At 34.6% G+C, this 57,671-nt stretch carries 44 protein-coding genes and 1 other RNA gene (2 of these 45 running past the window's edge); 27 read left to right on the top strand and 18 right to left on the bottom strand.

Annotated elements, in window-relative coordinates:
- From infC to JF259_RS04480, 4 genes are all read left to right on the top strand, one after another.
- Nucleotides 1–146, top strand: partial view of a translation initiation factor IF-3 gene (gene infC / locus JF259_RS04495; RefSeq protein WP_199113835.1) — the final stretch only. It extends 403 nt beyond the left edge of the window; 146 of the gene's 549 nt are visible here — the last part of the coding sequence; its start codon lies off the left edge, out of view; it ends in the stop codon at nt 144–146.
- Nucleotides 147–234: 88 nt separating this feature from the next.
- Nucleotides 235–432, top strand: coding sequence for a 50S ribosomal protein L35 (gene rpmI, locus JF259_RS04490; RefSeq protein WP_053975390.1), 198 nt, complete (start codon nt 235–237; stop codon nt 430–432).
- Between the two features lie 120 nt (nt 433–552).
- Nucleotides 553–897: a 50S ribosomal protein L20 gene (rplT, locus tag JF259_RS04485; RefSeq protein ID WP_199113810.1), complete on the top strand. Its 345-nt coding sequence runs from the start codon at nt 553–555 to the stop codon at nt 895–897.
- A 156-nt stretch (nt 898–1,053) separates the two neighbouring features.
- Nucleotides 1,054–4,305, top strand: a complete 3,252-nt coding sequence (locus JF259_RS04480; protein ID WP_199113809.1) for an amidohydrolase family protein — start codon at nt 1,054–1,056, stop codon at nt 4,303–4,305.
- Between the two features lie 60 nt (nt 4,306–4,365).
- Here the strand turns inward: JF259_RS04480 and JF259_RS04475 are convergent, their stop codons facing one another.
- Nucleotides 4,366–4,788: a secondary thiamine-phosphate synthase enzyme YjbQ gene (locus JF259_RS04475; RefSeq protein ID WP_199113807.1), complete on the bottom strand. Its 423-nt coding sequence runs from the start codon at nt 4,786–4,788 to the stop codon at nt 4,366–4,368.
- Between the two features lie 144 nt (nt 4,789–4,932).
- On the opposite strand from JF259_RS04475, the gene JF259_RS04470 reads away from it, so the two are divergent.
- Nucleotides 4,933–5,751, top strand: a complete 819-nt coding sequence (locus JF259_RS04470; RefSeq protein WP_199113805.1) for an HAD family hydrolase — start codon at nt 4,933–4,935, stop codon at nt 5,749–5,751.
- Nucleotides 5,752–5,831: 80 nt separating this feature from the next.
- The gene (locus JF259_RS04465; protein WP_199113804.1) at nt 5,832–6,272 is read left to right on the top strand and encodes a hypothetical protein; all 441 of its coding nucleotides are present in this window, start codon (nt 5,832–5,834) and stop codon (nt 6,270–6,272) included.
- 5 nt (nt 6,273–6,277) lie between these two features.
- Here the strand turns inward: JF259_RS04465 and JF259_RS04460 are convergent, their stop codons facing one another.
- From JF259_RS04460 to tgt, 6 genes are all read right to left on the bottom strand, one after another.
- Nucleotides 6,278–7,462 carry an asparagine synthetase B gene (locus JF259_RS04460; RefSeq protein ID WP_394370578.1) on the bottom strand — a complete coding sequence of 395 codons (1,185 nt, stop codon included), beginning with the start codon at nt 7,460–7,462 and terminating at the stop codon, nt 6,278–6,280.
- Nucleotides 7,463–7,602: 140 nt separating this feature from the next.
- Nucleotides 7,603–9,147: a replicative DNA helicase gene (dnaB, locus tag JF259_RS04455; protein ID WP_199113800.1), complete on the bottom strand. Its 1,545-nt coding sequence runs from the start codon at nt 9,145–9,147 to the stop codon at nt 7,603–7,605.
- Nucleotides 9,148–9,315: 168 nt separating this feature from the next.
- Nucleotides 9,316–10,269: an acetyl-CoA carboxylase carboxyltransferase subunit alpha gene (locus JF259_RS04450; RefSeq protein ID WP_199113798.1), complete on the bottom strand. Its 954-nt coding sequence runs from the start codon at nt 10,267–10,269 to the stop codon at nt 9,316–9,318.
- A gap of 69 nt (nt 10,270–10,338) precedes the next feature.
- Nucleotides 10,339–11,250 carry a DMT family transporter gene (locus JF259_RS04445; protein ID WP_199113796.1) on the bottom strand — a complete coding sequence of 304 codons (912 nt, stop codon included), beginning with the start codon at nt 11,248–11,250 and terminating at the stop codon, nt 10,339–10,341.
- A 114-nt stretch (nt 11,251–11,364) separates the two neighbouring features.
- Nucleotides 11,365–12,441 (bottom strand): LptF/LptG family permease, encoded by a 1,077-nt coding sequence (locus JF259_RS04440; RefSeq protein WP_199113795.1) that lies wholly within the window; start codon nt 12,439–12,441, stop codon nt 11,365–11,367.
- Nucleotides 12,442–12,533: 92 nt separating this feature from the next.
- Nucleotides 12,534–13,664 (bottom strand): tRNA guanosine(34) transglycosylase Tgt, encoded by a 1,131-nt coding sequence (gene tgt, locus JF259_RS04435; RefSeq protein WP_199113793.1) that lies wholly within the window; start codon nt 13,662–13,664, stop codon nt 12,534–12,536.
- Nucleotides 13,665–13,880: 216 nt separating this feature from the next.
- Between tgt and JF259_RS04430 the strand changes: the two genes are divergently transcribed.
- Nucleotides 13,881–14,447 (top strand): outer membrane beta-barrel protein, encoded by a 567-nt coding sequence (locus tag JF259_RS04430; protein ID WP_199113791.1) that lies wholly within the window; start codon nt 13,881–13,883, stop codon nt 14,445–14,447.
- A gap of 54 nt (nt 14,448–14,501) precedes the next feature.
- Here the strand turns inward: JF259_RS04430 and JF259_RS04425 are convergent, their stop codons facing one another.
- Nucleotides 14,502–14,849: a VOC family protein gene (locus tag JF259_RS04425; protein ID WP_199113789.1), complete on the bottom strand. Its 348-nt coding sequence runs from the start codon at nt 14,847–14,849 to the stop codon at nt 14,502–14,504.
- Between the two features lie 235 nt (nt 14,850–15,084).
- Between JF259_RS04425 and JF259_RS04420 the strand changes: the two genes are divergently transcribed.
- On the top strand, nt 15,085–16,122 hold the full coding sequence (locus JF259_RS04420; RefSeq protein ID WP_199113787.1) for a methyltransferase: 1,038 nt from the start codon (nt 15,085–15,087) through the stop codon (nt 16,120–16,122).
- Nucleotides 16,123–16,707: 585 nt separating this feature from the next.
- Here JF259_RS04420 and JF259_RS04415 read toward each other — a convergent pair.
- Nucleotides 16,708–18,333, bottom strand: coding sequence for an ABC-F family ATP-binding cassette domain-containing protein (locus tag JF259_RS04415; RefSeq protein ID WP_199113785.1), 1,626 nt, complete (start codon nt 18,331–18,333; stop codon nt 16,708–16,710).
- 260 nt (nt 18,334–18,593) lie between these two features.
- On the opposite strand from JF259_RS04415, the gene JF259_RS04410 reads away from it, so the two are divergent.
- Nucleotides 18,594–20,018, top strand: a complete 1,425-nt coding sequence (locus JF259_RS04410; RefSeq protein WP_199113783.1) for a TlpA family protein disulfide reductase — start codon at nt 18,594–18,596, stop codon at nt 20,016–20,018.
- Nucleotides 20,019–20,257: 239 nt separating this feature from the next.
- On the opposite strand, the gene fsa is transcribed toward JF259_RS04410, so the two are convergent.
- The 3 genes from fsa to ffs all read right to left on the bottom strand — a co-directional run bounded on the left by fsa (nt 20,258) and on the right by ffs (nt 22,010).
- The gene (gene fsa, locus JF259_RS04405) at nt 20,258–20,914 is read right to left on the bottom strand and encodes a fructose-6-phosphate aldolase (protein WP_199113781.1); all 657 of its coding nucleotides are present in this window, start codon (nt 20,912–20,914) and stop codon (nt 20,258–20,260) included.
- A gap of 131 nt (nt 20,915–21,045) precedes the next feature.
- A complete protein-coding gene (locus JF259_RS04400) occupies nt 21,046–21,849 on the bottom strand; it encodes an SDR family oxidoreductase (RefSeq protein WP_199113779.1) in 804 nt (267 codons plus the stop codon).
- Between the two features lie 62 nt (nt 21,850–21,911).
- Nucleotides 21,912–22,010, bottom strand: an RNA gene (ffs, locus tag JF259_RS04395) — signal recognition particle sRNA small type.
- Nucleotides 22,011–22,097: 87 nt separating this feature from the next.
- Between ffs and JF259_RS04390 the strand changes: the two genes are divergently transcribed.
- The 4 genes from JF259_RS04390 (at nt 22,098) to JF259_RS04375 (ending at nt 31,032) form a co-directional block, all read left to right on the top strand.
- Nucleotides 22,098–23,132, top strand: coding sequence for a glutaminyl-peptide cyclotransferase (locus tag JF259_RS04390; protein WP_199113777.1), 1,035 nt, complete (start codon nt 22,098–22,100; stop codon nt 23,130–23,132).
- A 953-nt stretch (nt 23,133–24,085) separates the two neighbouring features.
- Entirely contained in the window at nt 24,086–26,710 is a 2,625-nt protein-coding gene (locus JF259_RS04385) for an alkaline phosphatase D family protein (protein ID WP_199113775.1), read from the top strand.
- A gap of 281 nt (nt 26,711–26,991) precedes the next feature.
- On the top strand, nt 26,992–28,911 hold the full coding sequence (locus tag JF259_RS04380; RefSeq protein WP_199113773.1) for a sulfatase family protein: 1,920 nt from the start codon (nt 26,992–26,994) through the stop codon (nt 28,909–28,911).
- A 27-nt stretch (nt 28,912–28,938) separates the two neighbouring features.
- Nucleotides 28,939–31,032, top strand: coding sequence for a sulfatase-like hydrolase/transferase (locus tag JF259_RS04375; RefSeq protein WP_199113771.1), 2,094 nt, complete (start codon nt 28,939–28,941; stop codon nt 31,030–31,032).
- 74 nt (nt 31,033–31,106) lie between these two features.
- Here the strand turns inward: JF259_RS04375 and JF259_RS04370 are convergent, their stop codons facing one another.
- Nucleotides 31,107–35,213 (bottom strand): ATP-binding protein, encoded by a 4,107-nt coding sequence (locus JF259_RS04370; protein WP_199113769.1) that lies wholly within the window; start codon nt 35,211–35,213, stop codon nt 31,107–31,109.
- 355 nt (nt 35,214–35,568) lie between these two features.
- Between JF259_RS04370 and JF259_RS04365 the strand changes: the two genes are divergently transcribed.
- The 5 genes from JF259_RS04365 (at nt 35,569) to JF259_RS04345 (ending at nt 44,212) form a co-directional block, all read left to right on the top strand.
- Complete coding sequence (locus JF259_RS04365; protein ID WP_199113767.1) at nt 35,569–36,096, top strand: hypothetical protein; 528 nt, start codon at nt 35,569–35,571, stop codon at nt 36,094–36,096.
- A gap of 80 nt (nt 36,097–36,176) precedes the next feature.
- Nucleotides 36,177–39,332, top strand: coding sequence for a SusC/RagA family TonB-linked outer membrane protein (locus JF259_RS04360; protein ID WP_199113765.1), 3,156 nt, complete (start codon nt 36,177–36,179; stop codon nt 39,330–39,332).
- 13 nt (nt 39,333–39,345) lie between these two features.
- Nucleotides 39,346–41,145, top strand: coding sequence for a RagB/SusD family nutrient uptake outer membrane protein (locus JF259_RS04355; protein ID WP_199113763.1), 1,800 nt, complete (start codon nt 39,346–39,348; stop codon nt 41,143–41,145).
- Between the two features lie 115 nt (nt 41,146–41,260).
- The gene (locus JF259_RS04350) at nt 41,261–42,529 is read left to right on the top strand and encodes a purple acid phosphatase family protein (protein WP_199113761.1); all 1,269 of its coding nucleotides are present in this window, start codon (nt 41,261–41,263) and stop codon (nt 42,527–42,529) included.
- A gap of 288 nt (nt 42,530–42,817) precedes the next feature.
- On the top strand, nt 42,818–44,212 hold the full coding sequence (locus JF259_RS04345) for a sulfatase-like hydrolase/transferase (RefSeq protein ID WP_199113759.1): 1,395 nt from the start codon (nt 42,818–42,820) through the stop codon (nt 44,210–44,212).
- Nucleotides 44,213–44,423: 211 nt separating this feature from the next.
- On the opposite strand, the gene dnaK is transcribed toward JF259_RS04345, so the two are convergent.
- Entirely contained in the window at nt 44,424–46,337 is a 1,914-nt protein-coding gene (dnaK, locus tag JF259_RS04340; protein WP_199113757.1) for a molecular chaperone DnaK, read from the bottom strand.
- Between the two features lie 355 nt (nt 46,338–46,692).
- On the opposite strand from dnaK, the gene JF259_RS04335 reads away from it, so the two are divergent.
- Nucleotides 46,693–48,117 (top strand): L-serine ammonia-lyase, encoded by a 1,425-nt coding sequence (locus tag JF259_RS04335; RefSeq protein WP_199113833.1) that lies wholly within the window; start codon nt 46,693–46,695, stop codon nt 48,115–48,117.
- An 89-nt stretch (nt 48,118–48,206) separates the two neighbouring features.
- Nucleotides 48,207–48,449: a hypothetical protein gene (locus JF259_RS04330; protein ID WP_199113749.1), complete on the top strand. Its 243-nt coding sequence runs from the start codon at nt 48,207–48,209 to the stop codon at nt 48,447–48,449.
- A gap of 324 nt (nt 48,450–48,773) precedes the next feature.
- On the opposite strand, the gene JF259_RS04325 is transcribed toward JF259_RS04330, so the two are convergent.
- On the bottom strand, nt 48,774–49,235 hold the full coding sequence (locus JF259_RS04325; protein ID WP_199113747.1) for a nuclear transport factor 2 family protein: 462 nt from the start codon (nt 49,233–49,235) through the stop codon (nt 48,774–48,776).
- Nucleotides 49,236–49,354: 119 nt separating this feature from the next.
- Here JF259_RS04325 and panB point away from each other — a divergent pair, with 119 nt between their 5' ends.
- The 3 genes from panB (at nt 49,355) to JF259_RS04310 (ending at nt 51,370) form a co-directional block, all read left to right on the top strand.
- Complete coding sequence (gene panB / locus JF259_RS04320; protein ID WP_199113745.1) at nt 49,355–50,173, top strand: 3-methyl-2-oxobutanoate hydroxymethyltransferase; 819 nt, start codon at nt 49,355–49,357, stop codon at nt 50,171–50,173.
- An 83-nt stretch (nt 50,174–50,256) separates the two neighbouring features.
- Nucleotides 50,257–50,607, top strand: a complete 351-nt coding sequence (locus JF259_RS04315; RefSeq protein WP_199113743.1) for a four helix bundle protein — start codon at nt 50,257–50,259, stop codon at nt 50,605–50,607.
- 58 nt (nt 50,608–50,665) lie between these two features.
- Entirely contained in the window at nt 50,666–51,370 is a 705-nt protein-coding gene (locus JF259_RS04310) for an RluA family pseudouridine synthase (RefSeq protein WP_199113741.1), read from the top strand.
- A 50-nt stretch (nt 51,371–51,420) separates the two neighbouring features.
- Here JF259_RS04310 and JF259_RS04305 read toward each other — a convergent pair whose 3' ends face one another.
- Together JF259_RS04305 and JF259_RS04300 are read right to left on the bottom strand one after the other, a co-directional pair.
- Nucleotides 51,421–52,047: a CPBP family intramembrane glutamic endopeptidase gene (locus tag JF259_RS04305; protein ID WP_199113739.1), complete on the bottom strand. Its 627-nt coding sequence runs from the start codon at nt 52,045–52,047 to the stop codon at nt 51,421–51,423.
- A 2-nt stretch (nt 52,048–52,049) separates the two neighbouring features.
- Nucleotides 52,050–52,508 (bottom strand): Lrp/AsnC family transcriptional regulator, encoded by a 459-nt coding sequence (locus JF259_RS04300; RefSeq protein ID WP_199113737.1) that lies wholly within the window; start codon nt 52,506–52,508, stop codon nt 52,050–52,052.
- A 357-nt stretch (nt 52,509–52,865) separates the two neighbouring features.
- On the opposite strand from JF259_RS04300, the gene JF259_RS04295 reads away from it, so the two are divergent.
- Nucleotides 52,866–54,065, top strand: coding sequence for an aminotransferase class I/II-fold pyridoxal phosphate-dependent enzyme (locus JF259_RS04295; protein WP_199113735.1), 1,200 nt, complete (start codon nt 52,866–52,868; stop codon nt 54,063–54,065).
- Between the two features lie 12 nt (nt 54,066–54,077).
- On the opposite strand, the gene JF259_RS04290 is transcribed toward JF259_RS04295, so the two are convergent.
- Nucleotides 54,078–55,100 carry a metal-dependent hydrolase gene (locus JF259_RS04290; RefSeq protein WP_199113733.1) on the bottom strand — a complete coding sequence of 341 codons (1,023 nt, stop codon included), beginning with the start codon at nt 55,098–55,100 and terminating at the stop codon, nt 54,078–54,080.
- A gap of 108 nt (nt 55,101–55,208) precedes the next feature.
- Here JF259_RS04290 and nhaC point away from each other — a divergent pair, with 108 nt between their 5' ends.
- The 3 genes from nhaC to JF259_RS04275 form a co-directional block, all read left to right on the top strand.
- Nucleotides 55,209–56,729 carry a Na+/H+ antiporter NhaC gene (gene nhaC / locus JF259_RS04285; protein ID WP_199113731.1) on the top strand — a complete coding sequence of 507 codons (1,521 nt, stop codon included), beginning with the start codon at nt 55,209–55,211 and terminating at the stop codon, nt 56,727–56,729.
- Between the two features lie 109 nt (nt 56,730–56,838).
- A complete protein-coding gene (locus tag JF259_RS04280; RefSeq protein WP_199113729.1) occupies nt 56,839–57,477 on the top strand; it encodes a peroxiredoxin in 639 nt (212 codons plus the stop codon).
- A gap of 11 nt (nt 57,478–57,488) precedes the next feature.
- Nucleotides 57,489–57,671 carry the 5' portion of a thioredoxin family protein gene (locus tag JF259_RS04275; protein WP_199113727.1) on the top strand. The gene runs 129 nt beyond the window's last position, so 183 of the gene's 312 nt are visible here — the first part of the coding sequence; it begins with the start codon at nt 57,489–57,491; its stop codon lies beyond the right edge, outside the window.

The raw sequence follows: 57,671 nt of genomic DNA, 5'->3' as shown, positions 1-57,671 counted from the left end.
TTAAAGGACGATCAATAATATTCAAGGAGCAAGGTCAAATATTGTTGCTTCGATTGGCACAAGATCTTGAAGAATTTGGCAAGGTTGAACAAATGCCTAAATTAGAAGGTAAGCGAATGACTATGTTCATAGCTCCTAAAAAGTAAAAGATTAAGTAATATTGAAAGATAAAATGCTGAAGTATCTTCAGCATTAAGGTAATTAAGCGAAATAATTAAAAACTAGGAGAAGAAAATGCCTAAAATGAAAACTAAATCTAGTGCCAAAAAACGTTTTAAGTTAACTGGTACTGGTAAGATTAAAAGAAAGCACGCTTTTAAAAGTCATATCTTAACAAAGAAGTCTAAAAAGCGTAAACTTGCTCTTACTCATGATACATTAGTACATAAGTCAGACGAAAACAATGTTAAAACAATGTTACGTTTAAAGTAATACTGTTTTAACCGGTTAAATAAATTATAAACCTTGGAGTTAGGCAACTAAAAAGAATTCAAAGTTCAGAATTTAAAATTCAGAATTAAAGAATCGCCTACTACAAAAAAATTAAAAATTATGCCAAGATCAGTAAATTCTGTAGCAAAAAGAGCCAGAAGAAAAAAGGTTCTTAAACAAGCTAAAGGCTACTTTGGAAGACGTAAAAACGTTTGGACAGTAGCAAAAAATGCGGTTGACAAAGCGATGCAATATTCGTACAGAGACCGCAGAAATAAAAAGAGAACATTCCGTGCTTTATGGATTACGCGTATTAACGCAGGAGCCAGAGAACATGGTTTATCTTATTCTCAATTTATGGGATTATTAAAAGCTAATAATATCGAATTAAACCGTAAGGTTTTAGCCGATTTAGCAATGAACAACCCAGAGGCTTTTAAAGCTGTAATAGAGAAAGTAAAATAAGGCGTTCCGCCTATTGTAAAACATATTATATTCGCTTAATAGAAAATCCGATTCTTCATTGAATCGGATTTTTTTTGTACAAATTTTCAGTTTATTTTAACAGTAGAAGTAAGGCTATATAATTATCTTTCGCCCTAAATTAAAATAAACAATATAATGAATCGTATTCGTATCATTTTACTTCTGCTTATAACATTTTCCCTTAATACTATTGGTCAAGAAAAAGAAACGGTCTGGGATGTTTCAAACCCAGAAGGTAATTGGGACTTCAAAACTTTAGAACTGTCTACTAACGAAGGCACTTGGATGAATTTGGATATAAGTCCAGATGGCACGTTCATTGTTTTCGACATGCTAGGTGACATCTATAAATTAAGCATAAATGGAGGTAAAGCAGAAATACTAAGAGAAGGGCTCCCCTTTGAAGTCCAACCACGTTTTAGCCCAGATGGCAAACACATTTCATTTACCAGTGATGCTGGTGGAGGGGATAACATCTGGATAATGAATATAGATGGTAGTGATGCAAAACAAATTACTAAAGAAGACTTTAGATTATTAAACAACGCCATTTGGACACCAGATAGTCAATACCTAATAGCTCGTAAGCATTTTACCTCTAGCCGTTCTCTGGGTGCTGGTGAATTATGGATGTACCACAAAACAGGTGGTAGCGGTATACAATTAACCAAACGTAAAAACGATCAGCAGGATGTTAATGAACCTTGCATTTCCCCTGATGGAAACTATCTATATTACAGTGAAGATGTTTATCCTGGCGGTGCTTTTGAATACAACAAAGACCCAAATAGTCAAATCTATGTTATAAAAAGATACGATATGACAACCGGAAAGATTGAAACCGTTACGGGAGGTCCAGGAGGTGCTGCCAGACCGCAAATATCCAGAGATGGAAAAAAACTGGCGTTCATTAAACGAGTTAGAACCAATACGGTACTATTCCTTCATGATTTAGAAACCGGTGAAGAATGGCCTATTTACGATCAGCTTAATAAAGATCAACAGGAAGCTTGGGCTATTTTTGGAGTTCACCCCAATTTTGCTTGGTTACCAAATAATGAAGACATTATAATCTGGTCCGGAGGTAAGATAAATAAAATAAATATTAATTCATTAAAAGTAACCCCTATCCCCTTTCGTGTAGATGCAAAAATAAAAATTGCTAAAGCTCTGGAATTTGATAATCCCGTAGCTCCCGATACTTTTAAAGCCAAAGTTATAAGGCATGCCGTTACATCTCCCGATGAAAAAACAATTATATTTAATGCGCTTGGTTATTTGTGGATACAGAAACTACCTAACGGAAAGCCTAAACGACTAACCAATGGAAAGGACTTTGAGTTTGAACCATCTTTTTCTCCTGATGGCAAAAATATTTTATATGTTACCTGGAACGATAAAAATCTAGGGGCAATTTATAGCCTACCCATTAAAGGAGGTATTCCTGTAAAGCTTACAACCGAAAAAGGAATTTACAGAAATCCTTCCTATTCAAATAATGGCGCACACATTGTTTATAGAAAAGAAGCCGGAAACAATGAGCAAGGGAGAACATTTTCCAAAAATCCAGGGCTTTACACTATGAAAGCAGATGGTTCTAGCGTAAAATTAATTTCTAAAAATGGCGACTACCCAATTTACACATCGGATGACTCCCGGATTATATACCAAACTGGAGGTTCCTTTATGGGGGCGTTAACTAAAGAGTTAGTGAGTATTGATATTAATGGCTTTGACAAGCATACACTCATAAAATCTAAACACGGTAACAGATTGGTACCAAGCCCAGATGGTAACTGGATAGCATTTATCCACTTACATAAAGTTTACATGGCTCCCATGCCCAAATCTGGTCAGACATTGGATATTACAGATAAAACCAAGTTTGTTCCAGTTACACAATTAACTAAAGATGCTGGTATTAATTTACATTGGTCGAAGGATAGTAAAACACTTCATTGGACATTGGGCAACACGTATTTCTCTGCCGAAGCAAAAGAAGGTGCAGATCTTGTTGAAGACGGTATTAAAATAAATTTAGAAGTAAAAACGGACAAACCCGAAGGTTTAATTGCCTTTAAGGGTGCCACAATTATAACTATGGAGGGTGAGGAAGTCATAGAAAATGGCACCATTGTTGTCAAGGATAATAAAATTGAAGCCATTGGGAACGTTTCGGATATTAAAATCCCCGCGAACGCTAAGGTTTATGATGTTACAGGAAAAACAATCATGCCAGGTATTGTGGATGTCCATGCGCATATTGGCGGATTCCGATATGGTTTAACTACGCAAAAGCATTGGCAATTTTATGCCAACTTAGCTTATGGTGTGACTACTGCTCACGATCCATCAGCACATACCGAAACCGTTTTTACCCTGTCTGAATTACTTAAAAACGGTAGCTTGGTTGGCCCCCGCCTCTACTCTACTGGCTTTATACTATATGGGGCTGATGGGGATTTTAAAGCAGTTATAAACAATATAGATGATGCTCGCTCTTCTATTAAGCGTACAAAGGCTTTTGGAGCACTTTCTGTAAAAAGTTACAACCAACCTAGACGAGAACAACGTCAGCAAGTCATTCAAGCAGCTCGTGAAGAGGGTATTTTTGTTGTTCCCGAAGGTGGTTCTACTTTTTATCATAATATGACCATGATTATGGATGGGCACACCGGTGTAGAGCACAATATACCTGTAGCTCCTGTATACAAGGATGTTTTAGAACTATGGAGCCATAGCAATACAGGTTATACGCCAACACTTATAGTAAACTACGGCGGCCTTAACGGTGAATACTATTGGTATCAGAAAACGAATGTATGGGAAAAAGAAAAGCTCTTAAAGTATACACCTAGAGGGATTATAGACTCACGTTCCAGACACCGTACCATGGTTCCAGATGAAGAATATACCAATGGTCATATTTTAGTTTCCCAAACTTGCAAGGCTTTAAGTGATGCTGGAGTAAAAGTTAATTTGGGTGCTCATGGTCAGTTACAAGGCCTAGGAGCGCATTGGGAATTATGGATGCTTCAGCAAGGGGGCATGACAAATCATGAAGCCCTAAAAGCTGCCACCATTAATGGTGCCGATTATATTGGTGCTGCTAATGACATTGGTTCATTAAAAGTCGGGAAATTGGCCGATTTGGTTGTTATGGATAAAAACCCGTTAGAGGACATCAAAAACTCCGAAAGCATTATTTACACCATGATTAATGGTCGTTTATACGACACAGAAACCATGAATGAAATAGGTAACCATACAAAAAAACGTGACAAATTTTATTGGGAAAATAACAAGTACAATCAAGCTTTTCCCTGGCATGAAGAAAGCGAAAGCTTTACTGTTCCCAATTGTGGCTGTCATGTAGGCTCTCACTAAAGAATGAAATCTAAAAAGCGCCCTTCTAAAACAAACACAGAACGGCGCTTTTTAGACCTTTTATTCTCCAATTACTGTAATCACCAAATTCCTTGCACCCCCATAATTCCTATGTTCACATAAATATATACCTTGCCAAGTTCCTAAATTGAGCTTGCCATTTGTAATGGGCACTTGCACAGAAGATCCCAATAATGATGTCTTAATGTGTGCTGGCATATCATCGGCTCCTTCGTAGGTATGCTCATAATACGGTGCATTTTCAGGAACCATTTTATTAAAATGCTGTTCAAAATCAGCTCTAACCGTATCATCGGCATTTTCATTAATTGTTAAACTGGCCGATGTATGTTTTATAAATACCTGTAATTGCCCCTTTGCTATTTGATATAACTCTGGTATGCTTTCTAAGACCTCTTCTGTTACTAAATGAAATCCCCTTGGATAAGGCCCTAACTTTATTTCTATTTGAAACAACTTCATACTCTATTGCTTTAACCTTAATTCTAATATCTCTCAAAATTGCACAATTAATTTTTAACTACCTTAAAATATTCATAATAAGTTAATGTAAAACAGGTTGCTATGTCAATTGATAAATTTAAATTTGTGCCTTAATCTGTTTATATGAATTTATCCCAAGTAAAATTAGTAGTGACCGACATGGACGGCACTCTATTAAATTCAAACCATGAAGTCAGCTCTCAATTCTTTGAACTATTTGAAAAAATGAAAGCCCATGACATTCTTTTTGTTGCTGCAAGCGGACGCCCTTATTATGGTATAGTAAACAAATTCGACGCAATAAAAGATGATATGATTATAGTTGCTGAAAATGGAGGTTTAGTGGTTAAAAACGAAACCACCCTTCTTTCTAATCCTATAAAAAAAGATAATTTATCGGAAATCATTTACTTAGTTGCTTCATTAAACAACGTACATCCTGTGTTTTGCACCAAGAAAAAAGCCTATGTTATGGGTAAATCTCAATCTCTTTTAGATCTATTATCAGAATATTATGCGTGCTATGAAATTATTGAGACTCCTGAATGTATAAATGAGGATATCTACAAAATAGCTTTGTTTCACGAAGAAAACTCCGAAAAACACATATATCCACATGTCAAACATTTGGAGTCTAACTTTAAGATTAAAGTTTCTGCCAACCATTGGGTAGACATTTCTGAAAACATTGCAAATAAAGGGCATGCTGTAAATTTAATTCAGAGCATGTATAACATAAAAGAGGAAGAGACTATGGTTTTTGGCGATTACAACAATGATCTTGAAATGCTTGAAACTGCATACTTTAGTTATGCCATGCAAAATGCACATCCTAAAGTTAAATCTGTTGCAAGGTTTGAAACCAAGAGTAATAACGATTTTGGTGTTGAGCATGTTTTACATGAGCTGTTAGTGGAAAAAGAAAAACTAGTCATAGAGTAAGCCATCAATTTATTTTTAAAGCTTACGCAACCTTTTTCATTCTTTATCATCTAATAGTATAAATTAAATGTTATTTAAGAATGAAGCGTACTTTTTTAATTGCACTATCCTGTGTTTTTCTATTAACTAGTTGTTCGGTTAATACTAATGATGAAAACAACAATCAGGTAGTAAGATATTTGTGGCACATAGTAAACGTTACTGGAGGGATTTCTGGTGTTGACGAACAATTTTCATTAGATACAATCGTTTGGGTTTTTGATGAGCTAAATGGTAAACTCTCGGTTACGAACTCTAATGATGATCCTGAAAAAGAAGATGGTTTAGATACGGGTGTGTACGATTTCTCAATTGAAACCATTGGTGGCAATACTTACTTAGTTGTTGATGATATAGAAATTGGCGGTATTACATTCCCTTCTCTAGAAGAAATGATACTTAATGAAAATGAAACGTCTACCGGTCAAGGTGCTGATGGCTTTATATACAGCTTTCAACGAACGGTAGAAGTCGTTCAATAAAAGTATTAGGTTTTCTGCTTCTTTTTTCTAGCTGCAGGAAACAATACATTATTTAATATTAACCTATACCCAGGAGAAGTTGGATGTAAATCGAGTTCTGTCTTAGCATCACCCACACGATGTTGATAGTCTTCTGGGTCATGCCCTCCGTAAAAGGTGAAAAACCCCTTTCCTTTTATACCGTGTATGTATTTAGCCTCTCCATTCGATTTATTTTCACCCATTACCAATACATTCGATTTTATTTCATCTCTTGTAAAAGCAGTTGTTTGTCCCATAAAACCTTTAACCAAAGCGGTATGGTTTTGACATAACATGGTAGGTATAGGATCCCATTTTGCAGAAAACTCCATAAGCGTAAAATAATCGGTAGTTCTGGGAACCACACGTTTTCTCGTCATATCTATCGAAGAAAATTCATAAACTGTCGGGCTCCGTTCTAATGTGAAGTCTGTAAAGGCAAAGGTTTTATTATAGTCAATCTTGTTTTGGTAACTTGGGTCACTGCCATCGCCGTCAAACATTGGCTCACAGATGTCAACGCCCTCGGCAGACAAAGCGATATCAAAACTATCGGTTGCACTGCACATGGCAAACATAAAACCTCCTCCAACAACATAATCCCTGATCTTTAAAGCGACGTCCAACTTATCTTGGGATACTTTACTATATCCTAACTTTGTTGCCAACGCTTCGGCATCTTTCTTTTCTTGAATATACCAAGAAGTGGCCCTATAAGTCCCATAAAACTTCCCATATTGCCCTGTAAAATCCTCATGGTGCAAGTGTAGCCAATCAAATAATAATAAACCATCATTTAACACCTCTTCGTCATAAACCGTTTCATAAGGTATTTCGGCATATTGCAATACCATTGTAACAGCATCATCCCAAGGCAACTTGCCCTTAGGGGTATAAACAGCTATTTTTGGTGCTTTTTCCAAAACAACGGCTTCCATATTCTGGCTTGGGCTACTAACATATTCTAAAATACTTTCGGCTTCATTGTTTGAAATGACCTCGAAGGACACACCTCTAATTTGACATTCCTGTTGAATTTCGGCTACATCGGGCAACAAAAAAGAACCACCTCTATAATTCAATAACCATTTTACTTTTAGCTGCTTACTTAATGTCCAATAGGTAACACCATAAGCTTTTAAATGGTTCTTTTGACTTTCGGCATCCATTGGAATAAGCAGATACGAAGCAAATGTATTTATTGATAAGAATACAAATAATATGATAACCAAAGGCTTCTTCATAGACCGAAAGGTAATCAAAAATAATCTTGAGTTAAAATTCTTTAAAGAATATTCTACGTTAAAAATTAAAACGGTACATCGGAGTCTTCGTCGTCATTAAACGAGCTTCCAAAAGCTTGATCTGGACTTGCCGTAAAGTTATCAGTTGACTTAAACGGATCATCGTTATCGCCTGCGTTCATCTTACTATGGAATTCAAATGGCGAGTCAAAGTCATCCAAATTATCAAACTTACCTAAATGTCCAAGGAATTTCAATCGAATATTTTCTAAACCACCATTTCTGTGCTTTGCTATAATAAATTCTGCTTGCCCTTCTGTTGGAGATCGCTCATCATCATCCCATTCTTCAATTTTATAATACTCTGGTCTGTAAATAAACGATACGATATCGGCATCTTGTTCAATTGCACCAGATTCACGTAAATCTGATAATAATGGGCGTTTACTACCACCACGTGTTTCAACTGCACGTGATAGCTGAGATAATGCAATAACTGGAACCATTAGTTCTTTTGCAAGTGCTTTAAGGTTTCTGGAAATCATGGAAATTTCCTGTTCACGGTTACCGCCATGACTATTACCACCGGTCATTAACTGTAAATAATCAATAATAATTAACTTAATACCATGTTGCGAAGATAGTCTTCGCGCCTTTGCCCTTAGATCAAATATAGAAAGTGATGGTGTATCATCAATGTATAATGGCGCCTTTTCTAAGCCTTTTACTTTTACATTAAGTTGTTCCCATTCATGTTTTTCTAATTTTCCGGTACGTAACTTCTCTGAGGATAAACCTGTCTCACTTGAAATTAGCCGTGTAATTAATTGAACCGATGCCATCTCTAACGAGAAAAAAGCCACTGGTATATTTTGATCGACGGCTATATTTCGTGCCATAGACAGCGTTAAAGCTGTTTTACCCATACCAGGACGTGCTGCGACAATAATTAAATCGGAAGGTTGCCATCCAGAAGTTAATTTATCTAGTTTATCAAATCCCGTTGGTATCCCACTAAGCCCTTCTTTATTGGAAATCTCTTCAATTTTCTTCTTTGCCTGAATAACCAATTCTTGAGCTGTTTCACTGGATTTTTTAATATTACCTTGGGTAACTTCGTATAGTTTAGATTCTGCATTATCCAACAAGTCGAAAACATCCTTCGTTTCATCGTAAGCTTCTTCAATAATTTCACTTGAAATCTTGATTAAACTACGTTGAATAAACTTTTGCAAAATAATGCGTGCATGAAATTCAATATGTGCCGAAGACGACACTTTTTGGGTTAATGAAATAAGGTAAAAATCCCCTCCAACTAACTCCAGTTTTCCATTTTTCTTTAATTGCGTTGAAACGGTTAATAAGTCAATTGGTTCACTGTTCTCAAACAATTGAAAAATAGCTGCAAAGATATGTTGATGTCCTTCTTTGTAAAAAGCTTCTGGATTCAATATATCGATAACCTCATCAACACCTTTTTTATCAATCATCATCGCTCCTAACACAACCTCTTCAATATCAACAGCTTGCGGTGGTATCTTTCCCTTTTCGAGATTAATTATGGTACTTTTATCAACTTTATATCCTTGAATTTGGTTGGGTTGTTTCATGATTACGAATGTAATTAAAATGAAAATGTTTTTAAGATAAAGCTAGTTATCATTGTTAACCATTCATTAACAATCTAACTGTTAATAAATTACAAATATTGTGAATAACTACAAAAAAAATCTGAAGCTTCTCACTTCAGATTTTAAGATGATATGATTTTAAAAGGCTTAACCTTTATAGACTCCCATTTGAACATATTTTTCCATTCGCTGAGACACCAAATCTTTTGGTGATAAGTTTTTTAAAGCTTCATAATTTTTCAAAATAGCATTACTTACAGTTTTGAAGGTCTTCTCTCGATTTCTATGGGCACCACCAAGAGGTTCCTTGATGATCTCATCTACTAATTTTAATTTTTTCATATCGCTCGCCGTTAGCTTTAATGCTTTAGCTGCTTGTTCTTTATATTCCCAACTATGCCATAGAATAGACGAACATGATTCTGGAGAAATAACAGAATACCATGTATTTTCCAACATAAGCACTCTATCTCCAACTCCAATACCCAAAGCACCACCAGAAGCTCCTTCACCAATAACGATAGTTATAACAGGTACTTTTAAGCGTATCATCTCTAAAATATTTCTGGCAATTGCCTCTCCCTGTCCACGCTCTTCGGCTTCAAGTCCCGGGTAAGCTCCCGGAGTATCTAAAAGGGTCACTACTGGTATACCAAATTTTTCAGCAGATTTCATTAACCGCAGAGCTTTTCTATAGCCTTCAGGATTCGCCATTCCAAAATTTCTGTACTGGCGTGTTTTTGTATTATACCCTTTTTGTTGTCCTATAAACATAAAGCTCTGATCACCTATTTTCCCAAGGCCTCCTATCATTGCTTTATCATCCTTGAAACTTCTATCGCCATGCAACTCTAAAAACGAATCTCCACAAATGGCTCTTATATAATCTAATGTATACGGTCTATCAGGATGTCTTGACAACTGTACACGTTGCCATGGTGATAAATTTTTATAAATCTCTTTTTTAGTGTCTGTAAGCTTTTTTTCAATCTGTGCACATGTTTCAGAAACATCTACATCACTTTCCTCTCCTATCACTTTACATTTTTGCAATTGTTGCTCTAAGTCTTTTATTGGAAGTTCAAATTCTAAATATTCCATAAGAATTTATGTTATTAGCTATTAATTCGGTTAGCGTACAAATATAAAAACTTTAATTATGATACACTGTTAAGATTCTTTTCTTTTTAATATTCTTAAGTTTTTTAAAATTCCATTTAAGAATACTGTACCAATAATAATAGAGGCTCCATAATAAAATAACGGACTCATTTTTTCTTTTTCTGGGAAAAGGATAATGGCCATTAAAATACCGTAAACCGGTTCCAAATTATAGGTTAAAACTACAGTATAGGGACTTATATGCTTCATAACTTGTACAGCAGCAATAAATGCATATGCCGTACAAATGGAAGCCAAAATAAAAAGGTAACCAAAATCGGCTTTACTAATATTAAAAAAATCTTCTGAAAAGCCATCATCGAAAAGTAATATAAATACCGAAATAAAGATCGCCCCACTTAAAAATTCATAAAAAGAAATAACCGTAGCTGTATGCTGTTTTAAAAAATGTCCATTAAGGACGGCAAATAAAGACGATAAAAAAGCGGAGCAAATACCCAATACAATTCCGGTAACATATTTTATTTCGCTTTGTGTTATTACATAAACGCCTATTATAACAAGAATACCAAGAAAAATTTCGTACCAAATTATACGTCGTTTATAAATAATGGGTTCAATAAATGAAGCAAAAAAAGCCCCGGTAGAAAACATTGCTAATGCTATAGACACATTAGCTTCGTCGATGGAGCCAAAAAAAGTGATCCAATGCAATGCTATGATAATACCAGCAATAAATAACCTTAAAACAGCCTTTGGAGCTATTCTTATTTTAACCTTGGCCACCTTAACATAGATTAACATGATTAATGAAGCAATTAGCATCCTATACCACACCAAATCGATGGCTTTAATGCTAATTAATTCTCCCAAAATAGCAGTAAATCCAGCTATAAAAACCAAGAAATGAAGGTGGACGAAATTTTTAAGTTTGGGTTTGTTATGAAGCAATCTATTCATTTTAAATTACTCTTTTATTAACTTTATTAAAAGGCCTATTTAGCTTTAATTCTACCTGTAATTTTGCTTCATTAACATGCTAAACACCCAAGATAATCCTGCTTTTTATTAATCCTAGCGCTTGGCTTTAATTAGTAGATAAATAGCTAAAATCCCAAAAATCACATTAGGGAACCATACTGCTATTAATGGCGGAAAATCTGATTGTTCTGCCATGACACCAAAAATCTTATCGAAAAAAACAAATACCATAGCAATGCAAATACCTACAGCCAAATTAACTCCCATTCCGCCACGACGCTTAATAGAAGAAACGGCTACCGCTATAATGGTTAAGATAAATACTGAAACTGGTAAACTCCATTTCCTATAAAGCACCAATTTGTAACGTCCAACGTTTGATGAGCCCCTAGCTTCTTCCTTGTCTATAAATCCCTTTAAATCTGAATACCCTTTTGTTTCCGCAGCATATATAACAGGGATAAGATCATCAACATCAAAAGTAAAGATCGTATCCTTTCTTCTAATGATTTCCAAGCTATCAACCGACGCATTAATGTTGCGCTTTACATAATCTGTTAACTGATACACTGAATCCTTATCGATATACTTAATTGTTCTGGCCTTTATTTTATAAACTAACTTATTGTCTTCAAAATGCTCCAAGGTAAAATCCTGCCCCTGTTTACTTTTAATATTAAAACTACTTACATAAATAATTTCATTATCATTGATTTGTCGATATACATTGGTGTTCTGAACGGCACTTCTCCCCTTTTTAAAATATTTATAACTAAAATCATTAAAACCTTTACTTGCTTTAGGAGCTAAATACATGCCTAATACCAAAGACAAAATTCCAACAAAAAAAGCGCCTATCATATAAGGGCGCAAAAACCGTGTAAATGAAACTCCCGAACTTAAAAAGGCTATTACCTCGGTATTATTGGCCAGCTTTGATGTAAACCAAATAACCGATAAAAACAAAAACAATGGGAATAAAAGGTGAGCAAAATAAATGGTGAAGTCCCAAAAATACAGCATCACTTCACCAAATGGCACTTCATTTTCTAGAATTTTACCAATCTTCTCTGCTAAATGGACTGTTATCCCAATTGGAATAAACAGCAACAGCATCATGAAAAATGTAAACAAATAACGTTTTAAAATGTACCAATCTAAAATTTTCACACGTTTAGATTTTAGTTAATTAATTACCTGATTTATATTGAACTCATCTTGACTTTTCCAATTGGTTAAAAAAGTCAAGATGAGTCCATTAATTACAAACGTTTATCCATTTGTTTCACCATTTTATCTTTCCACTCTCTAAAATCACCTGCTAATATATGTTTTCTAGCTTCACGAACCAACCACAAATAAAAACCCAGATTGTGTATGGTAGCTATCTGCTTGCCTAACAACTCGTTAACAGTAAACAAATGCCTTAAATACGCTTTACTGTACTCGGTATCTACAAATGTTATGCCCATTTCGTCTATGGGAGAAAAATCGTCTTCCCATTTTTTGTTTTTAATGTTTATTGTTCCATGTGCGGTAAACAACATACCATTCCTTGCATTCCGAGTTGGCATCACACAATCAAACATATCTACTCCTAACGCAATATTCTCTAAAATATTGATAGGAGTCCCAACGCCCATTAAATAGCGTGGTTTGTCTTCTGGTAAAATACTACAAACCACATCGGTCATAGCATACATCTCCTCAGCCGGCTCTCCAACCGATAAACCTCCAATAGCATTAGCAACCGCACCAGCATTAGCTATGTATTCGGCCGATTGCATACGCAAGTCCTTATAAGTGCTTCCTTGTACTATTGGAAAAAAAGCTTGACCATAATCGTACTTTAGTGGTGTTTTATCTAAATGGGCAATACAGCGATCCAACCAACGATGTGTCATATGCATTGAACGCTTTGCATAATTATAATCACACGGATACGGGGTACACTCATCAAAAGCCATAATAATGTCGGCTCCAATGCTCCTCTGAATTTCCATCACATTTTCTGGGGTAAACACATGGTAGCTTCCATCTATATGGGATTTAAACTTAACGCCTTCTTCTTTAATTTTTCTATTGGATGATAATGAATAAACTTGGTATCCCCCAGAATCGGTTAATATATTCCTATCCCAATTCATGAATTTATGCAATCCACCTGCCTTTTCTAAAATTGGGGTTTGTGGTCTTAAATATAAGTGATAGGTATTGCCTAGAATAATGTCAGGGTTTATATCATTTTTGAGTTCGCGTTGGTGTACTCCCTTTACTGAAGCAACAGTTCCAACTGGCATAAATATTGGTGTTTCAATAACACCGTGGTCTGTCGTTATTTTTCCTGCTCTTGCCTTACTTTGTGAATCTTTAGCTTTTAATTCAAATTTCATGTATATCAATTTATCATGCCTTAAATCCTTTATACAATCTTACATTATAAAGTATACCAATCGCTAAACATTTTTTACTTTAGCTTACTTAAAAAATTTAAAGACAATCGTTGGCAAATATAATTACTATAAACTACATGAAATGTTATAAAAAGAAAATAATATTGTTTTGGCAACGTTTTTGATTAATGTCTTATTAATAAAAAAAATACTATTATGAAACATCCCATTTTTATTTTACTATTATTAGTATCAATTCCTACTTCTGTAATAGGCCAAACAGCGCATGGCTTTGGATTTAAAGCCGGTCTAAACTATAATGCCAACGGTAATTATTTTGAGTCCATTAAGACAATACATCCTGATAGAAATATAGGCTACCACTTTGGATTGTTTGGTAAAATAGGAAACCAAATCTATTTTAAACCTGAAGTTGTTTTTACAAAAACAAAGAGTGATTATAATGATGATAGTTTTAGCATGCAAAAACTAGATGCCCCATTACTAGTAGGTTTAAAAGTTATAGGACCTATTAGTGTTTTTGGCGGTCCCGCTCTGCAATACATATTAGATACAGAATTTGATGGTATTTCCATTAATGATGTTGAAAACGAATTCTCTGTTGGACTTAATTTTGGTATCGGGCTTAACTTTAAAAAGATAGGTTTAGATGTAAGGTACGAACGTGGTTTTAGCGATAATGAAGCCAAGTTTTTAAACAATGAAAGCCGATTAGACACAAGACCCGATCAGCTTATTTTAAGTTTATCCTTTATTTTATAACCTTAAAAGGCCATTTAAATATTTTTTAATACTATTTAAATGGCTTTTTCTTATTCATTTATCCGACCAAACTGCCAATTCATTTCCTGAAGGGTCTAGAAAATGAAAACGACGCCCACCGGGAAACGAAAATATGTCTTTAGAAACCTTCCCTTTAGCTGCTATAATTTTTGATTTTATTGCGTCTAGTTCTTGGTGGTACATCACTACTAGCACACTATTAACAATAACATCTTCTGTTCTTTCAAAACCACCTTCCACACCACTTTCTGAAAATGCTATATAATTAGGCCCATAATCGGTAAAACGCCAACCAAAGACCAGATTATAAAACGTTTTTATTTTTTCAAGGTCAGTTCCTTTAAACTCTATATAATTGATTTGATTGTTTTTAATCGCCATCTATAAATAATTTTGTTTGTTTCGTTATCTAACTGAAATGTACAAAAATTAAGAATCAATTAAGAGTTTATAAAAACCCCAACAAGTAAAAGGTTCCGAAAAGAACTACTCCAATTCTTAATTGTGAAGCTTTTTCAAGCTTATCTTTTAAACTCTAAATTTATTATATTTAATATCTGTATAACTATTATTACGTACTTTATTCTCAACAAAACAATTCTTAACAAGCAACCAAATGGATAGAGAAAACACAAATCAAGTAACCCCATCTAAAATCATGCAAATAGGCATGGGCTTTTGGGCGTCAAAAACCCTTTTAACAGCTGTTAATATGGGGCTATTTACGCATTTAGCCAATAACCCATTAACCGCTGAAGCCATTCAGAAAAAACTAGGATTGCATAAAAGATCACTTTTCGACTTTTTAGATACTCTGGTAGCCCTAGGTTTTTTAAAACGTACAGAAATTAAAGAAACTGCCTTATATAGTAATTCTGAAGATGCCGATATGTTTTTAGACAAAAACAAATTAAGTTATATAGGAGGCATTTTAGAAATGTCCAACAATCGACTATACCCGTTTTGGAATGACCTGGAAACATGTTTAAAAACTGGTAAACCCCAAAACGAAACAAAACATGGAGGGCAACCAATTTTTGAAGCACTTTATAGTAACGAAGATACCCTTAAAGAGTTTATACATGGTATGGGAGGTGTACAAGCAGGTAACTTTATGAAATTGGCTCGTGAATTTGATTTTTCCAAACATAAAACCCTTTGTGACATTGGAGGTTCCGGTGGCAATCTATCTATACATGTTGCCAAACACAACCCACATATTAAATGTATTTCATTCGACCTTCCTCCAGTTGGTTCCATTGCAGAAGAAAATATCAAAATGATGGGATTAAATGATAGAATAGATGTTGTTTCCGGTGATTTCTTTAAGGATGATTTCCCCAAAGCAGATATTATTACCATGGGCAATATTTTGCACGATTGGGGAATGGAAGACAAGTTAATGCTAATTAAAAAAGCCTATGACGCATTACCAAAAGGCGGATTATTTATTGTTATTGAAAATATAATTGATGATGAAAGAAATAAAAATGCTTTTGGCTTAATGATGTCCTTAAACATGGCCATTGAAACTGACAAAGGTTTTGATTTTACAGCTTCAGACTTTAACCAGTGGGCTTTAAGTGTCGGATTTTCAGAAACGAATATTATGCCTTTAACGGAGCCTTCAAGCGCTATAATAGCTACTAAATAGTTATTCAGAAGGAGGCTGTGGCCGACTGAAGAATCTGTTGTTTGAGGTTAGAAGTTTCAAGTTTGAAGGTTTCAAATTTCAAGTTAAAAAGTTAAGAACTAATTAATAATCAATCGTCAATAATCAATCTTAAGTTGATTCATTCAGACTGTATATGCTCCCTAACCTTGTTCAAAATGTAAGATCGAAAAATCACAGTTACCCAAAAGATTGACTTAAGATCGCTACGCTTTTAGATTCAAAAATTTAGACTGTTTTATTTTGAGTATGTTAAAATTTCTGTCTTCTTAAAAAGTGCTTCTAGTCGCGGAAATAAAAGGTATTATATTATGCAAAACAAGAAAATATAAAGTGTTGGTTTTCAATTTGTCCGTTGTCTTTTATCAAGCAGTGAAACGGTCTTGCTTCAAAAGTTTTGGATGCCTAATGTCGAAAAAAAAGAATTTATTGAAACAAACTATCCCCAAAAAAGTGTGAGATACAGGTATACAGAAAAATAAAAAATCCGGAGATTATACACTCCGGATTTTAAAAACTGTTTTTCTATAGCTAGTAAGGGGTATTCAAGCCCAAATATATATTTCGTTAGGCCGTTACCGAATACATTTTATCACGCAATTCCTTAATTTTGGCATCCTGCATGTATTCATCAAAAGTAGTGTACCTATCAATTATGCCATTAGGTGTTAATTCGATCACGCGATTTGCTACTGTTTGGGCAAATTCATGATCGTGGGTTGTAAACAAAATAGTCCCTTTGAAGTTTTTAAGAGAATTATTAAATGCTGTAATACTTTCCAAATCCAAGTGGTTTGTAGGTTCGTCCAACATAAGTACGTTTGCTCTTACCATCATCATTCTACTTAGCATACAACGCACTTTTTCTCCTCCAGATAATACATTGGATTTCTTAAGGGCTTCCTCTCCACTAAAGATCATTTTTCCTAAAAAACCACGAATATAAACCTCTTCGCGCTCTTCTTCGGTTGTTGCCCATTGACGTAACCAATCTACCAAGGTCAAATTGTTATTAAAGAACTCACTGTTATCCAATGGTAAATAAGACTGTGTCGTGGTAATCCCCCAAGCATACTCCCCCGCATCTGCTTGTTCTTTCCCGTTTATTATCTGATAAAAAGCAGTGGTTGCTCTTGAGTCTTTTGAAAATACAACTACCTTATCACCCTTGTTAAGATTAAGATCGATGTCTTTAAATAATGTTTCTCCTTCAATTGAAGCTGCTAAACCTTGAATGTTTAAAATTTGATCCCCTGCTTCCCTATCTCGTTCAAAAATAATAGCTGGATACCTACGACTAGTAGGTCTAATATCGGCAATATTCAGCTTATCGATCATCTTTTTTCTACTGGTAGCCTGTTTACTTTTAGCTACATTGGCAGAAAAACGTCTGATAAATTCTTCTAATTCCTTTTTCTTTTCTTCGGCTTTCTTGTTTTGCTGAGCACGTTGGCGCGCAGCTAATTGAGAAGATTCATACCAAAACGTATAATTTCCCGAATAATGGTTAATCTTACCAAAATCAATATCCGAAATATGTGTACATACCGCATCTAAAAAGTGACGGTCGTGGGATACCACAATAACACAGTTTTCATAGTTAGCTAAAAAATTCTCCAACCAAGAAATAGTTTCGTAATCTAAGTCGTTGGTAGGCTCATCCATAATCAGCACATCTGGATTTCCAAATAAGGCTTGTGCTAATAGCACACGTACTTTTTGCTTACCATCCATGTCGCCCATTAGCGTATAATGAAACTCTTCTTTTATACCTAAATTCGACAACATTGCAGCTCCATCACTATCGGCGTTCCATCCATTCATCTCTTCAAATTGCACTTGAAGCTCTCCTATCCTTTCTGCATTTTCATCCGAATAATCAGCATACAAAGCATCCATTTCGGATTTTATTTCAAATAAAGGCTTATTTCCCATTAAAACGGTTTCCAATACTGTATGTCCATCATACAAATTATGGTTCTGTTCCAATACAGACATACGCTTTCCAGGCTCCAATGAAATATGCCCCGAAGTAGGCTCTTGTTTTCCTGAAAGAATCTTTAAAAACGTAGATTTCCCTGATCCATTAGCTCCAATAATTCCATAGCAATTCCCTTGTGTGAAGGTTGTATTTACTTCATCAAAAAGGATGCGTTTCCCAAACTGAACCGAAAGATTCGAAACTGATAACATATATGAGTCTTTTTATTTTCTGCAAAAGTAGAAAATTCAAACCGTAAGACGAAACATCCTCTACTAATAATTTATTAGGACCAAACAAGCTGGCTTTTAAAATTTATGTATTAAACAATAAGTGCTTGTGGGGTACAATAGATTTGCCGCAATCCTTAAGTTATGTTTATTTAACAGCGCATTAACAGCACTTTTTAATTACAACCTATATTTTTGTATAGAAAAGCGAGTACATTACTCATTTTTTTAGAAGGAGATTTATGAAATTATATTTTTGGATATTAACTATTTTAATAACTGCTCTTAGCTGCGAGCATGACAACAAGGAGGGCTATGCTTACATTGGAGGTGAAGTTGTTAGCCCTAAAAACAATATTGTTTTTATTACGCATGCCGACAAAATTATAGACACGGTTAGGCTTGACAAAAACAATCGGTTTATATATAAATTTGATAATCTTAAACCAGGTTTATATTCGTTTAGTTTGCAATCCTCCGAAGGTCTTGAATACCAAACAGTACTCTTAGAGCCTAACGATAGTATTTTATTTAGGTTAAATACCTTGGACTTTGATGAATCCTTGGTTTATACAGGTATAGGTGCTAAAAAGAATAATTATTTTATCGATGAGTTTTTAAAAAATGAAAACGAGGTTAAAAAGATTTTCAAATTATGTCAGCTAACACCAGAGGCCTACGAAAAACACGTAGACTCAATAAAATATAATAAAGACAAGAACCTTGAGGACTTTAAGGACAAAAACAAGACATCTGAGTTGTTTAACAGCATAGCCAGGGCCAATATTGATTTTAACTACTATTATAACAAAGAAATCTATCCTTTTGTCCATTATGGTGATAAAGCTGAAATTTTAAAAGACCTCCCTAAAAACTTCTATGCCTTTAGACAGCAAATTAACTATAGTGACGATAATTTAAAAGACAACTACATTTACAAATCGTTTTTAAAATATAGTCTTAGTAATTTAGCGCTTTCTAGTCATTTTGAGCATTCACAGGGAGACAACTTTAACTGGATGTCCTCCTGCTACAACCTGGACAGGCTAAATCTTATTGACAGTTTGGTTACAAACAATACTTTAAAAAATGAATTGCTATTTAAATTCACTATGAACTTTTTAACCAGAAATAATAGTGAAACAACTAACAAAAAAATAATAGCTAGTTATTTAAGTAAAAGTTCCAGTAATGAAAACAATGAAGAAATAAAGCTTTTTGCGAACTCATTAAGTAAATTAAAAAAAGGGACAAGTATACCAAATGTTAAAGTTATTAACTTATATAACAGTAATGAAAACGCTATTAATTCTTTAATAAATTCGCCTACTGTTATATTCTTTTGGTCACATAAATTTTATAATCACTTTAAGGAGAGCCATAATAAAATAAACGAATTAAAACTGAAATACCCTGAAGTTAAGTTTATAAGCATAAATATTGATAATTACGATACCCAAAAATGGAAAACCATTATAGAAACCAATAAGATTTTAAACAAAGATGAATACAAATTCCAAAATCCATCTGAGTCGACAAAAGCATTAGCCATCTGGCATATGACTAAAACAATTTTAGTTGATAAAGACCAAAAGATAGTTAACAGCAATACCAATATTTTTGAAAGGAATTTTGAAGAACAACTGTTAGGGTTAATTAACAAATAAAACCCTCTAAGCACATATAACATAAAAGCCGGTAAATACCGGCTTTTTAATATTGAACTCATCTTGACTTTTTTGATTGAAGTGAAAATTAGCTATTTTGAGCTTGATGGAAGGCATTTTTAAGTTGCATAGCAGGGCTACGGAATGAGAAAATGACGAAAAGCAGGCTCAAAAGGGCAATTTTTTAACCAATTGGAAAAAGTCAAGATGAGTTCATTTACAAAAAGACAATTAATTACCTAATTATTGCCTTTTTTATAATCTTCTAAAAACTTAGCTAGACCTATATCGGTTAATGGGTGTTTTAATAAACCTTCAATAGAACTAAGAGGCCCTGTCATGACGTCCGCACCCAATTTAGCACAATCGATAACGTGCATTGTATGCCTTACAGAAGCCGCTAATATTTCAGTTTCAAAAGCGTAATTATCGTAAACCTGTCTAATCTCGGCTATTAAATTCAATCCGTCTGTTGAAATATCATCTAAACGACCAATAAAAGGAGATACATAAGTTGCACCTGCCTTTGCTGCCAATAATGCTTGGCCTACAGAAAACACAAGTGTTACATTCGTTCTTATACCCCTTTCTGAAAAATACTTACAAGCTTTAACACCATCTTTAATCATTGGTAGTTTTATAACAATCTGGTCGTGTAACTCTGCCAAAGCTTCACCTTCCCTAACCATACCTTCAAAATCGGTAGAAATAACTTCTGCACTTACATCTCCATCAACAATATTACAAATATCAACATAGTGCTTTAATATGTTATCTGTCCCGGTGATACCCTCTTTAGCCATCAACGATGGGTTAGTAGTTACACCATCAAGAACACCAAGGTCTTGTGCTTCTTTAATTTGATCGAGGTTAGCTGTATCTATAAAAAACTTCATTCTTAAAATATTTTATTTTTCGCTGCAAATTTACAACTTTATACTACTATAATATCATTTTTACATTTAAATTACATAAAAGAAATAAACCTACTTGACTTTCTTAATAAATTATATGAGTCATCTTGACTTCATAACTTATAATGATTTAACAATAGTTTTTCATAAAGTCTATCGGGAAGAATACGTTTTAAAACGATTGAGAATTTTTGCATAAACGCTCCTATCTTGTAATGTATTTTAGGCTTTTTGGCAGTAATTATTTTGTAGATTGCCAAAGCCATCAGATTAGGATCACTACCAGTATCTACATGAGAATCCATAAGCTTTAATGTATCTCCATATGGCTTCTCGTAAGGTGAACCATCTAAAATAGGCGCGTGGTATCTGCCTGCTGCAATATTAGTTGCAAAATCACCAGGTGCCACATTGGTCATCTCTATATTAAAATCTTTAATTTCCATTCTAAAAGCCTCAGTTAAAAGCTTCAAAGCACCCTTGCTAGCACTATAAATCCCACGATAAGGAAGCCCCATATAACCAGCAATAGAGGTTATATTTATAATCAATCCAGAGCCTTGCGCACGCATATGTGGCAATACTGCTTTAATAACATTAATAGGTCCAAAAAAATTAGTTTCAAAATTAGCTTTAATCTCTTCTTCCGGTATTTCTTCAATAGGTCCGGTTATTCCTGCTCCAGCATTATTAATTAAAACATCCAATCTGCCTTCTGTATCAATTATCGTTTTAACTGCCCTTTTAATTGAGGTTACATCTTTAACATCCAATTGCAAAATAGGAAAAAGGCTTTCTTTATAGTTATCTGGATTTCTACTTGTGCCATAAACCTTAAATGCTTTTTTAATTAAATACTCTCCGATTGATTTCCCTATTCCAGAAGAACCCCCTGTAATTAAAACGACTTTAGACATGTGCTATTTTTGCTAGTAAAGTTAGTATTGTTTATGCTTATGAGGAAAAAAAAGGCATAAAAAAAAGGCAAGCTACCTACATCACACCGCTACGACCATTTACCTTTGCTTCGTTCCCGACCTGGAGGATTCAACAGGAGCTGGTTGTGTAGGACTTGCCAGTGCAAAGATACAATCTTTTAAAATTTTCGCAATGATTTTTTAAACCGATTTTAAATAAATATCTTGCTTAAAATTAAAAATAAACAATGAAGATATTTAAACAACTCACAATCATATTTTTAATAGTACTACTTAGTTCTTGTGGATCGAATTCAAATAAGAAAAAAAAGGACTTTATTATACAAACAAATGCTAAAAAAGGCGATATTTCTATTGGCGAAACTTTAAAAATCACCCTCGAGAACAAAAAAAAACACACTGTAGATTCTGTTTTATATACCTTAAATGGTAATATTATAAAGGAAACAACTAATTTAAACAATTTTAAACTGGGGAAACATATCATTGAAGCTACGGTATATTTTAATAATACTAAACAAACTGTAAATACCGCTGTAACCTTACTAAATAATAAAGCGCCACAAATTTATACCTTTAAAATCATTAGCGAATATCCACACGATATAACATCCTACACTCAGGGAATCGAGTTTTTTAATGATAGTTTATATGAAAGTACAGGACAATATAAAGAATCCAAACTAAGGCATGTAGATTACAAAACTGGCAAAATATTAAAAAATATCAACCTAGCGGATGAATATTTTGGAGAAGGACTTACTATTTTAAACAATAAAATTTACCAACTTACTTGGCAAGAAGGTACTGGATTTGTTTACGACGTTAATACTTTCGATAAATTAAGCAGTTTTAAATACGGGAATAGTAAAGAAGGTTGGGGCCTATGTAATAACGATACTGTTATTTATAAAAGTGATGGTACTGAAAAAATATGGACATTGGATCCAAACACCTTAACCGAACAGGGTTTTATCCAAGTGTATACCAACAAAGGTAAAATTGGGCGTATTAATGAACTCGAATGGGTCGATGGTAAAATTTATGCCAACATCTATCAAAAAGATGGCGTAGCCATAATCAACCCAAAAAATGGAGCTGTTATTGCTGTAATAGATTTTTCTTCCTTAAAAAAGAAAGTAACACAGCACGAAAAACTCGACGTTCTAAATGGTATTGCATACAATACAGTAACCAATACCATTTTTGTTACTGGAAAGCGTTGGGATAAATTATTTGAAGTAGAAATTGTTAAAGAATAAACCTTCTTTGCAATGCATCGCTAGTCCCTATTTGACCCTTAGCCTAATATTAGCTTAATTGAAAAAAGAATAGAACAGTATCCCATTTCTTACACTGGATGGTTTCGTTTTTATTGGTAGAGATTGGTCATACCAAAATTAACTAGTAAAATGGATGCCTAACCACACTATTTAACAGGCGTTAAGTTGCAATAATGCAATAGAGGCTCTTAAGTTTACTTAACAGAAATGCAGGAAAATAAAGAGTTTATTGAAACGAACTATCCCCGAAGCAGAGCCTCGAGGAATTCTTTTCGATTAAACTTTCTTTACAGATAACAGTCTTACTTTCGATACCAAAAACTCACAATAATAAAAATTTATTTTTCACCCATTTTAATTTTTGGTTATATATATAATAAGTATCACTAATTAACCAGGTGATACGCTTAAGGGTTTTAAGATCAGGAATTAACTCTATAAAAAATGAACACATGGCACAAACATTAAACATATCAATAAACTTAGAATGATTAACAAAACGTTTACAGCAATATTAGAACCTAAGAAGTGCTCCGCCATCATCGAAACAAGATGTTCCTTTTTAAACAACTTGCAAACCTAAATACCAGTGAGCTGCTATTTACCAAAACATAATATAGGGGAAACTGTTAAAAAACTCGTATTATATAAAGAGGCATAAATATGAACACATGGAACAAACATTAAAATTTACATCATGCGCATCAATAAAAATTGTTAAAGAATAGTACACCCGTAAACTGTCTTTTAGCAAACTTTAGAACATTAAAGTTTTGATTACATAGCAAAATCAATACTTTTTAAAGAAACCACCCCCATTTATGACGAATATTTCGCCCAAAACCAACGCTAAAAAATTTAAATTTGGCACATTTTGTTCAAGCAACTTACCTCCTTTTTAAAACTAATTTATTTAATTCTATAAAATACATATGAAACGAAGAGATTACATTAAAACCTTTTTATTAGGGTCTGTCTTACCTATGACTTCTAGTTACGCATTTTCTAAATCCTTTTCATCATCCTTTAAAGGTCCCGTGCCCATAAACTTTAAAAGTGAATGGCAATTTTGGCAAGACATGAAATGGGTAGGCCCTCAATATTGGGGTAACCGTTTGCAAGATTGGAGACTAGAAAAGGGGCGTGTTATATGTGATGTTACTGCCGCGAATAGGAACCTACATTTGCTAACTGTACAAAACCCCAAAGGCAATATTCCATTTCAAACCTCAGTAACCATTAGTAATTTAAACAACACCTTATCACAATACGACGATGGGTGTATCGGCCTACGCATAGGAGCGAAAGGGCCATTTGACGATTACCGCTCTGCTGCCGTTTTTGGCAAAGGACTCGATGTTGGCTTAACACCAAATGGTAAACTTAAAATTGGGAAAAAACAATATGAAACCAATATTACTACTGTTCCAAATACATATACCTTAGAGCTTACTTCTACCCCCTTGAATTCCGAAACCGCAGCCCTAACCGTTATAATAAGAGATTCTAAAACAAATGCGCAAATTGTTGAACAGCATAATGTAGAAATAGCTGCAAAAGACTTACAAGGTAATTTTGCATTATTAAGCGATGTTAATTTAAAACGAAAAACCTTAGAACAACCCAGTGTTGCCTTCGAAAACTGGAACATATCTTCCAAAACGCTTTACTATAATCCAAATAACTTTTTTGGACCAATATGTTTTGCACAATATACTTTGCATAAACAAAAACTAAAGCTCACTGCACAATGTAGTCCTATAGAATTAGTTAAAGACCATAAGATAAAACTACAATTTAAAGTTGATGGTGCTTGGACAACGCAACAAGAAACAACATTAAATAATATAGGTCGCGCCGTTAACTTTCAAGTACCTAATTGGGAACATCAAATAAGTATCCCTTACCGTGTACGTTTGGAAATACCTCTAAAGAATAGCGAATTGTACCAATACGATTACGAAGGTACCATTGCCGCTGAGCCCAAGGATAAAGACCATTTAAAAGCAGCTGTTTTTAGCTGTAATGCACATTATGGATTTCCTGACGCCGATATTCATGAAAGTATCTCAATACTAAAGCCAGACATTAGCATGTTTTTAGGTGATCAGTTTTACGAATTTACAGGTGGTTATGGCGCTCAATACAATGGCGAGTTGGATAAATCTAGTTTAGATTATTTGAGAAAGTGGATGATGTTTGGCTGGTCTTACCGAGAGATTTTCCGTCATATCCCTTGTGCAATCATTCCTGACGACCATGATGTGTACCATGGTAATGTTTGGGGAGAAGGCGGCAAACTTGCTAATAACTCAGAAGGTTTTGGTTATAAATCACAAGATTCTGGTGGATATAAAATGCAACCTGAATGGGTTAATATGGTACAGTTTACGCAAACAAGTCATTTACCAGATCCATACGATCCTACACCAGCTAAAAACAGTATCAGTGTCTATTATACCAATTGGGATTATGCCGGTGTGAGTTTTGCTATTCTTGAAGACAGAAAATTTAAATCGGCACCAAAACACATACTTCCTAAAAGCGCCCAAGTAGAAAATGGTTGGATCTTAAATAAAGATTTTGACATAAAAGAATATAAACATCTTGACGCCGAGCTATTAGGAGAACGACAGGAGGCTTTTTTAAAACATTGGGTTGAAGAATGGTCTAAAGACACCCAAATGAAAGCAGTATTGTCTCAAACCAATTTTGCAACTGTGGCTACCCTGCCCAAAGATGCCGTTAACGACGAAGTAGTACCTTCCTTACCAATACCTGAAATTGGAGAATATGTAGTTGGAGACAAGCCTACAGTTGATATGGACTCTAACGGTTGGCCAGCCGTAAAAAGAGACCAGGCAGTTTCTATTATACGCAAAGCCCATGCCTTTCATATTGCTGGCGATCAACATTTAGGCTCCTTTGTGCAATACGGAGTAGACACATTTGGAGATAGTGGATTTGCTTTTGCTGGCCCCGCACTTAACAATGTTTGGCCTAGACGCTTCTGGCCCCCAATTGAAGACACTTCAAAACACTCCTATGAAAACCCCGCTTATACAGGTAACCACATTGATGGTTTTGGAAATAAAATAACCGTATTAGCTGCTGGAAACCCACACAATATGCACAAAGAACCTAAAATACTTTACAATAGGGCTGTAGGCTATGGTATTGTAACCTTTAACAAAAAAGACAGAACCATAAAAACAGACTGTTATAAACGATTTAGCAACCCTAATGATACAAATAGTCAATTTCCAGGTTGGCCAATTACCATAAGCGAAAAAGATAATTTTGGTAAAAAAGCAGAAGCTTGGTTACCAACCATTGTCGACACTAACAAGGTACAACCGCTAGTAGCCGTTTACGATAGTAATAGTGAATTGGTATACAACATAAGAATGCATAATAATTCGTTTAACCCTAAAGTTTTTACAAAGGGAAGGTATACTATTGTATGTACAAATCTTGAGACTGGAAAAAGCCAAACCTTTAAGAATATTAAAGCGAAAGCTACTAATACTGATGAGTTGCTTTTTACCAAATCATAATGGAAATACTTTCATTTAAAAAAAGTATTTTTCACCCATTTTTGATTTTTAGCTATATATAATAAGGAACTGTTAAAAATTTTCAATGTGAGAGCGTAGTGGTTGCATACGCTCTCACATTAAGAGCTAACTCAATATCAAATAATTACCAAAATTTAAGCATTTTTTCACAAAAGGGAATGTTTAAAATTTTTAATGTGAGAACGAGTGTAAGGAGTGGTTGCACACGTTCTTAATTTTATAATTACAATAAAATAAATTAATTACTAAAATTTAAACGTATGAAGATAAGAATTGTTTTTTTTATATTAAGTAGCATTTGCTTTTTAGGGTTTTCACAAGATCGCCCCAATATTTTATGGATAACTTTTGAAGATACATCGCCACAGTTTGTAGGCTGCTATGGTAATAAAGACGCTCGCACACCCGTCATGGACAAGCTAGCAGAAACAGGAATACGCTTTAACAATGCATTTTCAACTGGAACAGTTTGTTCTCCATCGCGTTCTACCCTAATCACTGGGGTACGCACCTTTGAAATGGGTACTGGTAACCACCGTAGTTCTTATCCAATTCCTGATTTTATACATGGATTTCCATACTATTTAAGGCAGGCAGGTTATTATACTTCTAACAACTACAAAACAGATTATAATGTAAAAAATGCAAAAGACTTTACTGAAGCTGCTTGGGATGAAAATTCCGATAAAGCAGGATGGTGGAAAAGAGAACAGGACCAGCCCTTTTTTGCTGTTTTTAACTTTATGGATTCACACCAGTCCAGAACCATGACCTTTTCTTATGAAAGCTATGAAAAACTTGTAATAGATAAATTGCCTGAAACAAATAAGATTGGAGAGCAAGACTTTTCAATGCCCCCAATTTATAGGGATTCTCCCGAAATGCGAAAACAATTTGCTCGTGTATATAACAGTATTGCGCTTACCGATGTAAATATTGGGAAGCTTTTAAAACGCTTAGAAGATGATGGTTTAAGAGACGATACCATAATTTTCTGTTTTGCCGATCACGGGGAAGGTATGCCAAGGGGCAAGACCAATGGTATTAACTATGGATATCAAGTCCCGTTTATTGCATGGTTTCCAGAGAAATATAAACACCTGTCACCTTCAAAAACCAGTGGAGCTGTAACCAACGAAATGATATGCTTTGAAGACTTAGCCCCTACCATGCTTGCCATTGCAGGCGTATCCATTCCAAAGCATATGAAAGGTCGCGTTTTCGCTACGAACAATCATTCTAAAGCAGCACCGTACTTAGAGCTATCTAGTGACCGTTCCGATAACGGAATCGACATGACTAGAAGTGTTACCGATGGCACTTATATTTACTCTAGAAACTACATGCCATTTATGCCAGAACTTAGATATATTCGGTATATGGAAATAGGTGATATTAAACAGCAAATGCGAAACGATCTAAAAAATGGCAAATTAAACGGTTTACAATCTGGTCTTTTTGAACCACGTTTGGCAGAAACGCTATACAATACTAAAACCGATCCATGGGAAACAGAAAATTTAGCCAATAAACCAGAACTGCAAAAAGTTTTAAAACGCTTTAGAAAGGCTTTGGACAAAAAGATTTTGAGCTCTAAGGATGTTATGTTTTTGCCTGAATATGAAATTGATATTATTTCTAAAACCACAACCCCTTATCAGTTTCGTTTAGATGCCAATAACTATCCTATTGCTAAAATCTATAAAATAGCTGCATTGTCCGGAAAACGTGGAAAGGCAATTGCCGAGAAACAAATTAAAGCACTTAAAAGTGAAAATAAAATCATTCGTTATTGGGCTATTACAGGATTAAAAAGCCAAAATAAAACCCTTCTAAAACCCCATAAAGCAGCTATACTTGATGCCATTAATGACAGCTATGCTCCTGTTTCCGTTACTGCATCGGCTATAGCCTATGATAGCTTTCAAAATAGCCATGCCGAACAGAAACTAAAATCTTATTGTAAAGCAAACAATGAATATCTGGCTCTAATGGCCTTAAACCATTTGTTATATGTACCCAATAAGACGCCATTCATTGCAACTATAACAGAACTTGCCAAAAACGATAAACTACCATATAACCTTAAGGCCGCCAGTTTGGATATTTTAGGGAGCTTAAATTTGGTGCCCAACGATTTTGCACATCATAAAAAACTAACCCCTAATATTAAAAATTAAAAAACACATTATTAAAAACCCTTAACAATGAAATTAACACCATTAGCGCTATTTGTACTTAGCGTATTTTTTGTGCAACTTGGCTATTGCCAAAAAACCAAACAAAAGAATGAAGAGCAACCCAACATTATCTTTATTTTAACCGACGATCTAGGTTATGGGGATTTGGGAGTATTGTACCAAAATGAAAGGAAAAATAATAATGACAGATCAAAACCCTGGGCTTTTACACCGCACCTAGACACTATGGCCAACGAAGGAGCCGTAATGCTTCAACATTATTCAGCAGCTCCAGTATGTGCCCCTTCCAGAGCGTCCTTGCTTAGTGGCTTAAGTCAAGGACATGCGAATGTAAGAAACAATCAATTTGACAAAGCTTTGGCCGACAACCATACCTTAGCCAATACATTACAAAAAGCAGGCTATACTACAGCTGCTATTGGAAAATGGGGACTACAGGGAGATAAGCGCTGGTCCGAAAACGGAGCTAGTTGGCCTGCGCGACCTACTAACAGGGGCTTTGACTATTTTTATGGGTATATGACGCATGTAGATGGACATGAGCATTACCCAAAAGAAAGGTTATACAGAAACCACGGTCAAGTTTGGGAAAACGACACCGACATAACCGAAGCATTAGATAGATGTTTTACTGGCGATTTATGGACAGCGAAAGCTAAACAATGGATTACCAATACCGTTAAAAATAACGAGAAGCCTTTTTTTATGTTCTTGGCTTACGATACACCTCATGCCGTTTTAGAACTACCAACCCAAGCATATCCTAAAGGAGGCGGTCTAAAAGGTGGTGTACAGTGGTTAGGAACACCAGGGCACATGATAAATACTGCCAGTGGACAACCAGACTCTTGGATGCACCCCGATTATGCCAATGCCACTTACGATCACGATACCAATACCACAACAGCCGAAGTCCCTTGGCCTAATACTTACAAACGATATGCCACGAGCGTACGTAGAATAGATGATGCGGTTGGTGATATTTTACAACTATTAAAAGATTTGAACATAGACGATAACACATTAGTGGTGTTCACTTCAGATAATGGCCCTTCACAAGAATCGTACTTACCCAAACCCTACGTACCCAACCACCCTACTTTTTTTGATAGTTATGGCCCTTTTGATGGTATTAAACGTGATGTTCTTGAAGGAGGACTACGCATGCCATTAGTAGTGAGATGGCCAAAAAAAATTGTAAAAAATACTGTAAGCAATACACCAAGTATTTCATACGATTGGTTGCCTACTTTTATGGATGCTACCGGATTACCAGCACCTGCTAATAGTGATGGTGTCTCATTATTACCTACACTAACAAATAGTAAAGGGCAAAAAGACAGTAAAATATACGTAGAATACAGTGTTGGAGGAAAAACGCCTAACTATAATGCCTTTAGTGAAAATAACCGCAATCGCCCAAGAAAGGAAATGCAAATGATTCGTGTGGACGACTACGTTGGCATTCGCTATAACATTGAAGATGTTAATGCCGACTTTGAGATATACGATATTAAAAACGATACCCATCAGGCTAATAACCTAGCTGCTAACAATGCTATGCCCGAATTGCAAAGCACCATGAAAGCTCGCATACTCCAAATGCGTCGCACAAATACCTCTGCAAAACGTCCTTACGACAATTTAACGATACCTTCAGTTGCTGTCAAAAAAACAAAGAAAGGATTGAGATGGACATCTTATGCTGGTGTTTATCAGTGGTTACCCAACCTGGAAGTTCTTAATCCCTCGAAAAAAGGAAAAACAAAAAACCTGAATACTTTCAATTATACCAAACAACAACAAGACCTTTACTTATTTGAAGGGTATTTAGAAGTGCCGAAAGAAGGCACATATACCTTTAGTTTTAGTACTAGCGGTAAAGCTGTTATCAAACTACATGATGCCATTTTAGTAGATGCAGATTATAACTATCAGGCCAATACAGTAAAAACCGAAACTATGGTACTGCAAAAAGGATTACATCCTATCCGTATCTATTTACATAATGCTAACAGAGATGCTATACCATTTAAACTGGAATGGAAAACTAGTGATATACTTAGATCAAGGATACCGCAAACAGCTTTTTACCATTAGATATTACAGGAATAGATTCGCCTTAAATATTGTTTAATAATTAAAGTGTTCCCTAGAAGCTTCATTATATAGAATTAATTTATTTCAAGTTCCATTTGTTCTAAATTATACTTTTCTATAAAAATATCTGTTCCGTTTGCTTGCGCTTGCTTTTTAAATTTTCCTGGGGTCATATTAAATTTCTTTTTAAAACATTTTATGAAATATTTTGGATCATTTAACCCTACTAAGAATGTGGCTTCAGATATTGTATAATTATACTTAATAATTAATATAGCAGCTTTTTTTAAACGAACAGATCGAACAAAATCAACCAATGTTTTTCCTGTAATAGACTGAAACTTTCTATACATTGTTGAGTAGCTCATATTTAATGAATCCGAAATTTCTTCTAGTTTAAAATTAGGATTTTTATATTCTACTTCAACAATAGACATGATATTTTGCAAAAAAGCATCTTCGGGAGATATTGTCTTAGTATGTTTTGGCGTGCTAATTAAATCAATTTTATATTTAGATAGCAGCTTTTCACTTCTTGAAATAATGTTGTGAACACTAAAAATAAGCTCATTAGAATTAAAGGGCTTGTTGATGTACTCAATGGCTCCTGACATTAAACCTAGTAATTTTGCTTTTGGGGATTCTTTTGCTGTAAGCAAAATAATTGGAATGTGTGATGTCACCTTATTTTTAACCAGAGCACTACACATTTCTAGTCCATCTTTATTAGGCATCATAATGTCACTAATAATTAAATCAGGTATATGTTTTTTCGCAAGATACAACCCCTCTTCTCCATCATCAGCTATTAAAATGTTATATTGATTTTTAAAAATGTCTTCCAAAAAAAATTGCATTTCATAATTATCCTCAACTATAAGGATTGTTTTTTCTAAAAGTTTACTATCTCTATCTTTATCATCTAATAGTTCTGTGCCCTTACTTTCTATGATTGGTTTTTTTGGTATATCAAAAATCTTTTGTTCATCTGAGAATTCGTTTTCATTGGTAGACAAATAGACTGAAAAACATGTTCCTTTTTCAGGGGTTGACTCAACATCAATTTTTCCCTTATGTAGTTTTACAAGTTCTTTTGTCAATGCCAATCCAATTCCTGTTCCTATACTTTTCTTTCCAATATCAGATTGATAAAATAATTCAAAAATATTAGCTAATTCATCTTTTGATATACCAGGACCAGAATCTATTACCGATATTTTAACCATATTTTGAAAATCCAAAATCTTAACCTCAAAATCAATGGTTCCTTTTTTAGGAGTAAATTTAAAAGCGTTAGCAAGTAAATTATAGAATATATGTTCTACTTTATCTTTATCATACCAAATCATTAATTCTGTGTCTGGATAATAGCATCTAAAATTTATTTTTTTAAAATCTGCCTGTTCTTTGAATGATAATGTTATATTCTTTAAATCCGAAATTATATTATTTTTAGAAACCCTTAACCTAAGTTGTCCTAGTTCTTTATTCCTAATTGTTGTAAGTTCAAAAACAATCTTTGATAATCTTTTGGCATTATTTAAAATTATTGATAAACGCTGTTTTAAAATGTTATTTCCGCTATCAATAGCGTTTTCAAGCAGACTTTCAATAGGGCCCGATATTAAAGTCAATGGTGTTTGAATTTCGTGAGACATTTTTGCAAAAAAGTTCATCTTCAATGCATAAAGTTCTTTTTCATTTTTATGGTTGAGCTCTTCAGTAACAAATTTCTTCTTAAGCTTCACCCATAAATAAATGGCGTAAGCGACTAAAATTAATATTATAGAATAAATTCCATATGCCCAGGGCGTTTTCCAAATAGGTTGTGCTATATTTATGTTAATTTTTTTTGGATTAATGTCCCATATTCCTTTTTTGGATCCAGCTTTTACTTCAAACACATAGTTACCAGGAGGAATATTTGTGTATGTGGCAACTCTTCCTTCGCGTGAAACGATCCAATCTTTATCAAACCCATTTAACTTATATGCGTAATAAAAATTTGAGTTTAATACGTTTTCAATCACAGAGAATTGAAATGAAAATGAAGATTGGTCTGGTTTTAGTTTTAAGGATTTAACCTTTTCTATACCCCCCGTTAATTGTTCTGGAATAATTGTATTTGCAGGTCTATTAAGTACATCTATTTGATTAATAAATAAGTTGGCAGTAGGGTTGTTTTTTTTAATTATACTATTAGGGTCAAAACTTGACACGCCTTTGTTACCTGCAAAATATAATACCCCAGCTTTATCTTTATAAGCTCCCCCCCTAGTAAAAGCATTTCCTTGCAATCCATCAACCTCATAAAATGATTTTATAGTTCCTGTTTCTGGTATATATTGATGTAGACCATTACTACCCCCCAACCATAATCTATTAGAATCGTCAACAATTACATTATGAAACCCAATATCTTTTAGGCTTTTTGAATTTTCAAATGATTCGTAGGTGTAATTATTAGTATTTAATCGAATTAAAAAATCCGATTTTATAATGAGCCACAAGTTCCCTTTCATGTCCTCAGACATATGGGTAATATTATAGTTTTGATTTTCATTATCATTGTGATAATTAATTATTTTTAAAGTAGAGTTTTCAACTTTATTGTTATTTTCTTCAAAAAAGTACAAATCTCCTTGATTACTACTTAACCAAATTTCACCATTCTTGGTTTCTATTATATTTCCTAAAATTTTCCCCGATAATTCATTAGACTTAAAATTAAAAATTGTGATGATATTTTGATTTTCATCTAACAAATGAATTCCATCCCTATGACCTGCCCAAATTCTATTTTTCGAATCCTTAAAAACAAAACGGATATGTAGATATGGTTTTCCAAATTCATCTTTTAATTCAACTTTATTAAACTTATTTAACTTAATATCATAAACAAATAAACCATTTTGATAAGTAGCTATCCAAATATTCTTATTGGTCGCTTCTGTAATCTGTAAAATATATCTCCCATCAAAATAATTATTTCCTTTACTAGAATTTGAATATTGTATAGAATTTCCGTCTGAAAAGACTCTACTAATTCCTTCACCATCTGTACCAATCCACAAAGATTCGTCAGATGCTTTTAAAACACATAATGATACTGTCGGAGTATTATTACTGGACCCACTATAATATTTTATTTTAGAATTATTATACGGCAAAACATTTACAACCCCTTTTTTATCTATAAGCCATAAATTACCAAAGGAATCTTCATTGATATGTGTAATCGAATTATCGCTTATTGAAAACCTGTTTGATTTATTGTGTTTGAACGTATAAATACTACCTTTTTCAGAATCTATTTTAAAAAGACCATCTCCGTCAGTACCAGCCCAAATATCACCATTCCTATCACAAAACAATGATAAGTACATAGGATATTTAGAGTTATTTCTATTAATAGGGGCATTAAACTCTTTAAAAACCTTAGTCCGAATATCATATTGAAATACGCCATATAATTCTGTAGCAATCCAGAGATTATCTTTTTTATCTGATACCAATTTAATTTGATTGGTATTGGTATTGGTATTGTTAAAGGGTGTTTTTAGAACAATCAACTCATCATTTTGAACTAAAAAATTATAAATATTCCCTACATCAGTGCTAATCCATATTTTTTTTTCTTTCGTAAAAGCTAAATCTAAAATAGTTTGTGGCTGATTATTTATTTTAGGCAGAGTTACCAATCTATCAACTGTATTTTTTTCGTGATTATAATTGTAGATATCCCCAAGGGTCGTTCCAAAATAAACTGTATCCTCATTCGATTCAATAACAGAAATGTCCTTGTTTCCTATATCTTTTTTAAAAGATTTATAGGATCCATCAAGATTAATCATTAGTAAATCCCTATTAGAAGCTAACCAAAAATTCCCTTTTAAATCTTTATTGAAATATACTTTTTGCCTATTGGAGAAGGTTGCTCCAAAATAATGAGAAAACGGGGTAAACGTTAAATTATATCCATCATATCTATATAGACCTTTTTTATTGGAAAACCAGATATAGCCCAAAGTATCTTGAATGCTTTTGTTTACTTGAACGACTTGGTTATCCAGCTCAGGAGCCAAATGATTAAAGTTCATTCTATTTTGTGCAGTTAGTTGTACACATAAAAGAATCCAAATGCATGTATTCAAAGAAAAATTTATTCTAAGTAATGCCATAAGGTTATGTTTTAGATTTATTAGCATAGCTCTATTTTACTTAATATGGATTGCAAGGGCAATAGCAAAATTACTAATTTATTTCCTCAGAATTGTTCACACATGGGCTGGTATGTAAGGTTAATACTAAACTTTAAACATTATGCTTAAAAATTACCATATAAAGTTAAAAATGTACACTTAGTTTAGGATTTATTCATTCAATTTTGTCTCTATATCTACGTAATATATATTAAAACCAGTCATCTAACTTAATTATTGTTATACAGAAAGGATTAATTCTTAGTCTATAATGAATTTTAATTAATAAGACATTTAGCGCTATAGATTATAGTAAAAATAAACTATTAAATAAATGAATAGGAAGACAGCAATAACAGGTACAAGAACAACCCTACCACCAAGAATGAACTTATGGAAATCAAAAAACAACTCAAATAAGTTAAGGCTTGGTACTATAGGTGTAGGCGTAGGTGTAAATGGAACAAACCATTTGAACAATTTATTGAAAAGAGACAATATAATGGTGTCCGAAATTTGTAATATGGATCGAAGCAGAGTTGAAATTTCACCTAATAAAGAGAAGGAAAAACCAAAAGTCTTTGAGAAACTTTCTCACTTTAGGTATGGTTACCAGCATGACCTTAGATCTGTAAAGTTCAACAATGGAAAGCAGGCTTATTGTGGAGGAGTAGAATTTGGAGAGAAAGGAATCTCGGAAGCAGCATGGAGTACATTGACTCCACTGTCTGAACTTTCTAGAAAAAGAAAGAGAACAACGGGAAACCACAAGATTTTACTAGAGGGAACTGGTTCTAAGAAAACCATACAATTAGATAAAAAATTCTTATTAAAACAAAATAACCAACTTAAAACTATATAGATATATGAAGAAAACAAATTGACCAACTTAAAAACAATAGATTATAAAAAAACAAATTGATCAACTTAAAACAATAGATTATGAAAAAACAAATTATTTGTTTAATGACTTTTATGCTGAGCATCATACACTTTACACATGCTCAAAGTCAAACTGTTACAGGAAAAGTAACAGACGAAAATAACGTGCCGCTCCCAGGGGCTTCCGTTATAGAAAAAGGCACTACAAATGGTGATCAAACAGATTTTGATGGGAATTACACACTAAATATAAGCACTAGTTCTACCATCGTGATATCGTATTTAGGGTATAAAACTCAAGAAATTGCTGTTAATGGTCAAACTACAATCAATGTACAAATGCAATCTGATGTGGCAAACCTAGACGAGGTTGTTGTTGTAGGTTATGGTACAGAAAAAAAGACAAATCTTACTGGGGCAGTTGGAACCGTTAAAAGCAGGGAACTTAATTTAGTACCTGTTGCCAATTCTACCTCACTTTTAACCGGTAGAATACCAGGTATCGTTACAAAACAGAACTCTGGACTACCAGGGGACGAGCGTGTTGATATAAGTATAAGAGGTTTCGGAGAACCATATATATTAGTAGATGGCGTAGAGATAGAGGGCGGGTTTTCTAGAATAGACCCCAATGACATAGAAACTATTTCCATTTTAAAAGATGCGGCAGCAGCAGTTTACGGATCCCGTGCAGCCAATGGCGTTGTTTTAGTAACTACAAAAAGAGGGGCATCTGGAGCGCCAAGAATAACCTTTAGTAATTCGATTTCGTTTCAAGAAGCCACTTCTTTTTTCGAACATGTAAATCCGGGGCAATTTGTAGAATTATCCAGAGAATCCGATTTTAATGATGCAGCGGCAGCCGCAAGAATAGCTGGAGATCCTTTACCAACCTTATCAGGTCTAGATAGTAACGGCTTTTTACAGTTTACTGCTGAGGAACTAGCCAATTATCAGTCAGGCGCCCCAGGTTTTGAAGGTGGCAATTGGATAGATGGTTTGATTTCAAATCATGCGCCTTTAACAAAGTATAATATATCCGTCTCTGGAGGAAGTGAAAATGTTAAGTATTTTACATCTGCTGGATATACAAAGCAAGAGAGTTATTTTGCTAGTAGAGATCATGATTATTCTCGTTATAATGTAAGGTCTAATTTAGATGTCAAAGTTAGTGAAAGCTTAAGTTTTAATTTAGATTTGTCTTTCAGACATGATTTTAGAAGTAGGGCATCGGATCTTAATGGAATTTTTGGACAGTTAAGAGTAGCACAACCGATCTATCCAACTCAATTACCCGATCCGTCAAAAGGAGCAGCATATATTGGTTTTTCAGATCGGAATCCTATAGCAGCAAGTGATCAGGATTTTTTTGGGTTTACAAATAGATTTGATAACACCTTTACAGGTAAAATAGGCCTGGACTATAAAATTCCGGGGGTAGATGGTTTAATATTGAAAACCCAATTTAATGTTATTTCTCTAAATAGAAATACCAAAAACTTAAGAAAACAATACCCACTTGTAGAGTATAACCATTTAGATGGGACTTACATAGAACACGCCATTGCAGGAGGACGTAGCTCTATAAGTGAAGAACAGTTTAGGAGACATCAAATTTTTCCTCTTGTATCATTAGAATATGAAAAGGAATTCGGTGATCATTTTGTAAAAGGCCTTATACTGGGAGAAAGTAGATCTAGAAAATTCTCAAGGTTGTCTGCAGGTAGGGAAGATTTGCTTACGACTGCAATCCCTGAAATTTTTGTTGGTAGTACAGATTTTCAAACAACAGGAGGTTCATCTGGAACAAATATAGGATCAAAAAGTTTAGTAGGACGTTTTGATTATAGATACAAAGACCGTTACTTATTTCAGGCCACTTTAAGAGCAGATGGGGATGTGTTATTTTCTCCAACTGCTAGATGGGGATACTTTCCTAGTTTCTCAGCAGGTTGGGTAATGTCCAAAGAAAATTTTTTAAAAGAAAACAATACTATAGATTATCTGAAGCTTAGGCTTTCTTATTCAGAAACAGGTGACGCTCGTGCCGATAGAATAGGTGGTTTTGATTATTTAACAGGTTACGGTCTATCAGGAAGTTATTTGTTTGATACCACTACATATCAGGCTATACGTACCTTAGGCTTAGTTAATCCAGCGTTAACATGGGAAGAAGCTACAAGCTATAATGTAGGTATAGAAGCCAATTTTTTAAATAACAGGCTGCAACTAGAAGCTGATATTTATTACCGAGAACGAACAAACCTGCTTAGACCAAATACAGCAGATATACCTTCCACATTTGGAGGTAACTTACCTTTAGTTAATTTAAATACGGAGAACAATAGAGGAATTGATGTTAAATTAAATTTTTTACAAACCATTGGAAATTTAAAACTTAACATTTCCCCAAATTTCACATACACAAAAAGGAAGTTTGATAAAGTTTTTGATCAGGAAGAATTTACGGATGAAGACCAAATAAGGATAAATGATAGAAGAGGACAATGGGCAAATCGTAATTTCGGTTATATCTCAGATGGTATTTTTATGTCACAAGAAGAAATAGACAACCATCCTGTAGACCAAGATACACAGGGTAATTCATCGTTACGCCCTGGAGATATTAAATATGTAGATAGAAATAATGACGGAGAAATAAACTTTAGAGATCAAGATGTTATTGCATTTGAAGACGATTTACCAGAGATAATTTTTGGTTTAGCTTTAGGAGCGAAATATAAGAATTTTAGTTTTGACATGTTATTTCAAGGCGCTTCCAGATTTAGTATAAACATTTCAGGAGCAGCAAGAACCGCATTTTCTAATACTTCAATACCTCTGTCGTATCATTATGATTTAAGATGGCAACCAGACCCTAATAACCCAAATGTAAACATTAACCCAAATGCGCAACTCCCGGCTATTACATCTACTTCAAGTCCTAATAATAATTTGAACTCAGATTTTTGGAGAAAGGATGTAACATTTATAAGGTTAAAATCTTTAAACTTTAGTTATAATTTGCCAAAAAAGGTTATTAATAAAATAGGAGTTAAGGATCTTCAATTGTACACAGGAGCAGAAAACCTGTTCACGTTTTCTAATTTAGGTATTTATAAAAATTCTTTTGACCCTGAATCGGCAGAAGGTAATCCTTCAAGTGACTTACCAGTAGTACGTAGCTATTCATTGGGTATGAGAATAACTTTTTAAAAAAAATAATATTATGAAAAAAATTATAAAATATTTCAGTTTGGCCTTTGTATTTGGCCTATTCTTTACTGCCTGTGAAGACCCATTTAGCCTAACACCTTCAGATATTATATCAGAGGACATTGTTTTTGATGATATGAGTTTAGTAGAAGCATTTCTTACTGAAATTTATAATGAGGCTCCATTTGAAATCAATACTGGGCAATCTGGTAACAATCAAAATTTAATTATGGGTTTTGGCGGTGAGGCTAGAAATTTTGCGCCTTGGCAAGGACCTTTTGGTGGTGCTATTGGAAGAGTTTTTGATGAAAACAATGGGGCTGGAGCTTTAGAATACTGGCCTTATGATGATATACGAGAAATGAATGTATTTATTGAAAAAGTACCTCAATCTACAGCTTTAGATCAAAATCTTGCTACAATTGCAGTTGCAGAAGCTCGGTTTATTAGAGCGTTTACTTATTTTGAAATGGTGAAACGTTATGGAGGTGTTCCTTTAGCTACAAAAGCCCTCCCTGTTGATACGCCAGAAGAAGACCTATTTATACCTCGTAATTCTGAAAAAGAAATATATGATTTTATAGGTTCTGAAATGGATGCTATTGTTGATATATTGCCTTCAAATTCTCTAAAAGGACGTGTAAATCGCTGGGCTGCACTGGCCTTAAAAAGCAGAGCGATGTTGTATGCCGCCTCTGTAGCTAAATTTGGTACGCAGCAAATGGATGGTTTACTCGGATTTCCTGCCAGTGACGCCAATGGTTATTATCAACAATCCTTAGCAGCATCAAGAGAAATTATGCAGGAAGGGCCGTTTGAACTTTATCGTAAGGTAGGTGATCCAGCAACAAATTTTGAACAATTGTTTGTAGATGAAAATAATAATCCAGAAGCTATTTTTGTTGAAGAGTGGGATGTCGATGCTGGAAAAGCACATTCTTGGGATTATTTAGCTCACCCAGATGGGTTTGGATGGGGGTGGAATTCCAACTTCCCTGTTTACTTGGAAACACTGGAACAATTCGACTTTATAGATGGCTCCTCTGGTAAAGTGGATAGAGCGCTATATGACGATGCTACTCCTATTGATCCCAATTGGTATTTTGAGCAAAGAGACCCTCGTATGCACGCCTCTATTTTTTACCCTGGAACTGAATGGAGAGGAACACAAGTCTATATGCATAGAAGCACAGTCTACACAGATCCAAATTCTGGTCTTAGAGAAACCTCAACTAGTACTTCATTTATTATTCCAGGCTCCAACGGCTGGCCAGGCTCTGGAGCAAGAAGAAATGTTTTTGCTGGAAATAACCCTACGTCTTTGCTAATTAAAAAGCGTTTGGATGAATCAATAGGTTTTTTGACCAATGATACTTCTGGTAGTGATTATCTTATATTTAGACTAGGTGAAATTTATTTAAACTATGTTGAAGCTGCCTATTATTTAGGGGATCCTAATGGAGATATGGCTGCTACAATAAATGATTTAAGAGACCGTGCAGGCATGCCTGCTTTATCAATAGCAGAAATTACAGAAGATAAGATTAGACAAGAGCGAAGAGTGGAATTAGCTTTTGAATCACATGTTTTTTGGGATTTAAGACGTTGGAGAATAGCTGTTCAGGAATTAGATGGGGTTGTTAGGCATAGAATGCATTTTAACTATGATTTTGACAATGACACCTACACTATTACTATAGCCGACGGAGATAAAGGTAGAGTAAGGTCTCATACAGAACGAAATTATTATTATGCCTTTGGCCTTGAAATTATTGCAGATACAAGAATAAAAGAAAACCCAGGCTACAATTAGTTTATCGTTTGTTTAGTTGTTAAAAAAAGAGAATGTATGTATAGTGCATACATTCTCTTTAATTAAATACCAAAAAATTTAAAATTTCCAGCAATAGTTATACATTTTAATAATTATGAGTAAACCAACTATTTTTTTAGCAATACTATTAGTAATTACACTATCTGCTTGCAAAGGAACACACCAACAAACTACTAAATCCATACTCATTGAAGCCAATGGCAAAAAGCCAACGCTATTGCGCCAACCTTATTTGCAAATGGTAAGGCCAACAACTGCAACAATTACATGGAAAACTGATACTGTTGCAAAAAAATGCCAAGTCGTTTTTTACGAGGTGAACAAAACAGAGAAAACTGTAGCAACAGGTACTTTAGTTAACCACGAAGGAAATAAATTTAATGAAGTTGTAATTAAAAATCTTAAGCCTAAAACAATATATTATTATAGCATTTATTCCAATGGTTATTTATTGGCTAGTGGTAAAGATTATTATTTTGAAACTTCACCTAATAATACCAAAACAGCTTTTAATTTTTATGCTTTAGGAGATATAGGTGATGTACTGCCTAAAAGCTTTGCAAAAGAACCGGCAAACAGAATTACGGAATTAAAACTAAAACCAGATTTTGGTATAGGACTTGGCGATATTGTATATCCAAAAGGTGAGAGTAGTATGTATGACAATCAATTATTTAAACCCTTTGAAAAGGTTTTTAAAAACACCCCTTTTTATCCCGTAGTAGGAAATCATGATTGGCAATCAGACCCAGAAAAGAATTTCGAAAAAGAGTGGGCTTTACCAGGGAATGAGCATTATTTCAGCTTCACTTATTCGAATACACTATTTATAGGGTTAGACTCACATAATGGAGGACTATACAATAGAGAGGAACAAGTAGCATGGTTAAAAGAAACATTAAAAGATCAAAAAGTAAAATACGATTGGATTATTGTGTATTTACATCACAATGGAAAAACATGTACCTATAAAAAAGATTATGAGCATGTAATGAATTTATACCAAGTTTTCACCAGTAATAATGTGGACTTAGTATTAAATGGTCACGCACATACATATGAAAGATTAAAACCTTTTGATGCTAATGGAAATGTAGATGTAAATGCTTCTATTGATCATTCTTCTTATGGCCATTTAAAAGATAGATTTATTTCAATAACCATTGGTGCTGGAGGTAAATTAAACGAAAATTGGCATGCAGATCCAACTAATGAAAAAAATTGCAAAGACGGAAATATAGTAGCCCATGCAGAGCACGTACCTAGTTTTGGTGTGTTTTCAATTGATGGAAAAACATTGAAACTTAATGCATATAACTCTTTTACAGGAGAAATATTTGACACTTTTACTATAGAAAAATAAACGTTTATAAATTTTAGAAAGTAAAATTTCAGTAAACACTTAAAATATAATCAATTGGAAATATTGACTATTTAAATGAACTAGTCCGAAGCAGATCCATCGAGGTATCAACGGAAAATGTTTTTTAATTTGATGAAAACCTAAGCTTATCAAACTTCCAACAAACCTGTTTAGTCCTGAAAAAATCTACATAATTCAAAGTTGATTTTTTTATTAGATAGAGTTCCTTAATTATATGTCTAGACTGATAGTGAGCCAAATCTGTATTCTTAATTAAAACCACCTTATATGAATTTAAAAATTTGTTTTTTTTTAGTTGTACTATTTACAATTCCAAAATCTTATTGTTTTGGACAGATAAATGAATCAAAGCAACCAAATATAATAGTAATTCTTATTGACGATGCCGGATATGCAGACTTTGGCTTTATGGGATGTAAAGATTTACAAACCCCTAATATAGATAATCTGGCCAAAAATGGAATTGTCTTTACCGATGCACATGTTTCTGCGTCTGTATGCGCACCTTCAAGAGCAGGTATGTTAACAGGAAGGTATCAACAACGATTTGGTTTTGAAGCGAATGGAACAGGGAATAAAGAATCTGGAGAAATTGGTCTACCGAATGGTGTGCCAACTTTAGCAAATGTTTTTAAAAATAACCATTATAGAACTATTGCATTAGGAAAATGGCATCTAGGATATAATGAAGATGATCATCCTAATGAAAGAGGTTTTGATGATTTTTATGGATTTTTATCGGGAAGTAGATCTTATTTTCCGATAGATAATCCTACTGAAAAGAATATGCTACAACATAACGGTGTTCGGCAAAAATTTAAAGGCTATCTAACAGATGTGTTAACTAATAAAGCTTTAACATACATTGAAGAAAATAAATATGAGCCATTTTTTATGTACTTAGCTTATAATGCCGTACATACTCCAATGGAAGCTAAGCCAGAACACCTGAAAATGTTTCAAAATCATCCAAGGCAAAAATTGGCTGCTATGACTTGGTCTTTAGATGAGAATATTGGAAAATTGATTGCTAAATTAGAAACTACAAAGCAATTGGAGAATACGCTTATATTCTTTTTAAGTGATAATGGAGGTGCAACCACCAACCAATCTAATAATGGAATTTTAAAAGGTTTTAAGGGTAATAAATATGAAGGAGGGCATAGAGTTCCTTTTGTTGTAAGTTGGAAAAACAAAATAAAAGAGAACATTTCTTTTGACGGATTAACCTCGTCATTAGATATTTTTACTACAGCCATTGCTGCTGCAAGCATTAATAGTAATTTAGAATTGGACGGCGTAAACTTGTTACCTTATTTGAAAGGCAATAAAAAAGGGGATCCCCATAAAAAATTATTTTGGAGAAAATTAAATACGGCAGCAGTTCGAATTGGAAATGAAAAACTTATTAGATTAGACAGTTTTGGAAGTAGAATGTATAATTTAAAAAATGACCTAGGAGAGACTTTCGATTTGTCTAAGTTAGCCCCAAAAACTTATGACGATTTAACAGATGAATTGGAAGCATGGGAATCTGGTTTAATGGATCCTTTATGGGATGAAGGGTTTTGGATGAATATCAATTATAGAATACATAAAAATCTTATGCTTAATAAATTTAAAGATGTTAAAGGGATGAAAGACTTTAATAAGAAACGGTAGTATCTCACTAAGTGTGTAAAGTTTTAATCACTTCAATAAAATCAATACCAATTACAAACAGTTATAAAACAATAAAAAAGCGCAACCATTTCTAGTTGCGCCTTTTTTCTAATTTCAGCCTTTTAGACATTTAACTTGCGTTTTCTGCCTTCAAGCTTCAAACTTTATTTCACTTCTTCGAAGTCTACCCTTCGACTTGGCTCAGGACAAGCTACTTGACTTCTTCAAAGTCCACGTCTTCAACATCACTTCCTTCGCCTTGTCCATTCTGACTTGCATCTGGTCCTGGAGCGGCATCGCCACCTTGTTGCTGTTGCGCTTCTGCTTGTGCTTTGTACATCTCTTCGGATGCAACTTTCCAAGCTTCGTTTATTTTCTCTAAAGCTGGCTCGATAACTGCCAAATCTTTAGTTTCATAAGCCTTTTTAAGTTCTTCTAAAGCATCTTCGATAGGTTTCTTTTTATCATCAGATAACTTATCACCAAATTCAGCTAATTGCTTTTCAGTTTGGAAGATCATAGAATCCGCTTCGTTTAACTTCTTAGCATTCTCAGCTGCTTTTTTATCCGCTTCAGCATTTGCTTCTGCATCCGCTTTCATTTTTTCGATTTCTTCTTCCGTTAAACCTGAAGAAGCTTCAATACGAATGTTTTGCGTTTTATTAGTCGCTTTATCTGTAGCAGTTACGTGAATAATACCGTTGGCATCGATATCGAAAGTCACTTCAATTTGAGGCACTCCTCTTTGTGCTGGTGGAATACCATCTAAATGGAAACGACCAATAGTCTTATTATCTGCTGCCATAGCTCTCTCTCCTTGTAGCACATGAATCTCTACTGATGGCTGATTATCGGCTGCTGTAGAGAAAACCTGTGATTTCTTGGTCGGAATGGTTGTATTGGCTTCAATAAGTTTTGTCATGACATTACCCATTGTTTCAATACCAAGTGATAAAGGCGTTACATCTAAAAGTAATACGTCCTTAACATCTCCTGTTAAAACACCACCTTGGATACCAGCTCCTAACGATACTACCTCATCTGGGTTAACACCTTTACTTGGTGCTTTTCCAAAGAAGCTCTCAACCGCTTTTTGAACTGCAGGAATACGTGTAGAACCACCTACCAATATAATTTGATCGATATCGCCTTTACTCAGTCCGGCTGCTTTTAATGCAGACTGACATGGCTCGATGGTACGCTTAACCAAATCATCGATTAATTGCTCAAATTTTGAACGTGTTAAACTACGTACCAAGTGCTTTGGCCCAGTGGCTGTTGCTGTGATATATGGTAAGTTAATTTCTGTTTGCTCAGAAGACGACAATTCTATCTTAGCTTTTTCTGCCGCTTCTTTTAAACGTTGTAAAGACATTGGATCTTGACGAAGGTCTAAGTTTTCTTCTGCCTTAAACTCATCTGCCAACCAGTTAATGATCTTCTCATCAACATCGTCACCCCCTAAGTGCGTATCTCCATCGGTAGACAATACTTCAAATACACCATCTCCTAATTCTAGGATAGATACATCGTGCGTTCCCCCACCAAAATCAAATACCACTATCTTTTGATCGGTACCTTTCTTATCCATACCGTAAGCCAATGCAGCAGCTGTAGGTTCGTTAATAATTCTACGAACTTTCAATCCTGCAATTTCACCTGCTTCTTTTGTAGCCTGACGCTGTGCATCGTTAAAATATGCTGGTACGGTAATAACAGCTTCACTTACCGATGTGCCTAAATAATCCTCAGCTGTTTTCTTCATCTTTTGAAGAATCATAGCTGATAATTCTTGAGGCGTATACAAACGTCCGTCTATATCTACTCGTGGCGTATCATTATCCCCTTTTACTACTGTATACGGTACTCGTTCTGCTTCATGCTTGGATTCAGAATATTTATTACCCATAAAACGTTTAATTGAATAAACTGTTTTTTTAGGGTTAGTTACAGCCTGGCGCTTAGCAGGATCACCAACCTTGATTTCTCCTCCTTCTACAAATGCGATTACAGACGGTGTAGTACGCTTACCTTCTGAGTTCGGGATTACAACAGGCTCGTTACCTTCCATTACCGAAACGCAAGAGTTGGTTGTTCCTAAATCGATTCCAATAATTTTACTCATAATATCTTATACTTTATTGTGTTGAATGTTCATTTTAAATTCATAACACATATGTCAATGATTATGCCATGACAAAAAATATGACACCTTGTCATTTGTTATTTTTTTACTATTCAATATTCCATATTGTTTAAAGATTTATTTTTGTCACATAAACTAAACTTAAACTAAGAGACTGTTTAAAATTCGTTTTTGAAATTTGTTATAGGTCATTTTTTTGCCAATTAAGGCTTTAAAACCGGAGTTTAGCAGCGCTAAATGAGGATTTTCATAACGAAAAGTGGTGAAAAAAGGGGCATAACAAAACCGAAAGGTGGAATTTAAACAGTCTCTAAATCTAATTACTGAATCTTATATGGAATGTATTTCTGTTTTTGACATGCTTAAAATTGGTATTGGTCCTTCTAGTTCACATACCTTAGGCCCTTGGCGGGCAGCCGAACGATGGATCGACAAACTAAAAGCCACCAATACCTTCGATAGTGTTGAAAAAGTAGAAATAGACCTCTATGGTTCCTTGTCCTTAACAGGAAAAGGGCATGCTACCGATCTAGCCGTGATGCTCGGCTTAAGTGGAGCCGATCCAGAATATATTCCCGTAGATAACATAAACAACATTATTGCTTCTATAAAGAGTACAAAGACACTGGTACTAAATAATACAAGACCCTTACCGTTTGATGCAGAAAAAGACATTAGACTAAACAAATCGTTTTTACCATTTCATGCCAATGCCATCACATTCACGGCGTTTGCCAAAGGCATTAAAACCAGTGAGACCTATTATTCCATTGGAGGCGGCTTTGTGGTCCAAGAAGAACGAAAATCGGCAGAGAACAACAAAATCATTTTCAACTGTACTTTTCCATATCCAGCACAAACAGGGAGTGAGCTATTAAAATATTGCCACCAATTAGGTTTGCCTATTTCTGAGGTAGTTTTGGAAAACGAAAAATCCATTCGGGATATTGACACAATCAATTCCGAATTACAGCGTATTTGGCATACCATGCTGGAATGTATGTATACTGGATGTCATACTGAAGGCAACCTCCCTGGAGGACTTAACGTTAGACGTCGGGCGTATGACATGCACCAAAAACTAAAAGGGGATTTACCTTATAACTCACCTAAAACTTGGCTACAGATAATACGTAAAACCGAAGTGAAATTTCGTCAGATTCTTAAGTGGGTAAGTTGCTTTGCCCTAGCCGTTAACGAAGTGAATGCTTCTCTTGGTCGTGTGGTCACTGCGCCAACCAATGGAAGTGCCGGTGTTATTCCATCTGTGCTTATGTACTATATGGTGATAGAAAATCACGAAGCCGATTTTGAACACGTTAAGAAATTTTTATTGGTAGCTAGTGAAATAGGCAGTATTTTTAAAAAGGGCGCCACCATATCGGCTGCCATGGGTGGTTGCCAGGCAGAAATTGGCGTATCTTCGGCAATGGCTGCCGCTGGTTTGTGTGAATTACTGGGAGGCTCTCCTGAACAGGTTATTGTTGCTGCCGAAATTGCCATGGAACACCATTTGGGACTTACCTGCGACCCTATTGGAGGCTTGGTTCAAATACCTTGCATAGAGCGCAATTCCATGGGAGCCATCAAAGCAATTAACGCTGCCGAACTGGCACTTGAAACAGATCCCAACAACGTTAAAGTTCCTTTGGACAAGGTAGTTTCTACCATGTGGGAAACCGCTAAAGATATGAATACCAAATACAAGGAAACATCTGAAGGCGGACTTGCTGTAGGTGTCAATTTAACCGATTGTTAGATAGTAACATTACCAAGTAATTACTATAAAACTAATCAATTTTATTTCTTCCTTCTTTTTTAGTAATTTTGAAAGAAAAAACAACAATTATGACTAAATTACTATCTAGATTTAAAGAAAACATAAGATTTATCTCTTTAGATACAAAATTTGAAGGCACATATCAGGAATATTACAGTAGAAGATTATCAAGAATAGTTTCCGATTATATTCATGTGGTTTTGGAAGAAAATAATACCCTACCATATCCTAAATTAGATGAAGAAATCTTTGAATTACTTTCTTATGGAATGTCAACATACCCGGAATGGAGAAAAAAGCACTTTCGTTAACCTAAGATATCTTTTGAAGTTATGGAGAATTTAAAATTTATACCTCCCAAAACCACGTACTTTAATACGGAAGTAATCAGTCAAATAAACAATATATGTGAGACATTTTACAAACAGTACTCTGATAGATCAATCACCAATCCAATTGACAATGATATACGAGAATTCAAAAGTTTGATACACAAAATAGCTCACGAAGCTATTCCAGTAAATGAAGAGTCCTACGACCATTTTATAAATTATTTGAACTTAACAATTAGCACTTATATAACTAAAATCAAAAAACTAAGAAACACTGCCTAAATTTAAATACCTTATTCAAATTCAATTAGTATGACAGCCCCCACCTCGCCTAGTATCCATCAAATAAATAATTTTCCAATGTTCTCCATCTTTAAACAACTGAAAGGAGTTGACACCACAATGACTAAACTTATCATTAAACCAAAACTCATAGGGCGCCCAGGCATTGGCCATATTTCCATCTACCTGAATATTGTATTCCAATAGGCGCTCATCCCATTTCTGGTCGGCTGGTCTGTTTGCAATGGCATCAATAAGTTTTTGTGGTTCATCGGTTACTAAAACATCCTTTCCTTCATTGTTTTTATAAGCTGTTTGTAAACGTATTTTATCGGCCATCACCGATTTAAGCAACACCGTATCACCTTTATGAAATGCTTCAAAAAAAGTGTCGACCGTTGCCTTTACATTGTTCTTTTCATCTTCCTGACCATACAATGTAGAGGTCATTATAACTATCAAATAAAGTATGCCGCGTACCATATGTTATTATTTTTCCCTCTAAAATAGTTTATCGCTTTTAAGAAACTAAACCATTAAAGAAAAGTTTAACAGTTTAATTTATTACTTTTACACCCTATCAAAATCAGTAATAAAAAGACATGTCTACTGCTAAAAAGGAATACAAACGCATTACGGTTAAAACATTAGTTGATATGAAAGCTAATGGCGAAAAAATATCAATGCTTACTGCTTACGATTATACTATGGCCAAGATTGTTGACGGTGCAGGAGTCGATGTCATTTTAGTTGGTGATTCGGCTAGTAACGTCATGGCTGGACACGAAACCACACTGCCTATTACATTAGACCAAATGATTTATCATGCGTCTTCTGTAATTAGGGCTATAGACAGGGCGTTAATTGTAGTCGATTTACCTTTTGGAACCTACCAAAGTGATCCTAAAGAAGCTTTACGGTCTGCCATTAGAATCATGAAGGAAAGTGGTGCTCACGCTGTAAAAGTTGAAGGTGGCAAAGAAATTAAAGACTCCATAAAACGCATCTTAAATGCCGGAATTCCCGTTATGGGACACTTGGGCTTAACACCTCAGTCTATTTATAAATTTGGAACCTATACCGTTCGTGCCAAAGAAGAACAGGAAGCTCTAGACCTAATTGAAAACGCCAAAATGTTAGAACGCGTTGGATGCTTTGCCATCGTTCTTGAGAAAATACCTGCCAAGCTAGCAAAACAAGTAGCCGAAAACGTAAGTATCCCCATCATTGGCATTGGAGCTGGAAATGGTGTTGATGGTCAAGTGTTAGTACTTCATGATATGCTAGGTATGACACATGAATTCAACCCGCGTTTTCTACGTCGTTATATGAATCTATACGAAGATATGACCAATGCCATTTCGCAATATGTTGACGATGTAAAATCGTTAGACTTTCCTAATGAGACGGAGCAGTATTAAATATGGACTTTATTAGACTCTTAGACCGTATTAGTTTTTTAGACTGCCAATGTGTTTTGGAATAGATATTATAGATTCAATAGATGCATAGATTTAAAGAATTAGAAATATGGAAAAGAAGTAGATGTTTTTGTTCTAACATTTACGACTTAACTTCTAAGTTTCCCGAATCAGAAAAATTTGGCTTAACCAACCAATTAAGAAGAGCTTCAGTTTCTATACCTTCAAATATTGCCGAAGGATCTTCTAGAAAATCGAATAAAGACTTCTGTCGTTTTCTTGAAATAACTTTAGGTTCTGCTTATGAAATAGAGACACAATTACTTATTTCTTTCGATTTAAACTTTATTACAGAATTAGAACTCAAGGAGTCAAGCAAAGAATTAAGTGAAATTATAAAAATGATCTCAAAATTTAAATCAACACTAAAATAAAATCAGTTACACAACCCATCTAAATATCTAACAAGTCTAAATATCTAACTGATCTAAAATGTCCAATACGTCTAAAGTCCTATCCAACAAATCAAACTTACAGGTTCTTTACGAAGACAACCATATTATCGTTGTAAATAAACGCGCTGGCGACATTGTACAAGGCGATAAAACCGGTGACAAACCATTAAGCGATGTGGTTAAAGAATTTTTAAAGGAAAAGTACAATAAAACTGGAAACGTATATTTAGGAGTCGTGCATAGATTGGACAGACCTACCACTGGTATCGTTATGTTTGCAAAAACAAGCAAAGCTTTACCAAGACTCAATAAGCTATTTGCTAACAAAGAAGCAAAAAAAACCTATTGGGCTATCGTAAAAAACAAACCTCAAAAAGAACAGGATACACTTACGCATTGGTTAAGAAAAAACCCAAAGAACAATAAATCTACGGCATTTAAAAAAGAAGTTAACAATAGCAAAAAAGCCATCCTACATTACAAACTTCTAAAACAACTTAACAACTATTTTTTATTGGAAATAAATTTGGAAACAGGTAGGCACCACCAAATACGATCCCAACTTTCAAGCATTGACTGTCCTATTAAAGGAGATCTTAAATATGGATTCGACAGAAGTAATACAGATGCGAGCATCCACCTGCATGCAAGACAAATTACCTTCACACATCCAATAAAAAAAGAACCGATTCTTATTACGGCTCCCTTACCCAAAGACGCGCTATGGGATGCTTGTTTATAAGCTAGACTTTTTACCCTTAAAAGCAAACGCCTCTAAGAGTTCCTTTTTGATCAAACAGGAAAGCCCAACATACTACCCATCCCTACAGTAAACAACCAACTACCATAAATGGCATGCTCTATAGAAACCAGTAACGTTGATTTGGTTTTTTTAAAAGTTATAGCAAACAATAGACCTCCTAAAAAAGTCAATACAATCACCAGATTATTTTTAAAAAACAAATGCCCTAAGGCAAATACGACGGCATTTAAAAAAACGAATAAGGATTCATTCTTAAACAAAACCTTATAACGTTGAAAATAAAACGTCCTATACACCAACTCTTGGGGATATACCGAAAACACACTGTAAACAAACACAAAAAACAGCCAAAGAAGAGCGTTTTCAAACAATACCTGAAAAAGCATCTCCTTATTGGTAAACCAAACGAAGCAGCTTGTAAGCACCACTATAACTGCTAGCTTAACAAATACGGCTTTCCAAAACGACCTCCAGCGAAGTGTCGGGTTTACTTTAAACTTTAGTTTTTCAACCTTTAATAACACGTATGCGACATAAACAAATCCCATAGTACCAAGCAACATTTTAATCCATATAGGATACTGTACCGCAAAACTAATTGGTAGTAAAATAAATAAAACAAAAAACTCTACCCCTTTATAAATCAATCCGTTCATAATCATATAGTAATGGCAGTGGTATGTTTTACCTCATTGATTACAAACATACTATGGGTGCTACCAATATGATTGATCGTTGTTAATTTTTTAACCATAAACTCCCTAAATGATGCCATATCCTTTACAAGTACCTTTAGCAAATAGTCGTAATCACCACTTATATGATAACACTCCAGTACCTCATCAATAGTAGAAACTTCCTTTTCAAAACGTATTACAAAATCTTTGCTATGCTGTACTAACTTAATATGACAAAATGCCACAAAAGACTTATTTATAGTTTCTTTGTTAATTAAAGCGACATAATTATTTACAACCCCTCCCTTTTCAAGCTTTTTTATCCGCTCGTACACAGCAGTAACCGACAAATTTAATTTATTAGATAGTTCTTTGTTGGTTTGTTTACAATCTTGTTGTAATAAAGCCAGTAATTTTTTATCTGTTTCATCAAATATCATAATTATTCTTTTTCGTATAATCACTATTATGCCAGCATAAGAAGCTTTGTTAAAGAATTATGCTTTGTCCCCAATAGCGCAGTCGAAAGGTTGGTAAAAACATCTCGACTTGCTTTGTAAGGCACTTTCAAAGAAAATATATTTTCTTTCCAACCAATGCTTGATGTGACAATTTGAACTGCCACTGACACAATAGTGTTTAATTAATATTTTTCTTAAAATTTACATCCATACATATTACACAGTAAATATATCTAAAAAATACTTATTATATAGTTTTATTTTCATAATAAAAAATATTATATTGTTTTATAATCTGTTTATAAGCATTTTTGCTATAAAATAAACTTAAATACAATGGCTTTTAAACCCGCAAATAACATTCAAGATTTACAATACTTTGGAGAATTCGGAGGTGTTAACCCGTCGATTTCAGATTCTTCAACCTATACCTTTCTCTCAGCCAAAACAATGTTCGACACCTTTGAAGGCAATGCCGATGGCTGCTACCTCTATTCTCGTCATTCATCGCCTTCCAATCTATATTTAGGAGAGGCCTTGGCTGCCATGGAAGGTACCGAAACGGCTAATGTTTCCGCTTCAGGAATGGGAGCTATTACACCTGTTATTTTGCAATTATGCAATGCCGGAGACCATATCGTTTCAAGCAGAACGATTTATGGGGGTACTTATGCATTTTTGAAAAACTTTACACCAAAATTTAATATCAGGACGTCTTTTGTTGATATCACAAACCTAGAAGCTGTTGAAAGGGCTGTCACTAAAGACACTAAGATTCTGTATTGTGAATCCGTAAGCAATCCCCTATTAGAAGTTGCAGACATAAAAGGGCTGTCCATTATTGCAAAAAAGCACAATTTAAAGCTCGTTGTAGACAACACGTTTTCTCCCTTGTCCATTTCTCCTGTCATTCTAGGAGCCGATGTTGTTATACACAGCTTAACTAAATTCATTAACGGTTCGAGTGACACTGTTGGTGGTGTTGTTTGTGGTTCACAAGAATTTATAGATACTTTACGAAATGTTAATGACGGCGCTTCCATGCTCCTCGGGCCAACTATGGATAGTCTAAGGGCGGCTTCCATCTTAAAAAACTTGAGAACCTTACACATAAGAATGCAACAGCACAGTAAAAATGCTTTGTACCTTGCCCAAAAGTTTGAAGCAAAAGGCTTAAAAACAGTCTACCCAGGTCTAAAATCACACCCATCACATGAACTATTCAAAAGTATGATGAATGCCCAATATGGCTTTGGAGGTATGCTAACAATTGATGTTGGTTCCTTAGAAAAAGCCAATGAGCTTATGGAAATGATGCAAGACAAAAATTTGGGTTATCTAGCTGTGAGCCTTGGTTTTTACAAAACTTTGTTTAGCGCCCCGGGAACCTCAACATCGTCCGAAATTCCACTTGAAGAACAACAGTCCATGGGACTCAGTGACGGATTAATACGTTTTTCTATAGGATTGGATGCCGATATTGAACGTACCTTTCAAATGATGCTTAAGTGTATGGAAGTACTTAACATAGTTTAAAACCTTAAACGCCTAAATTCCTTTAATGCGCTGCCACAACTTTGACATAACAACTTCAAAGTTATCGAATTTAGGCTTAAAAGGTTTCATGTTCAATCGGTCGTTTTCCTTAAAAAGTTGCAAATTAAAAACAGAGGAGTTTGGGTCATTGCTATCTAATAAAGGATAGCGGTAATCATTGTATTGATATGTTTCATCATCTATTTTATAGATGCTGTAATACCCATTACTAAACTTAGCCAAACGTCTTAAATCGCTATAACCTGCAACTTGAATGGCGCGTTGTTTGGGTAAATATTTAAAATCCAAAAAACGGTTTTTAGTATCTAACAACGAATAGTTTGCTATAGCATAAGTTGTATCCGTTTCAGCGATACCATACCATAATACATTATTAAATATAGCTGGTTGCGTACTACACCTTGAAAAAGGTATATTATTTTCAATCAATGATTGCTTAAAAATATAATTGACATACAATTTATTACAAAGCGTCAATACCATATACGCCGTGCTAACCCCTACCCCTAACTTTAACCAAATCCTTCGCTTTTTACTTGTTCGCTTAAAAAACATTAAAACAATCATACACACCAAAAACGGTAGCGTATAAATGGGATCTACCACAGCTATATTATTGAGGGCTATTCTGGATTCGGAAAAAGGCACTAGCATTTGTGTTCCATAAGGGGTAAAACAATCCAATACAATGTGTGTAAATAGAGCCAGAAAGCATATCCATATCCAATCTTTTTGTGTTGTTGTATTTAAACGCCTCCCGGAATTATAAAACTTATAGGCTAACCAACCAAAACAAAAAGCGCCAATAACAGAAAACAAAATAGAATGCATAAAGCCTCTATGAAAAAGCATAGCATCAATAGCGTTACCATACAACAAGTTCCCTACATACACATCCAAATCTGGAATAGTTCCCCCTATGGCACCAAACAACAATGCTTTATTGCCTATTTTTTTTCCTAAAACAGCTTCGCCACAAGCAGCCCCAAGTACAATTTGGGTTAAAGAATCCATATTTTAAATCACTTCATAAAATACAAATGTACACAAGTCATTGTATTTGCACATTAATAATCAAAATCGTAACATTACAAGATCAAATCATTTAACGACCTTTCATTTATGAATAGCCAAGACATAACGCCTAAACAACCGCAAGACGAACATATTATTGAGAATAGAGAATTAAATATCTGGGAAGCATTAATTCCGGTATTTGCCTTAGTAGGTATGTTAGCTTACAATGTTTTTGTTTATGGTGATGATGCGCTTAGTGGAAGTAATCAATTTATATTACTTCTTGGTGGAGCTGTGGCAGCTGTTGTTGGTATTTATAATAAAGTATCATTTACCCAAATGATTGATGAAGTAGCCGAAAACGTTAAATCCACAACCGGAGCCCTTATAATTTTATTGATGGTAGGAGCATTGGCGGGTACTTGGCTCATTAGTGGGGTTATTCCCTCTATGATATATTATGGTTTACAAATTTTAAACCCCACTATATTTCTGGGAGCTTGTGTTATTATTTGCGCCATTATATCCATAGCTACCGGAAGTAGCTGGACTACCTCTGCAACTGTTGGAATAGCTTTAATAGGTATCGGAGAAGCATTGGGCGTATCGCTTGGTATGACAGCAGGTGCCATTTTATCGGGAGCCTACTTTGGAGATAAAATGTCTCCCTTAAGCGATACAACAAATTTAGCGCCCGCTATGGCTGGCGGCGAACTTTTTTCACATATTAAATACATGTCTTTAACTACCGTACCTACTATAAGCATAACCTTAATTGTATTTATTCTTTTAGGTTTCACGCAAGACACATCTGGAGTAGCGGACACATCGCTGTTATTAAATGACATTAGCAAGGCTTTTAACGTTACGCCTTGGCTATTCTTAGTTCCAATAATAGTAATCGTACTTATAGTAAAAAAGACATCACCACTAATAGCCTTATTAATTGGCACCTTGCTTGGAGGCATTTTTGCTGTTATTTTTCAACCTCAGGTTGTAACGCAAATTGCCGGAGCAGATAGCCTTACTTTTGAGTCCGCTTACAAAGGCATTATGGATGCCATAACCGTAAAAACCAGTATCGCAACAGAAAATGAAACTTTAAAAGACTTGTTTTCAGCATCCGGAAAAGGCATGAGCGGCATGCTTGGCACCATTTGGTTAATTATTTGCGCCATGGTTTTTGGCGGTATTATGGATGCTATAGGAGCACTTTCCAGAATAAGTCAGGCACTGTTAAACTTAGCGACATCTACCTTTGGTTTATTTGCCAGTACAGTAGCCAGTTGCCTTACTTTAAATGTTACGGCTTCCGATCAGTATTTAGCAATTGTCGTTCCCGGTAAAATGTTCAAAAAAGCATATGAGGATCGTGGGTTGGCTCCCGAAAACCTAAGTAGAACCCTAGAAGATTCTGGCACCGTAACCAGTGTACTTGTCCCTTGGAACACTTGTGGCGCATACCAATCGGGAGTATTAGGCGTACCTGTTGCCGATTATTTTGTCTTTGCCATATTTAACTGGTTAAGTCCATTTATGACTTTATTGTTTGCCGCTTTTTCTATTAAGATCAAACAGCTTGTTCCTAAAATAACTAATCCCTATACTTCTAAATCAATCGTATAATTTATATCTATATATCAATAAGAAATTAAAATTTAAATAGTATTAAAAACGTCCTTTGTGTTTTATATTTGCGGTATTGAAAATTAATAATAATTAAACATAAAAACACATGGCATTAGTAGGAAAAAAATTTCCAGATTTAAACGTTGACGCAATGAACGAAATGGGCGACACTTTTAAAGTGAACGTTCTAGAAGAAGCTGTTAACAACAAGAAAAAAGTTTTACTTTTCTGGTATCCTAAAGATTTCACTTTTGTTTGTCCAACAGAACTGCATGCATTTCAAGCTGCTTTAGCCGAATTTGAAAAGCGCAACACTATTGTAATTGGAGCATCTTGTGATACTCCTGAAGTTCACTTTGCCTGGCTAAACACACCTAAGGATAATGGCGGCATTGAAGGTGTAACCTACCCTCTTTTAGCTGATAGCAACAGAAACCTTTCTAGCATCCTAGGTATTTTAGATATTACAAACGAAACCTATGATGAAGCAACCGGAACTGTTCAAGTAGAAGGCGACAATGTAACCTATAGAGCAACTTATCTAATAGACGAAGATGGCCTTGTACAACACGAAAGTATCAACAACATGCCATTAGGCAGAAATGTTCAAGAATATTTGCGTCTTATCGATGCCTTAACCCACGTACAAGAAAAAGGAGAAGTTTGCCCTGCTAACTGGGAAGAAGGTAAAGACGCTATGAATGCTAACAGAGACGGTGTTGCAAACTACTTGGCATCTCACTAAAAATCCAGAACATGCAAGAATTATCGCAAGACAACCTGCAAGATATTGTAAATAGCAATAACACTGTAGTTGTTCAATATGCTGCAACTTGGTGTGGGAATTGCAGGATTATGAAGCCTAAATTCAAAAAATTGGCTTCCGAGAATGAAGACACAACCTTTATCATCGCTGATGCTGAAAAATTTCCTGAATCA

The organism is Snuella sedimenti (genome assembly GCF_016428595.1).
Lineage (GTDB): Bacteria > Bacteroidota > Bacteroidia > Flavobacteriales > Flavobacteriaceae > Snuella > Snuella sedimenti.
This window is presented reverse-complemented; position numbering and strand designations above follow the sequence as displayed.

Excerpts from the sequence above, each read along its gene's own strand:
- JF259_RS04375 (WP_199113771.1), top strand. The coding sequence starts at position 28,939 with ATGAAATTAACACCATTAGCGCTATTTGTACTTAGCGTATTTTTTGTG.
- JF259_RS04345 (WP_199113759.1), top strand. The coding sequence starts at position 42,818 with ATGAATTTAAAAATTTGTTTTTTTTTAGTTGTACTATTTACAATTCCA.
- JF259_RS04420 (WP_199113787.1), top strand. The coding sequence starts at position 15,085 with ATGGATAGAGAAAACACAAATCAAGTAACCCCATCTAAAATCATGCAA.
- JF259_RS04325 (WP_199113747.1), bottom strand. The coding sequence starts at position 49,235 with ATGGTACGCGGCATACTTTATTTGATAGTTATAATGACCTCTACATTG.
- JF259_RS04350 (WP_199113761.1), top strand. The coding sequence starts at position 41,261 with ATGAGTAAACCAACTATTTTTTTAGCAATACTATTAGTAATTACACTA.
- JF259_RS04390 (WP_199113777.1), top strand. The coding sequence starts at position 22,098 with ATGAAGATATTTAAACAACTCACAATCATATTTTTAATAGTACTACTT.
- JF259_RS04415 (WP_199113785.1), bottom strand. The coding sequence starts at position 18,333 with ATGTTATCAGTTTCGAATCTTTCGGTTCAGTTTGGGAAACGCATCCTT.
- JF259_RS04315 (WP_199113743.1), top strand. The coding sequence starts at position 50,257 with ATGCATAGATTTAAAGAATTAGAAATATGGAAAAGAAGTAGATGTTTT.
- nhaC (WP_199113731.1), top strand. The coding sequence starts at position 55,209 with ATGAATAGCCAAGACATAACGCCTAAACAACCGCAAGACGAACATATT.
- JF259_RS04305 (WP_199113739.1), bottom strand. The coding sequence starts at position 52,047 with ATGAACGGATTGATTTATAAAGGGGTAGAGTTTTTTGTTTTATTTATT.
- JF259_RS04290 (WP_199113733.1), bottom strand. The coding sequence starts at position 55,100 with ATGGATTCTTTAACCCAAATTGTACTTGGGGCTGCTTGTGGCGAAGCT.
- JF259_RS04470 (WP_199113805.1), top strand. The coding sequence starts at position 4,933 with ATGAATTTATCCCAAGTAAAATTAGTAGTGACCGACATGGACGGCACT.
- JF259_RS04310 (WP_199113741.1), top strand. The coding sequence starts at position 50,666 with ATGTCCAATACGTCTAAAGTCCTATCCAACAAATCAAACTTACAGGTT.
- tgt (WP_199113793.1), bottom strand. The coding sequence starts at position 13,664 with ATGAAATTTGAATTAAAAGCTAAAGATTCACAAAGTAAGGCAAGAGCA.
- JF259_RS04330 (WP_199113749.1), top strand. The coding sequence starts at position 48,207 with ATGACTAAATTACTATCTAGATTTAAAGAAAACATAAGATTTATCTCT.
- panB (WP_199113745.1), top strand. The coding sequence starts at position 49,355 with ATGTCTACTGCTAAAAAGGAATACAAACGCATTACGGTTAAAACATTA.
- JF259_RS04280 (WP_199113729.1), top strand. The coding sequence starts at position 56,839 with ATGGCATTAGTAGGAAAAAAATTTCCAGATTTAAACGTTGACGCAATG.
- rplT (WP_199113810.1), top strand. The coding sequence starts at position 553 with ATGCCAAGATCAGTAAATTCTGTAGCAAAAAGAGCCAGAAGAAAAAAG.
- JF259_RS04480 (WP_199113809.1), top strand. The coding sequence starts at position 1,054 with ATGAATCGTATTCGTATCATTTTACTTCTGCTTATAACATTTTCCCTT.
- JF259_RS04335 (WP_199113833.1), top strand. The coding sequence starts at position 46,693 with ATGGAATGTATTTCTGTTTTTGACATGCTTAAAATTGGTATTGGTCCT.
- JF259_RS04430 (WP_199113791.1), top strand. The coding sequence starts at position 13,881 with ATGAAACATCCCATTTTTATTTTACTATTATTAGTATCAATTCCTACT.
- JF259_RS04465 (WP_199113804.1), top strand. The coding sequence starts at position 5,832 with ATGAAGCGTACTTTTTTAATTGCACTATCCTGTGTTTTTCTATTAACT.
- fsa (WP_199113781.1), bottom strand. The coding sequence starts at position 20,914 with ATGAAGTTTTTTATAGATACAGCTAACCTCGATCAAATTAAAGAAGCA.
- JF259_RS04425 (WP_199113789.1), bottom strand. The coding sequence starts at position 14,849 with ATGGCGATTAAAAACAATCAAATCAATTATATAGAGTTTAAAGGAACT.
- dnaK (WP_199113757.1), bottom strand. The coding sequence starts at position 46,337 with ATGAGTAAAATTATTGGAATCGATTTAGGAACAACCAACTCTTGCGTT.
- JF259_RS04365 (WP_199113767.1), top strand. The coding sequence starts at position 35,569 with ATGAATAGGAAGACAGCAATAACAGGTACAAGAACAACCCTACCACCA.
- JF259_RS04445 (WP_199113796.1), bottom strand. The coding sequence starts at position 11,250 with ATGAATAGATTGCTTCATAACAAACCCAAACTTAAAAATTTCGTCCAC.
- JF259_RS04450 (WP_199113798.1), bottom strand. The coding sequence starts at position 10,269 with ATGGAATATTTAGAATTTGAACTTCCAATAAAAGACTTAGAGCAACAA.
- JF259_RS04400 (WP_199113779.1), bottom strand. The coding sequence starts at position 21,849 with ATGTCTAAAGTCGTTTTAATTACAGGGGGTTCTTCTGGAATAGGGAAA.
- JF259_RS04380 (WP_199113773.1), top strand. The coding sequence starts at position 26,992 with ATGAAGATAAGAATTGTTTTTTTTATATTAAGTAGCATTTGCTTTTTA.
- JF259_RS04475 (WP_199113807.1), bottom strand. The coding sequence starts at position 4,788 with ATGAAGTTGTTTCAAATAGAAATAAAGTTAGGGCCTTATCCAAGGGGA.
- rpmI (WP_053975390.1), top strand. The coding sequence starts at position 235 with ATGCCTAAAATGAAAACTAAATCTAGTGCCAAAAAACGTTTTAAGTTA.
- JF259_RS04355 (WP_199113763.1), top strand. The coding sequence starts at position 39,346 with ATGAAAAAAATTATAAAATATTTCAGTTTGGCCTTTGTATTTGGCCTA.
- JF259_RS04385 (WP_199113775.1), top strand. The coding sequence starts at position 24,086 with ATGAAACGAAGAGATTACATTAAAACCTTTTTATTAGGGTCTGTCTTA.
- JF259_RS04460 (WP_394370578.1), bottom strand. The coding sequence starts at position 7,462 with ATGGATGCCGAAAGTCAAAAGAACCATTTAAAAGCTTATGGTGTTACC.
- JF259_RS04410 (WP_199113783.1), top strand. The coding sequence starts at position 18,594 with ATGAAATTATATTTTTGGATATTAACTATTTTAATAACTGCTCTTAGC.
- dnaB (WP_199113800.1), bottom strand. The coding sequence starts at position 9,147 with ATGAAACAACCCAACCAAATTCAAGGATATAAAGTTGATAAAAGTACC.
- JF259_RS04300 (WP_199113737.1), bottom strand. The coding sequence starts at position 52,508 with ATGATATTTGATGAAACAGATAAAAAATTACTGGCTTTATTACAACAA.
- JF259_RS04295 (WP_199113735.1), top strand. The coding sequence starts at position 52,866 with ATGGCTTTTAAACCCGCAAATAACATTCAAGATTTACAATACTTTGGA.
- JF259_RS04360 (WP_199113765.1), top strand. The coding sequence starts at position 36,177 with ATGAAAAAACAAATTATTTGTTTAATGACTTTTATGCTGAGCATCATA.
- JF259_RS04370 (WP_199113769.1), bottom strand. The coding sequence starts at position 35,213 with ATGGCATTACTTAGAATAAATTTTTCTTTGAATACATGCATTTGGATT.